This window comes from Pandoraea sp. B-6 (genome assembly GCF_000282835.1).
In the GTDB taxonomy this organism is placed as follows: Bacteria; Pseudomonadota; Gammaproteobacteria; order Burkholderiales; family Burkholderiaceae; genus Pandoraea; species Pandoraea cepalis.
This window is the reverse complement of record NZ_KB290558.1, coordinates 1-43,800: the sequence shown is the minus strand read 5'-3', so window position 1 is coordinate 43,800 and position 43,800 is coordinate 1. Positions and strand designations below refer to the sequence as shown.

Below are 43,800 nucleotides of genomic sequence, written 5' to 3'. Positions count from 1 at the left end.
ATCGAGGCGGGAATCGGCTCGCCGTCGCCATAGCCCATGTCGTCGAACAGCAAGCCGAAATCGGGCTGATCGACGCCAAGCTGCTTCTGCACGGCGACCGACGTCAAGCCGATCTTGCAGCCGACGACGCGGCGCCCGGCCGCCAGATGCCGCTCGGTGTTGATACGCTGAATGGCGTAGGCGTCATCGATGGTGAGCGGCGCGTACGTGTCGCGCAGCGGGGCGATGAAGCGGTGCGAGCGCCCGGCGTCGTGCAGTGCGTCGGCCGCCTGCTGCAGGCGCGCCTGTGTGGCGGCGTCGCGCGGCGAGGTCGCGCTCATCGGGCGTCCGCCCTGGCCGGCGCCGCCGGCTCATCCTTGGTGTGCTCGCCCACCGCCCAGTGCGCGGCCGGTACTTGCGTCGCATACACGCGGATCGATTCGAGCGGTGCGCCGAGTGTCTCGTGGACGGTGCGTGCCACGGCCTTGACGCAGGCCTTCACGGTGGCGTCGTCGCGACCTTCCACCAAATGGATTTGTACGATTGGCATGAGGCTGTCCCCCTGAAAATGCCGAAAAGAAAGCTTTCGGAGGAAGCCATCATGCGCGCGCCGAGAGATACCGTCCAATACCTATTTTCCAGATTCCGATACTATTTCGGTATCACGTTATCCCGCCGGAACGGAGCCGTCCATGGACATCAAGCAAATGCGCTACTTTCTTGCCGTCGCGCAGGAAGGCCATTTCGGGCGGGCGGCACAGCGGCTGAACATGGCGCAGCCACCGCTCACCCGCCACATTCACGCGCTCGAAGCCCAGCTGGGCACACCGCTATTCGTGCGTACCCCCAAGGGCGCCACGCTGACCGCCGCGGGGCAGACGCTGCTTGCCGAAGTGCCGAACATCCTGGCGCTCGCACGCCGCGCCGAGGAGCAGACGCGCCTCGCCGGCGAAGGCTATATCGGACGGCTCGACGTCGGCATCTTCAGCTCGGGCATTCTCAACGCGATTCCGCGCTTGCTGGCGAGCTTTCATACCGAGCGCCCCGAAGTGAAGATCGGCCTGCACAACCTGTCGAAGACCGACCAGATCGCGGCGCTGCGCGAGCGGCGCATCGCCATTGGCTTCAATCGGCTGATTCCGGACGAGCCGGATCTCGTCGTCGACTGGATTCATCGCGAGCCGTTTCTCGTCGCGCTCTACGAAGGTCATCCGCTATGCGAGCGCGCGTTGCTGACCCTGGCGGATCTCGATAACGAGCGAATGATCCTGTATCCGAACGCCCCGGTGCCGGGACTCGCAGAGGAAGTCGCCGCCGCGTTTCGGGCCGAGGGCGTGACGTTGCGCGTGGAGCAGGAAGTGGAGGATGTCGTGACGTCGATCGCGCTCGTCGCGAGCCGCTTCGGCGTTTGCGTGACGACGGAGTCGGCGGCGAACCTGCGGCTACCCGGCGTGGTGTACCGACCGCTGAAATCACGACATCTGCGCGCCATCGAACTGAACTGCATGTACCGGCGCGACGACGATTCCCCGATTCTCAACGCCTTTCTCGCGCTCATCCGGCGCTCGCGCAATCGGCGTCACACCTTGGCGATGTAGCGCGTCGATCGATCCGGCGCTTCCGAGATCGGATGCAAACCGCCTGAATTGGATATCAATGAATGGCGGATTGTATCCAAAATGTCCTGTTCGACAATCCATCCCGTCTTCTCCCTTGCCGCCGACTCGCCCCTCGATTTGTCGATTCATCGCCGATTTTTTTAGATTTCAATCTGCGTAGTACTACGCATCATCGTTGTGACGACTCTTATTTCTTTTTTTCCGCCGTCTTGAAACGCTTTATTCATGCGGGTTTTACGGCATCTCTGGATAGCTATTCCAATTTAACGGCGGATTACGCTACTATGGCGCATCGTTTCTGTCGCCTGCGGCAGGAGTGAGCCAATACCGACCGGGTTCCGCCGTCGATCAAGCGCACCGCACGACCGGGTGCTCAAAAAATACAAATCAAGGAGATGTCCACGATGCAGTTCCGTCACAAATCCCTGTTCGTCGCCGCTGCGCTTGCCGTTCTCGGCACGGGCGCCAACGCCGAGACCGTCAAGATCGCCATCGCCGGCCCGTTCAGCGGCTCGGTCGCCCAATATGGCGACATGGTGAAGGCGGGTGCGCTGACCGCCATCGACGAAATCAATGCGGCAGGCGGGGCGAACGGCAACAAGCTGGAAGCCGTGATGATGGACGACGCGTGCGAGCCGAAGCAGGCCGTCGCCGTCGCCAACAAGATCGTCAGCCAGAAGATCAAGTACGTGATCGGTCACGTGTGCTCGGGCTCGACGATCCCGGCATCGGACATCTATGAGAACGAAGGCGTGGTGATGATTACGCCGTCGGCGACTGCACCGCAACTGACCGAAGGCAAGAAGCGTCACTTCATCTTCCGCACCATCGGCCGTGACGACCAGCAAGGTCCGGCGGCCGCGCAGTACATCATCAACAAGGTCAAGCCGAAGAAGGTGGCCGTGCTGCACGACAAGCAGTCGTACGGCCAGGGTATCGCCACGTCGGTGAAGAAGGACCTCGACGCCGCCAAGATCCCGGTTGTGCTGTTCGAAGGCATCAACGCCGGCGACTCCGACTACTCGGCCGTCATCACCAAGCTCAAGGCACAGGGCGTGGACTTCGTGTACTTCGGCGGCTATCACCCGGAAATGGGGCTGCTGCTGCGCCAGGCACGCGAACAAGGTGTGAAGGCCACGTTCATGGGTCCGGAAGGCGTGGGCAACAAGGACGTGACGGCGATCGCCGGCCCGGCCTCGGAAGGCATGCTCGTGACGCTGCCCGCCGACTTCGCGGCCGACCCGGCCAACGCCAAGCTGGTGAAGGCCTTCGCGAGCGCCAAGCGCGATCCGAACGGTCCGTTCCAGATGCCGGCCTACACGGCGGTGCAACTGATCGCCAAGAGCATTGCCGGCGCGAAGAGCACCGACTCGGAGAAGGTGGCCAAGTACCTGCACGCGAACACGTTCGACACGCCGATCGGCAAGGTGGCGTATGACGCGGCAGGCGATCTGAAGTCGTTCAAGTTCGTGGTCTACACCTGGCACAAAGACGCCACCAAGACCGCCGCCAACTGATTTCCTGACGCTTTACCGGCCAGCGAATCCCCCCAGCCGCCCGCCGTTCCCGGCGGGCGGCGTGCATTCGCGCTCGGCCACCGCTCGTCGCGAGGCTTCCCGCATGAACGAATTTTTCCCGCAGTTTGCCCAGCAACTGGTCAACGGCCTGACGCTGGGCGCGATTTACGCGTTGATTGCCATCGGCTACACGATGGTCTACGGCATCATCGGCATGATCAACTTTGCCCACGGCGAGATCTACATGATCGGCGCCTACGTCGGTCTCGTCACACTGACGGCCATCGGCACCGCAGCGGGTTACCCGTTGCCGCTCGTTTTGGGCGCGGCGCTGCTGGTCTCGGTGCTGATCACCGGCCTGTATGGCTTTGCGATCGAGCGGGTGGCGTATCGCCCGCTGCGCGGCGGCCCGCGTCTCGGACCGCTGATCTCCGCCATCGGCATGTCCATCTTCCTGCAAAACTACGTGCAGATCGGCCAGGGAGCGCGCGACGTGTCCGTGCCGATGCTGATCTCCGGCGCCATCGATATCCCGATGGGTGACTTCACGGTGACCATTCCCTACGCGCGCATGCTGATCGTAGGCGTGACCGTCGCGCTGATGATTCTGCTCACGCTGTTCATCGCCAACTCGCGCATGGGCCGCGCCTGCCGTGCCTGCGCCGAGGACATGCGCATGGCCAACCTGCTCGGCATCGATACGAACCGCGTGATCTCGTTCACCTTCGTGCTCGGCGCCATGCTCGCGGCCGTCGGCGGCGTGCTGATCGGCCTGACCATCGGCAAGCTCAATCCGTACATCGGCTTCATCGCCGGTATCAAGGCCTTCACGGCGGCGGTACTGGGCGGCATCGGCAGCGTTCCCGGCGCCATGCTGGGCGGTGTACTGCTGGGGCTGGCGGAAACGCTCGCCTCCGGCTACATGCCTTCCGAGTACAAGGACATCGTGGCGTTCTGCCTGCTGGTGCTGGTGCTGCTGTTCCGCCCCACCGGCCTGCTGGGCAAGCCCGACGTCGAGAAAGTCTGAGGTCGACCATGACACAACCCCTCACGCTCAAGTCCGGCGCCGCCCAACGCGCACCGGCCGGCGACACCCTCAAGGGTGCGGTCATCTCCGCACTCGTGACGATCGTGCTCACCGCCCCCATCCTCGGCCTGCAACTGAAGCTCGACGGCTACCGCGTCGTGATCGAGCAGCACTGGCGTCCGGTCTGGATCGCCGCGGCCGTCGTCTTCGTGTTCCAGATGCTCAAGCCGTTCCTGCTGCGCTCGACGCGTGCCATCACGCTGCCGGCCATCCCCACCCTGGGACGCCGTCAGCAACTGAGCGCCATGTGGGTGCTGCTCGCCATCGGGCTCGCGTGGCCGTTCGTCGGCTCGCGCGGCGCGGTGGATGTGGCGACGCTGGCCCTCATCTACTGCGTGCTCGGCCTGGGCCTGAACATCGTCGTGGGATTCGCCGGTCTGCTCGATCTGGGCTACGTCGGCTTCTACGCGGTCGGCGGCTATACATATGCCCTGCTCAACCAGTACTTCGGCCTGACCTTTTGGGAATGCCTGCCGATTGCCGCACTCATGTCCGCCACCTTCGGGTTCCTGCTCGGCTTCCCGGTGCTGCGCCTGCGGGGTGACTATCTGGCCATCGTGACGCTCGGCTTCGGGGAAATCATCCGCCTGCTGCTGAACAACCTGACGAGCCTGACCGGTGGACCGGACGGCGTCTCGGGCATTCCGAAGCCCAGTGTCTTCGGCATCGAGATGGCGCGATCATCGAGTGTCGATGGCGTGAAGACGTTCCACGAACTGATCGGCTTGCCGTACGACGGCTCGCACATGGTGATCTACCTCTACCTGCTGGCGTTTGCGTTAGTGGGCTTCACGCTGTTTGTCACTAGCCGCCTGATCCGCATGCCGATTGGCCGCGCCTGGGAAGCGTTGCGCGAAGATGAAATCGCGTGCCGCTCGCTCGGCCTGAACCCCACGCGCATCAAGCTCTCCGCGTTCACACTCGGGGCATCGTTCGCCGGGCTCGCCGGTGCATTCTTTGCCGCACGTCAGGGGCTGGTCACGCCCGAATCGTTCACATTCATCGAATCGGCGCTGATCCTCGCCGTGGTCGTGCTCGGTGGCATGGGCTCGCAAATCGGCGTGATTCTCGCGGCGATTCTGCTGACCGTCCTGCCGGAAGTCGCGCGCGACTTTGCCGAATACCGCATGCTGATTTTCGGCCTGGTGATGGTACTGATGATGATGTGGCGTCCGCAGGGCCTGTTGCCCGCCACCCGCCCGCACGTGGAGTTGCCGCAATGAGTGCAGCACTGTTGAAACTCTCCGGCCTGCAGATGCGCTTCGGCGGTCTGCTGGCCGTCGATGGCGTCGATTTCGACGTCCGCCCGCACGAAGTCTTCGCCATCATCGGCCCGAACGGCGCCGGCAAGACGACCGTCTTCAATTGCGTTGGCGGCTTCTATCGCCCCACGGGCGGCTCGATCACGCTCGACGGCGACAACATCACCGGCCTGCCGAGCCATAGCGTGGCGCGACGTGGCCTCGTACGCACGTTCCAGAACATCCGCCTGTTCCGCCAGTTGACGGTGGTGGAGAACCTGCTCGTTGCACAGCACATGCGCGTGCATAGCGGCTTTCTGCAAGGGCTGTTCTCGACGAACGCGTTCCGTCGCGCCGAACGCGCGGCGCTCGAGCGCGCCAAGGCGTGGCTCGACCGGTTGGGCCTGACGGCCGTCGCCAACCGCGAGGCCGGCACGCTGTCGTACGGACACCAGCGACGTCTCGAAATTGCACGCTGCATGATCACGGAACCGCGTCTGCTCATGCTCGACGAACCGGCCGCCGGCCTCAATCCGCAAGAGAAGGTCGAGTTGCAGCAACTCGTCGACAACCTGCGTCACGAGTTCGGCATTTCAGTGCTGCTGATCGAGCACGACATGAGCCTCGTCATGGGCGTGTCGGACCGGATTCTCGTGATGGAACACGGCAAGCCGATCATGACCGGCAAGCCCGACGAGGTGCGGCGCGACCCGCGCGTCATCAAGGCCTACCTCGGGGAGGAATAATGCTCAAGCTGGAACAAATCCATACCCATTACGGGGCTGTCGAGGCGCTCTCGGGCGTGTCGATCGAAGTGAACAAGGGCGAGATCGTCACGCTCATCGGCAGTAACGGCGCGGGCAAGACGACGTTGATGATGACCGTGTGCGGCACGCCGCGCGCATCGAGCGGACGTGTCATGTTCGAAGATCGCGACATCACGGGATGCGCCACGCACGACATCATGCGCATGGGGCTGGCGATTTCACCGGAAGGCCGCCGGGTATTTCCGAGTCTGACGGTCATCGAGAACCTGAAGATGGGCGGCTTTTTCGCCTCCAAGGATCAGATCGACGCCGGGATGGACCACGTGTTCAAACTGTTCCCGCGGCTCGCGCAGCGCGGCAAGCAGCGCGCGGGCACGATGTCGGGCGGCGAACAGCAGATGCTGGCCATCGGGCGGGCGCTGATGAGCCGTCCGCGCCTGCTGTTGCTCGACGAACCGACGCTCGGCCTGGCACCGCTCGTGATCGCGCAGATCTTCGACATCATTCGCGCGATTCGCGAAGAAGGCGTCACCGTGTTTCTGGTGGAGCAAAACGCGAACAAGGCGTTGAACGTGGCCGATCGCGGCTATGTGCTCGAGACCGGTCGCGTCGTGCTCGCCGACTCGGCCGAGAACCTGCTCGCGAACGACGACATCAAACGCGCGTATCTCGGCGCGTGACGTAGCGCGCCGCGGCCCAGCGCACGGACGTTCGGCGTCAAAATGAGACATGGGGACGCACCCTTCGGTGGCGTCCTCATGTTCTCATGCGGCAAGGCGCACCCGCGGCCCACACGTCGCCCGGATTGGCACGTCACGCGGTTCACTGGCCCCACCCGATCCGGATTCGCGCACTTGCGAGATTCGGACGCAGACGGACACCCGCTTGGCGTAGAATAGAGCCTTTCCAAATTCCGCCCCGCGTTGTCCGCTATGCCGTTGGCCACTACAGAAGAAATCATTGCCGAGCTGAAGGCCGGCCGCATGGTTGTCCTCGTCGACGAGGAAGACCGCGAAAACGAAGGCGACCTGGTCATGGCGGCCGAGTTCGCGACGCCTGAAGCCATCAACTTCATGGCCAAATACGGCCGCGGCCTGATTTGCCTCACGCTCACGCAGGCGCGTTGCAAGCAGCTCAACCTGCCGCTGATGACCTACCGCAACGGGACCCAGTACGGCACCGCGTTCACGCTGTCGATCGAAGCGGCCGAAGGCGTCACCACGGGCATCTCGGCAGCGGATCGCGCCCACACGGTGCAGACGGCCATTGGCCGCGACGCGCGTCCGGAGGACATCGTCCAGCCGGGTCATGTGTTCCCGATCATGGCGCAGCCCGGCGGCGTGTTGGTGCGCGCCGGTCACACCGAAGCCGGTTGCGACCTGACGGCCATGGCCGGCCTCACGCCCGCCGCCGTCATCTGCGAAATCATGAACGACGACGGCACGATGGCACGCCTGCCGCAGTTGCTGGAGTTCGCCGAGCAGCACAACATCAAGATCGGTACGATCGTCGATCTGATCCACTACCGCAGCCGCACCGAATCGATGATCGAGACGGTCGCCACGCGCGAAATGCAAACGGCCTGGGGCCCGTTCCAGGCCACGCTTTACCGCGACAAGCCGAGCGGCAATCCGCACCTCGCGCTGGTGCGCGGGGTTCCGAACCCAGCCGACGAAACGCTCGTGCGCGTGCACGAACCGCTCTCGGTGCTCGATCTGCTCGAGACCGGCGTGTCGACCCACTCCTGGACCCTCGCGGGCGCGATGCAAGCGATTGCCGAGGCGGACAAAGGGGTTGTCGTGCTGCTGAACTGCGTGGAGACGCCCGAGCATCTGTTCAATCAGTTCGAAGCGCTCGACGAAACCGAGCAGGCGGCGCGCGCCAAGCGCCGCCCTGTGGACTTCCGCACGCACGGCGTTGGCGCGCAAATCTTGCGCGAGCTGGGCGTCGGTAAAATGCGGGTGCTCTCGAGCCCGCGCAAAATCCCCAACATGGCAGGTTATGGCCTGGAGGTCACCGGCTTCCAGCCGATGCCCGGCGCACCGGGCGCCTGAATAGTCTTGTATCGATGGCCCGCCCGCCAGTGGCAGCGGGGCATCACCTTGCCGAGCCATGCCTGTCTCGGGCATGCCGGCACAACGTTGGCCGCACCGCCTGGACGGTACTTTTTTAGAGGAAGCCCATTATGGACATCGGACAATATCAGCCCGAACTCGACGGTGAAGGCCTGCGCATAGGCATTGTGCAAGCACGATTCAACGACGCCGTTTGCACGGCACTTCGCGCCGCTGCCGTGGCCGAACTCGACCGCCTCGGCGTCGATGGCGACGACGTGCTGCTCGTCACGGTGCCCGGCGCATTGGAAATTCCGCTGGCATTGCAGAAGATGGCCGAATGCGGCCAGTTCGACGCGCTGATCGCGCTCGGCGCAGTCATTCGCGGCGAGACATATCACTTCGAACTGGTCTCGAACGAGAGCGGTGCCGGCATTTCGCGTATTGGTCTCGACTTCGGCATTCCCATCGCCAATGCGGTGCTCACGACCGAGAACGACGAACAGGCCGAAGCGCGCGCCGCCGAAAAGGGCCGCGACGCCGCCCGCGTGGCGGTGGAAATGGCCAATCTGCTCGAAGCGATCGACATGCTCGGTGGCGACGACGGATTGGACGAAGACGAAGACGAAGAAGAGGAAAATCGGTAATGAAGAGTGCTCGCCGCCGCGCGCGCGAATTTGCGTTGCAAGGGTTGTATCAATGGCTGCTCTCGCGCGACCACGCGGGTGAGATCGATGCGCACCTGCGCACCACCCCCGGCTACGACAAGGCCGACCGCACGCACCTGGATGCCCTGTTGCACGGCAGCATCCGTGAGGCGGACGCCTTGTCGCAGCAACTCCAGCCCTACCTCGACCGCCCGGCCGCCGAACTGTCGCCGGTCGAGCATGGCGTGCTGGTCATTGGTGCCTACGAACTGATTCACCACCTGGACATTCCGTACCGCGTGGTCATCAACGAGGCGGTCGAACTCGCCAAGACCTTTGGCGGTGTCGAAGGCTTTCGCTACGTGAATGGCGTCCTCGACAAGTTGGCCGCGGAAGTGCGGCCAGACGAAGTCGCCGCGAATCGCAATGGCGGCCGCGGCAAAAGCGCATAGCCCTACGCGAGGGCTGCGCAAGGTATCGCAGGCCGGCCGGCCTGACGATTCCTCCCGCGTCGCGTGCACGCCGAACGGGGCAATCGCCCCGTAGCGTTCGCCCCGCACAAGTCCCCCACCTTCTCCTTCCTGTCTCCCCCCCCGACATCATGGATCGAACGCCCGACCTCGCCCCCGCCGCACTGAAGCTGGCGCAACGTGTCGACGACATCGCCCCGTTTCACGTCATGGAGCTGGCCAAGCAGGCTGCGCTGCGCGAAAAGGCGGGGCATCGCGTCATTCACATGGGCATCGGCGAGCCGGACTTCACGGCGCCCGAGGCAGTGATCGAGGCGGCGGTGAAGGCTATGCGCGACGGGCGAACCCAATACACGGGGGCGATGGGCATCCCCGCCCTGCGGGAGGCCATCGCCGGTTATTACCGTAGCTTTTACGGCGTGGAGGTCGAACCGTCGCGTATCGTCGTGACGGCCGGTGCATCGGCCGCCCTCGTGTTGGCGTGTGCCGCGCTGGTCGGCGTGGGCGACGAAGTGCTCATGCCGGATCCCTGCTATCCGTGCAACCGCCATTTCGTCTCCACGTTCGACGGAAAACCCGTGTTGATCCCCTCGGGCCCCGCGGAGCGCTTCCAGTTGACGGCCGAGCGCATCGAATCCCATTGGGGCGCGGCGACGAAAGGGGTGCTCCTCGCCTCGCCGTCGAATCCAACGGGCACGTCCATCGAGACGGCGGAATTGGCCCGCATCGTCAAAGCCGTGCGCGCGCGCGGCGGCTTCACGCTTGTCGACGAGATCTATCAGGGCCTGTCCTACGACAGCCAGCCCACCACGGCGCTGACCTTCGGCGACGACGTCCTGGTCGTGAGCAGCTTCTCGAAGTACTTCAATATGACAGGCTGGCGCCTTGGTTGGCTGGTCGTGCCGCCGTCGATGGTGTCGACGTTCGAGAAGCTCGCGCAGAATCTGTTCATCTGCCCCTCCGCCGTGGCGCAACACGCGGCGACGGCCTGCTTCCAACCGGAAACGATGGCGATCTTCGAGGCGCGCAAGAATGCCTTCCGTGAGCGACGCGACTACATCGTGCCGGCGCTCGAGCGCCTTGGCTTCCAGGTGCCCGTGATGCCTGACGGCGCGTTTTACGTCTACGCGGACTGCACCGGCGTATCGCATCCGGACGCCGCCGACAGCGACCGCCTCACGCAGTCTCTCTTGCAACAAGCCGACGTCGTGCTCGTGCCGGGACTCGATTTTGGTTTTTCCGAGCCGCGCCGCTACATCCGATTGTCATATGCCACGTCGCTCGATCAATTGCACGAGGCGATGGACCGCATCGAACGGGTGTTCGCTGCCGGCTGAGTCGCCGGCCAGCCCCGTATTCGGGACGCAGAAACAAAAAAACCCATCGAATCACTTCGATGGGTTTTTTCTTGGGCCGCGATGGCGCTCTCTATAGAGAACCGTCGCGTGCCGACGGCTCGACGGGAAAAACGATGCACCGGCCCAGGCACACCACGCCGCCGATGGCCGATCAGGCGGCGGTGCTGTCGTCCGCTTCGAGCGACTTGGCGGCCGCCTTGCCCACCGAGGCCGCCGGCGTCGCCACCGAATCCGTCGGTTCGCCCGACTTGCCAGCCGAGACCGGTTTCGCCACAGGCTTGGCCGAGCTGACGATAACCGGCGCTTGCGGCGCGTTCGGCGAGACCTTGTGTCCCATGGCAACGCTACGCAGTCGATCGCGCTCGGCGAGTACCTTGGCACCGTATCCACCGTCGCCTGCGCTGGTCGACCCCACATAGCGGCGCAGACCACCAGCGAGCGAGCCGCCGCTGGCGATACATTCCTTCAGGATCAGCGCACCCACCTTGATGTTGGCAATGGGGTGCAGGGCCGCCTCGGGACCGCCGAAGTACTCAAGCTTGTCACGATGCACCTTCGACATCACCTGCATGAGGCCCTGCGCACCCACGGTACTTTCGGCGTACGGGTTGAAGCCCGACTCGATGGCCATCACAGCCAGCAGCAGCAGCGGATCGAGGCCGACTTCCTTGCCGGTCGAGTACGCCGCGCGCACGAGGTTGCCCGTGACGTCTCCGGCCACGCGATAGCGACGTGCCAGATAGTCGGCGACGGCGATTTGCTCGCGCGAGTCCAGCGGCTTGGTGGCGCGCGCATCGGCGGCCACACGCTGATTCGGAATATAGGCCGCGAGCACGGCGGCCGACGGCACGTGCTGCGCCGCTTGCGCCATCATCGACGCGTCCGACGGCGAGCGCTCAGCGACCACAGCGCCGTTGCCGCCCGGATCGGCCGCATGGGCGGATCCCGTGGCGGCCTCGAGCAGCGGACCGACTTGCGACGCCAGATCGGCGCGCCACGTCGGCTGCGCCCACAGCGCCAGCGTGCCGACCACGGCAACCAGGCCCACCGCGCTGGACGTATAGAGTCCAACACGACCGCCGTGCCATGCGAGGCGACGCCAATCGCGACGAGCCAAGGCTACCGTTGCCGTACCTCGCGCGCCGAGCGCACGAATCACGGCCAGTAGCCAGGGTGATAAACCAGACTTCTTCATACTACGTACTCCGGTTACGCCGTCACCACGGGGTGGCCCCGGGGCGTATGGAAATGAGCCGCGATGCCCGCCAGGCATCCCGTGTAACGCTCATTTACGGCATAGGGAACAAGGCGGGGCATCGTGTGTGTCTTGGACGATGCCACTACCGCCGCAGCACGCCGACCTGTTCAGGTCTCTGGCGCTGACGAGCTATTGCCCGCGCTGCTTCCTAAAACACTGGTTTCCCGACCTCGGTGAGAAAACCAGCGACTGAAAATCCACGTCAATGTTGTAGTTGTCGCTAAGCTTGAGCGGGTCGGCCTACCCGTCTTCAAAGCCGCCTTTTTGGATTCAACGGGCGGATTGTAGCAGCCATATATAAACAGTCAATACTATTATCACGACAGAACATTACCAAAAGTAATTTGTAACAGCTGTTTTGCCGTGACGTCTGGACACCTTGACCGGTAAAATGCCCTGCCTAAACCCCGCGTTTACAAGGGTGTCACTCCGACTTTCCTGGAATTCAAACGGCCGTTTTCACCGGCCGTATGAATTCCGTAAAAATTTTTGGTAACGGTTTGTTTCATGAAATATGTCGATCTTCGTGACTTCACCGCGCAACTGGAGCGATCCGGCCAGCTTCGTCGCATAGACGTGCCGGTATCGCCGGTGCTGGAGATGACGGCGCTCGCCGACCGCGTCCTCAAAGCGGCCGGCCCGGCGCTGTGGTTTGCGCGGCCGACCGGTTACGACATGCCCGTGCTGGCCAACTTGTTTGGCACCCCTGAACGAGTGGCGCTCGGCATGGGCGTCGATAAAGGCGAGAACGCGCTCGGTTCGTTGCGCGATATCGGTCGCCTGCTCTCGACGCTCAAAGAACCCGAACCGCCACGCGGGCTCAAGGATGCGGGCAAGCTGCTGGGCATGGCCAAGGCCGTTTGGGACATGGCGCCCAAGGAAGTCGGCAGCCCGGTGTGTCAGGAGATCGTCTGGGAGGGCGACGATGTCGACCTCGCGCGGCTGCCGATTCAGACCTGTTGGCCCGGCGATGCCGCCCCGCTCATCACGTGGGGCCTGGTCATTACCAAAGGGCCGCATCGCAAACGCCAGAATCTCGGCATCTACCGCCAACAGGTCATCGGACGCAACCAGGTCATCATGCGCTGGCTCGCCCACCGGGGCGGTGCGCTCGACTTCCGCGAGTTCGCACAGGCGAACCCCGGCAAGCCTTTTCCGATGGCCGTCGCACTGGGCGCCGATCCGGCGACGATGCTCGGCGCCGTCACCCCCGTGCCCGATTCGCTGTCCGAGTATCAGTTTGCGGGCTTGCTGCGCGGCAGCCGCACTGAGCTGGCCAAGTGTTTGACACCGGGATTGGAGTCGCTGCGCGTTCCCGCACGTGCCGAGATCGTGCTCGAAGGCTTCATTTACCCCGCCGCGACACTGCCGCGCGCACCCGATGGCGCACCGCCGCCGCCGTCGCGCGGCGCGACAGCGGGTTACGCCCATGCGCTCGAAGGCCCCTACGGCGATCACACCGGCTACTACAACGAGCAGGAGTGGTTCCCGGTGTTCACGATTGAGCGCATTACCCTGCGCCGTAACGCGGTCTATCACTCCACCTACACGGGCAAACCGCCCGATGAGCCGGCCGTGCTCGGCGTCGCGCTCAACGAAGTCTTCGTGCCGCTGCTGCAGAAGCAATTCCCCGAGATCACGGATTTCTATCTGCCTCCGGAAGGCTGTAGCTACCGAATGGCCATCGTGCAGATGAAGAAGGCGTATCCGGGGCATGCCAAGCGCGTGATGTTCGGCGTCTGGAGTTTCCTGAGGCAATTCATGTATACGAAGTTCATCGTCGTGGTCGACGAGGACGTCGATATCCGGGATTGGAAGGAAGTCATCTGGGCCATCACCACGCGCGTCGATCCGACCCGGGATACGACGCTCGTCGACCAGACCCCCATCGACTATCTCGATTTCGCGTCGCCCACGGCAGGACTGGGCTCGAAGATGGGGATCGACGCGACCAACAAATGGCCCGGCGAAACGTCGCGCGAATGGGGACGCCCCATCGAAATGACCGCCGACATCGATGCGCGTATGGCTACCCTATACGCGGATCTCGGCTTGTAAGCACGGTCCGGGGGCCGGGGCGCACCGAGCGTCCTACCCCCTCCCCCGGCATCTGACAGCGACATCACACCGCGCCGTGCCCAGTGGCGAATTCGCGCCTCATTCGGGTCCGATATTCATCTGACCCTTTAATAATCTGTAATAAGGGCTTTCCCGCCCCCTGAGATCCGCATGCTGACTGGCTTGCGCGCATTTCGACCTGATGTCGGCGAACCCGATCCCATCGCGAAAGTGTCACAAAGTCCCACACAACGCCATTCCCTCGGGTAGAATCGCGCTTTTTTTCGCGAATGGGAACTCCGACCCCAATTCGGGGTAGCCGCGCTCGCAAGTACGCCGCGACGTGGAAATCGTTCGATATTCGCGAAACTCAGTAGCAGAAGTCAGAAGTCGCGCCCCGCCAGCGCCGCCCCCGAACCGTCAGGCCCGTGCTGACGGCGACCGGCCTGCGGGAAATTTGTCCGCCCTCGCGCAGCGTACCGCCCGCCCTCATCGGGACCGGTGCCTGCCCCCCCCGGGCGTGGAGAAGACATCGAATGGATAACAATCAACCCCTCATGCGTAACATCGGGCCCTTCGCCCTGATGTTGACCGGTCTTGGCTCGATCATCGGCTCCGGCTGGTTGTTCGGTGCCTGGAAGGCCGCCAAGATCGCCGGCCCCGCCGCCCTTTTCGCGTGGCTCATCGGCGCCGTCGTCATCCTGGCCATCGCGCTCACTTACGCCGAACTCGGCGCGATGTTCCCCGAGTCAGGCGGCATGGTCCGCTACTCGCGTTATTCGCACGGCAGCCTCGTCGGCTTCATCGCCGCGTGGGCCAACTGGATTGCCATCGTCTCGGTTATTCCGATCGAGGCCGAAGCATCGATTCAGTATATGAGTACGTGGCCGTACGACTGGACGCACGCCCTGTTTGTCGACGGCACGCTCAGCACGAGCGGCCTCATGCTCTCCGCGCTGCTCGTGATCGGCTACTTCATGCTCAACTACTGGGGCGTGAAACTGTTCGCGCGCGCCAACACGGCCATCACGTTGTTCAAGTTCGCCATTCCGGCATTGACCATTGCCGGCCTGATGATCGCGGGCTTCCACCCGGGCAACTTCAACGTGGCGGAGCACGGCGGTTTCGCGCCGAACGGCATGTCGGCGGTGTTCACCGCCGTCGCCACGTCGGGCATCGTGTTCGCGTTCAATGGCTTCCAAAGTCCGGTGAACCTCGCGGGCGAAGCACGCGACCCGGGGCGCAGCATCCCGTTCGCGGTGGTCGGCTCGATCCTGCTCGCCACCGTCATTTACCTGCTGCTGCAAGTGGCCTACATCGGTGCGCTCTCCCCCGAACAGCTGGCCGGCGGCTGGCACATGGTGAGCTTCAGCTCGCCGTTCGCGGAATTGGCGATCGCACTCGGCCTGAACTGGCTGGCCATCGTGCTGTATTTCGATGCTTTCCTGAGCCCGAGCGGCACCGGCACCACCTATATGGCCACCACGAGCCGCATGATCTACGCGATGGAGCGCAACCGCACATTGCCCGCGATCCTCGGTCACGTGCATCCGCTGTATGGCGTGCCGCGCCCGGCGATGTGGTTTAACCTGGCGATCTCGTTCATCTTCATGTTCTTCTTCCGCGGCTGGGACTCGCTGGCCGCCGTGATCTCGGTCGCGACCGTGATCTCGTACCTGACGGGCCCGATCAGCGTGATGGCGCTGCGTCGCTCGGCCCCCGAGCTGCACCGTCCACTGCGCCTGCGAGGCCTGTCACTGATCGCACCGTTCGCCTTCGTGTGCGCGTCGCTGATTCTTTACTGGGCTCGCTGGCCGCTCACGGGCCAGATCATCGTACTGGTGATCGTGGCGTTGCCCGTCTACTTCTACTATCAGGCGAAGGATCGGTGGCAGGGTTTCGGCCGTGACCTCAAGGCATCGTGGTGGCTGATCGGCTACCTGCCGGCGATGGCGCTGTGCTCGTATATCGGCAGCAAGGAGTTCGGCGGTCTTGGCCTGCTGCCGTATGGCTGGGATATGGTGATTGTGGCCGCCATGTCGCTTGCGTTCTATCACTGGGGCGTGAAGGCCGGCTGGCGTACGCCGTACCTGGCGGGTGAGCGTGAAGAAGACGTCGCCAGCATGGAAGGCATGCCCGCGCTCTCGCACTAAGCGCTCCGAACATCGGCAGCGCCGACGGAAAAGCCCGCCTGCAATGCATTTGCGGCGGGCTTTTTTTACGTCATGTGCGGCATGCCGGGCACGCTCACCGGTGGGCGCGCCTACGCTCGACGAACAGGCTGTTGCCGAGCGCGCGCTTGGCCATCTTCTTGGCGTCGGCGGCCGCGGCCGAGACTTCCACGTGCGAGGGAAAGCTCTCCGGCGTGACCGCCACCACGCCGATCGACAAGCTCGTGATCGGGTGAAAGATGATCATGCCGCGACGATCTTCCGCTTCGAACCCGCCCGCCGCGATCTGATCCGGATGGAAGTATTCCGTCACGGCCTCGCCGAAGCGCCTGAGCGCCTCGCGGCAACGCGCCTCCCAATCGGGGCTGCGAAACACCACCAGAAAGTCGTCGCCACCGATGTGACCAAGGAAGTCGCGCTCAGGGTTGCGCACCGCCATGAGCACGCGCGCGACCAGTTGGATCAGGTCGTCGCCGCGCCGGTAGCCGAACACGTCGTTGAACGGCTTGAAGTTATCGAGATCGACATAGCAGGCGAAGAACGACTGCCGCTCACCGATCATGCGATCCATGTAGTCGTCGATCGGCACGTTGCCCGGCAGCAGCGTGAGCGGGTTGGCGTACCGCGCCGCGTCGAGCTGCATATCGGTGATGTGACGCATCAGCGCGTGGCCCTGCGCCACGCCCAGATATCGCCCTTGATCGGTGACGATCAAACCGCCCGCGATTTGCCGGCTGGCGCCTTCGGCAATCATGCGGCTCAGATCCTCAATGCGCGCGCTCTTGTCGAATGTGAGCGGGCGCGGCTCCATCACGGCCGAGCAAGGCTTGCGTCCGTAGAGTTCACGCGTAAAAGGCCGAGCGAACCGGCCGATCAGCGACGCGCGTCCGATCAATCCCACGGCACGGTCATGCTCGACCACCGGCAGCACGTCGAGCGTCGCATCGCTCTCGAAACGCGCCACGACATCTTCGCTGCGGATCTCCGGTGAGACTGGCTGCACATACGACGCGATTCGCTCCAGCGTCACATTGCCCGCACCGAGTTGACTCGGTTGTTGATGTACATAGGCGCGGCGCTCGTTGACAACCGCCCGCACGTGGGCCGTGATCGCCCGTTGCGGCTTCGCTTCCGGGCGCGCGATGAAATACCCCTGACCGAGGAAGATGCCGAGATCGCGCACGACCTGCAATTCCTCGGCGTGCTCGATGCCCTCCGCGATGACCCGCGTGCCGCTCGCCTCCGCGATCTGGCGCATCGACCGCACGAACTGGAGTTTGACGGTGTCGGTGTCGATGCCGTCGACGAAATGCCGGTCAATCTTGACGTAATCGGGCCGCAGCTCGGACCACAGCCGCAGGCTCGCATAGCCCTCGCCCATATCGTCGAGCGCCACTTCGAAACCCAGCGCGCGATACGCCGTGAGCGAAGCGCGCGTGCTTGCCAGATCCAGCGCAGGCGCATGCTCCGTGAGTTCGAGCACGACACGCTCGGGGGCGAGGCGCAGCGGCTGGAGCATGGCAAACGTTTCGTCGAGACCCAGCGATTCGCTCAGGCCGCCGACCGGGTGCGCTCGAGTGACCGGACCGATGTTCAGGAAGAGGCGTTCCGGCAGGTCCTGCTCGACGAAGCCACGCAGCACCGTGCGACGGCAAGCCAGTTCGAGCGGCGCGAGCAGACCGTGGCGACGCGCGGCGGCGAACAGCGCCAGCGGCGAATGGATCGCCGTGCCGGCGGGCCCCCGCACCAGCCCCTCGTAGCCGGCAACGCCCGACGTGCGAAAGTCGAGAATCGGCTGGAACACGCAGGTCAGACCGATACCCTCGCACAGCTCGGCGAGCCATGCGGCCTCGTCGGGTTCCGCATCGGGCACTGACGCCGCGACGGACGTCGATATCGCATCGTGCAGTGTTCCAGGCGCGGCAAAGCGCTCCGGCGGACGTATCGCGACAGGCGGGGGAAGGTTCAACGGGAACTCCGTAGGTCGGTGCGGTGCGCCGCCATCATGCAAATCGCATTGCGTTGTGCGGGCATGTGCCGGGCGCGTCCATACCCATCGAAGGCGCGCTGCGCTTCGATGAAGCGTTTCACCCGTTCCCCGTGCTTCGCTTGCGGTAGCTGCTCTATGGCCCGTATCCGCGTCTGTTGACGGTGCCCGCAGGCACCGTCTTTTACTTGCCCTCAGGCTATCGCCGTTGTTTGACAAATCTGTGACAGTGTCGGATTTGCCACACACGCCGAGACGGCGAAACCCCCACCGTCGAACACCCTGGATATCCATCGCGTGCGCCCGGCATTCCTCCGGCGCGGAGACGAAAAAAAACGGCAACGCCGCAAAGCGTTGCCGTTGCCTCGCGAGGGTGCCGCCGACCGGCGCGCCCTCCCGAACTTACCAGGCGGTGACCACCGAGCCGCCGAACTTCTTCTCGATGAAGGCCTTCACTTCCGGCGAATGGTAAGCCTTGATCAGCTTGGCCACCCAGGGCTTGTTCTTGTCGGCCGTGCGAATGACCAACACGTTGGCGTACGGGCCGTTGGCGTCTTCGATGGCAATCGAATCACGCTTCGGGTTCAGACCGGCTTCCATCGCAAAGTTCGTGTTGATGACGGCCACCGCCACATCGTCGAGCGAGCGCGGCAGTTGTGCGGCGTCCAGCTCGACGAACTTCAGCTTCTTTGGGTTATCGACCACGTCGAGCGGCGTCGCCTTCAGACCGGCGTCGGCACGCAGCTTGAGCAGGCCCTGCTTCTGCAGCAACAGCAGGGCACGGCCGCCGTTGGTCGGGTCGTTCGGCAGCGACACCTTGTCGCCGGCCTTCAGATCGGCCAGCGACTTGATCTTCTTGGAATAGATGCCCATCGGGAAGATCACGGTCTTGGCGATCGACTCAAGCTTGTAGCCACGGTCCTTCACCTGGGCGTCGAGGTACGGCTGGTGCTGGTAGCTGTTCGCGTCCAGGTCGCCCGACGACAGCGCGGCGTTCGGTTGCACATAATCGCTGAACTCGATGACCTTGATATTCAGACCGTCTTTGGCCGCGACCTTCTTCACTTCATCGAAGATCTGCGCGTGCGGGCCGCCCGTGACACCGATCTTCAGATTGACGACATCGGCGGCAACCGCCGACGCGGCGAATTGCGTGGCGAAAACCGTAGCGGCACCGACACCGGCCAGCAGTTTGAAAAGCGTGCGACGTTGCATGGAAAAACCTCGTGTGTGTGATGTGCCGGTGCGCCGGCGACGTTGTTATATGAGATGTTACTTATGGCTCAGGCGACGCACCAGCCAGTCGCCGAACGTCTGTACCAACTGCACGAAGACGATCAGGATCAGCACGACGGTAATCATCACTTCGGGCAGGAAGCGCTGATAGCCGTATCGGATGCCCAGGTCGCCCAGACCGCCGCCGCCGATGGCGCCGGCCATTGCCGAATAGCCGACCAGACTGACGAACGTGATCGTCAGACCGGCCACGATGCCCGGCAAGGCCTCGGGCAGCAACACCTTGGTGACGATCTGGCCGGTGGTCGCGCCCATCGACTGCGCCGCCTCGATCAGGCCACGGTCGACCTCGCGCAGGGCCGTCTCCACCAGGCGCGCGACGAACGGCGCGGCGGCGATGGTGAGCGGCACCACGGCCGCCATCGTGCCGATGGACGAGCCGACAATCAGACGCGTGAACGGGATCACCGCGACGAGCAGGATGATGAACGGTGTCGAGCGCACCGCGTTGACGAGGATGCCGACGACACGATTGGTCGGCAGGTTTTGCAACACGCCGTTGCGATCCGTCAGATAGAGCAGCACGCCAAGCGGCACGCCGACCACGGCACCGATCAGGCCGGAAATCCCGACCATGATGAGCGTCTCCCAGAAGGAGGAGACGAAGAGATCGAACATTTCACTCCACATGGCTCAGCTCCTCAACGACAACACCTTGACTGGCGAGGAACGCCATGGCTTCGGCCACCCGGGCCGGGGTGCCGCCCGCCAGCACGGCGAGCGATCCGAACGCCTGCCCCTGGATCTCGTCGATCTGGCCGTGCAGGATGTTGAAATCGAGTTCGTAGCGACGAATCGCCTCGGAGAGCAGCGGCTGATCGACGCCTGCGCCGGAGAACGCCAGACGATACAGGTGATCGTGACCGTTGCCGATGCGCGACGCGACACGCTCGCGAACGCCCGCGGGCAGCTCCTGCGAAATCACGTCGCCGATAAGCGCACGCGTGACGTCGTGACGCGGGCGCAAGAACACTTCGATGACACGGCCCTGCTCGACCACACGGCCGGCATCGAGCACGGCGACGCGGTCGCACACCTGCTTGATGACTTCCATCTGGTGTGTAATCAGCACAATGGTCAGGCCCAGCTCGCGATTGATGCGCTTGAGCAACTCGAGAATCGAGCGCGTCGTTTCGGGATCGAGCGCCGACGTCGCTTCATCCGAGAGCAGCACCTGCGGCTCGCTCGCCAGCGCGCGGGCAATGCCCACCCGCTGCTTCTGGCCACCGGAAATCTGCGACGGATAACGATCCTTTTGTGCCGTCAGACCGACGAGTTCGAGCAGCGGCAGGATCTTCGCGCGAATCTCCGCCGCCGACAGACCCGCCAACTCCAGCGGCAACGCCACATTCTCGTAGACGGTGCGCGAGTTGAGCAGATTGAAGTGCTGGAAGATCATGCCGATGCGGCGGCGCGCCTGACGCAGCGCGTCGGACGACAGCGACGTGAGGTCCTGCCCGTCGACGCGCACGCTGCCGTCGCTCGGACGATTGAGCAGATTGATGACACGCACGAGCGTGCTCTTGCCGGCGCCGCTGCGGCCAATGATGCCGAAGACTTCGCCGCGCTCGATCGACAGGCTGATGTTGGAAAGCGCGTCGATCGGCCCCTTGGGCCCAGCGAAACGCTGGGTAATGTTCTGGAGTTCGATCATGCAAAAAAATAGCAGCCCCACTGCTGAAACCGCCCGCAGTGCCGCCGCCTTGACTCGATATTCAGTGCAAAGACAACATTCTAGCCCATGCATCTAAATAGATGAAAATAATAAAACTTGATCTCCTTATATCGGATTTCGACTGAACCTGACGGCGATCACGCTTGTCTGCGAGAGGCGAAGTCGTCGAGCACTTCGATCACGCGGTCAAATTCGAGCGATTTGTCGAAGAAGTACTGCACACCCAGTTGCTGGCAACGCTTGCGGTACGTGGCCAATGCATAGTTCGTGAGCACGATGGCCATCAGTTGGGGCAGCAGTCCCGCGTCGTGCAGGTAGGAGAGCACGTCCATGCCCGAGCCGCGTCGCAGTTGAATATCGACGATCACCGCGTCGAACGAATCTTCCTGGAGTGTGCGGACCGCGTCGTCGGCCGTCTCCGCCACGCCTGTCACCTGGAGCATCCCGGTCGAACCGAGCGCTTCGGACAGGCTCTCGCGGATGACCGCCGAGTCTTCGATCAAGAGCACCTTGAGGGGCAAACCGGACCCCGTATGCGTTGCCGCGTTCCCGGTTGGCATGACAACCTCGCTATCAACTGATCAAGCCGTTCTTGAGCGCGTAGAGCGTCAGGTCGGCATTGGTTTTCAAATGCATCTTTTCCAGCACGCGCGCGCGATACGTGCTGACGGTCTTTACCGACAGATGCAACTCGTCCGCAATTTCGGTGGGCGTGCGGCCCTGCGCGAGCTTGCAGAACACCTGGAACTCGCGCTCCGAGAGTTGCTCGTGGATCGGCTCGTCGCCCGGCTGGTCCAGCTTCTGCGCGAGCAGGTCGGCGGTACCTTCGCTGACATAGCGGTGGCCGCGCGCCACTGTGCGGATAGCCCGGATGATTTCCTCGGGCGCCGCATCCTTCATCAGATATCCGTTCGCGCCGGCGCGCAGCAGGTTGACCGCATACTGCGCTTCAGGATACGTCGACAGGAACAGTACGCCCTGCGCCGGGCGCAGTTGTTTGATCACGCGCAACGTGTCGATACCGTTCTTGTCAGGCATGGCGATATCCAGCAACACGACGTCGAAGGCTGTATCGCGAACCGCACGGATCACTTCGTCGCCGCTCGCCGCTTCGCCCAGCACTTCCATGTCCGACTCGTCGGCAATGAATTGCTTGAAGCCGGTACGGACAATCGCGTGGTCGTCGGCAATCAGGATTTTTATTGTTGTCGGTGACATCTAAGCTCCAGTGACGCTCGGTCGCTCGAATAATGAATCATCTGCCGGTAACTCTCAATGGTGCCGCACGAGATCCTGCGCCTCCACAGCCAGCATGCCGGGCCGCCTGGCGAGCTGCCCGGGCGGCCCCAGACGTCATCTATCGTCGGAACACCCCAAAGAGAAGTGTGACCAGGAAGATCACCAGAAAGATGAAGAACAGGATCTTTGCGATCTCTGCGGCACCGACGGCGATTCCCGTAAAGCCGAACACTGCAGCGATCAACGCGATCACGAAAAAAACGACAGCATAGTGAAGCATCGCAACCTCCTTGTAGGGGAACGGGCCGCGCGCGTCTGCATGACGCGTCACAGTATCGCTTCAGCGCACGGACAAGCCCCGTGCGGCAGCGCTCCGTCTAATCGACGATCTTCTTGGCGACAGTCAGTCCAAGCAGCAGGAAGATCACAAACAGCACCAGGAACAGCACGAACAGAATCTTCGCGATCCCGGCGGCACCCGCGGCGATCCCGGTGAAGCCCAACAGGCCCGCCACGATCGAGATCAGTGCGAACATCAACGCCCACTTCAACATAGCGCTCTCCTCGGTCAATGCATCGTTTCCCGGAGACTTCGTTCGCCTCCGACGGCGCGACACCGGTTTGCGCAACGCGGCGCGAACCCTCGGACGCTGAGTGAATGGTAGAAAAACGGCGCGTAGGCGACTGCCCGGACCCCGCTGGTTTTTGCGTAGGAATTGACTGACAATTCGCGAAACAACGCGATTTTCGACTTATGATCGAAACGCGTTCGATCATCGGTATTCCCTGCACGCCCCTCCTCAACACCTCGCCACAGGCCCTCATGTCTCGATTGCTCACGTCCTGGTTGCGTCGCCGAAGCTGGATCATCGCCATGATCGCGGCGATCGCCATCACCGTTGGCAGCCTGATCGGGCTGGAGTCTGCGCACCGCCGACTGGCGTCCACCTACGAGGCGGCCTTGCAGGCCATGACCGCGGCCAACGAACTCAACGAGATCATGGCGCGCACGTCGACCGTGGTGTCGAGCCAACGCGGCTATTTGCTCACGAACGACCCGATCTATCTCGATCCCTACCTGTCGGCCGTGCGTCGCATTCGTGATCTCGCCGCCCTGATCGTCCGGCATTACGAAGCCACGGGCGACACGCAGGCCACGAAGGACTTTGCCAATGTGATGACGCTGTTCTCGCAGCGCATCACCGCCATGGAAACGGCACGCGCGGCGGTCAAGCAAGGGAAGATGAATTTCGAAGAGGCGCTCTCGCCTGCCAATCTCGGCATCGGCACGATGGAGCCGGTGCAAGACGGCATCACCGACCTGTACAACCGCGAGCTGGCGCGCGCGCGCACTGCACAGAACGACGGACGCTTCGATCAGGCGATCTCGGCGATAAGCGCCGGCGCGCTCTCGGTGCTCACCATCCTGCTGTTCGTACTGCTGTTTCGTTCCCTCGGCCGGCAGATGCGGCAGGAGCGACTCGCGCGCGACCGGTTGAGCGAACAGCAAGCGCATCTGGATCGGGTCGTGCGCGAGCGCACCGAGCAACTGGACGAGTTGGCCACCCACTTGCAGAACGTCAGCGAGGACGAGAAGACCCGACTGTCGCGCGAGCTGCACGACGAACTCGGCGCGATTCTCACCGCCTGCAAGATGGATGTGACCTGGGCGCATCACAAGCTGCGCAACGTCGATCCGGTGATTGCCGAGAAGCTCGCCCGAGCGCAACGCAATCTCGACGCCGGCATTCAGACGAAGCGCCGCATCATCGAGAATCTTCGCCCGACGGTGCTGATCAACTTCGGTCTTGTGACGGCGTTGCGCTCGCTCGCCGAGGAAACCGCCGATCAACAGCACTGGCAGCTCGATCTCGACCTGCCCGAAGAGGACTTCGCCCTGCCGGAGTCGACGGCCATCGTGCTGTTCCGCGTTGCCCAGGAAGCGCTCACGAACGCGGGCAAGTACGCGCGTGCCACTACCGTGCGCGTAGCCCTGGCATGCGACGATCAGCGGGTGCGTCTCGAAGTCATCGACAACGGGATCGGTCTCACGCCGGATCAGTTCAACAAGCCCAAGACACACGGCCTGTTCGGCATGCGCCAACGGGTCTCGGCCAAGGGCGGACGCATCGACATTCACTCGCTGCCGCTGCGAATCGGCACCGAGATCCAGGTCGTGCTGCCGCTGTGCAATCCGGCGGACGCGCCCAACATCGCGACCGAAGTCACCGAAAGCACCGCCACACAGACACCTGCCCCCGGGAAGCCCGACGACGGCGCGAGCGCCTCGCCGCAAACGCCTTGAACCCCTGATCCGCAATACGGCGCCCTGGGTACTGCGTCCTCGATACCGAGCACGTCGGAATGCGCCGACAGCGCAACCCGACGCCACCTACGCCGCGATGCTATCGCGGCTGACATCGCGAACACTTCGCACTCCCTACCATGGAATCTCGTGCCGCATCGAAAGCGCGGCAACGAGGCGCGCCGCTTTGCGTGCCGATGCGATGAAAATTCTCCGAACCGAACCTATCCCAACCCAATATGAAGGAGTTGCTATGAACTCGGATCTGATCAAGGGCAAGTGGAACCAACTCAAGGGCGAAGCGAAGAAGCAGTGGGGCAACCTGACGGATGACGATCTGCTCAAGATCGAAGGCAACCGCGACAAGTTCGTAGGGACGATCCAGGAACGATACGGCAAGGCGAAGGCCGAAGCCGAACGCGAAGTCGACACGTGGAACGACCAACACAAGCTTTGGTAAGCGCTTGCCGCCGTGCCCGCCGGGAGGCGGGCGCCCCGACGCGTCCCTTTCACTTCGCGCGCGTGCCGCGCGTCGCACAACATCCTCTGTCAAAGGAGACATTCAAATGAAACGACTGATCGCCATCGCACTGCTCTCCGGCTTCGCGCTGGGGCTCGCCGGATGCAACACCATCCACGGCGCGGGCAAGGACGTCGAACGAGGGGGCGAAGCCATTCAGGGCGCCGCCGATCGCGCCAAGTAATCCGGCATATCGCCGAATCCACGTTCCCCGCATGTCCCCCCGCCCCCCCGAAACTTGTGATGCATCGGCATTGCGCCTCATGCGCATTCCATTGCCCGCCTGAAGGAGGACCCCGACATGTCACATCGAACTGTCATGAACATTCTGACCTGCGCCAGCCTGAGCGTGGGCACCGCGGGAATGCTGAGCACCGCGGCGGCCCACGCGGCGGACGCGGCGACCAAGGATCGCTACGAGGCGACGCAGAAATCGGCCGAGGCCGACTACAAGGCGTCGGTCGCGCGTTGCAAAGCGCTCAAGGACAACGCGAAGCGTGTCTGTGTCGCGAGTGCAAAGGGCAACGAAGCCATTGCCAAGGCCAATGCGCAAGCCGACTATGAGCAAACACCCAAGGCGCGCTACGAGGCCGCCGTCGCGAAGGCCGACGCCGATTACAGCGTTGCCAAGTTGCGCTGCGACGACAAGAAAGGCAACGACGAGGACGTTTGCGTCAAGGACGCCGAAGCCGCCAAAACCAAGGCCTACGGCGATGCCAAGGTCATGCGCACGAGCCGGGAATCGTCTAAGGACACGATGGCCGCGCGGCAGGACGCCAATGCCGAGGCGGACAAGGCGCAGTACAAGGCCGCGCTCGAACGCTGCGAAGCGCTGGCCGGCAATCCCAAGGACACCTGCGAGGCGGACGCCAAGGCGCGCTTCCACCAGTAAGCGCAGGGATCTCCCAAACCATGCGGATCGCGGCCACGGATCCGTCCCAAAAACAGCAGATCCGGACGCACCGGGCGAACCGGTTAGGCAGGGAGGAGACGGCGGCGTTGCGTGCAGCCCCGCGACGTCGATGGCGGGCGAATGCGGCAAAAGCGGCATTCGCCTGCTGTTTTTGTGCCACAGGCGGCGAGCGTGCGTGTAAATGAATGTAACAAGCGCAGCCCGACCTGACGCTCCCCGACGCGAGCGCGGCAACGCAAGACGCTCACCGAAACGAGCGCAAATCGTTGATTCTGAATAGAATGACGACTTGATCTACACGTTTGGCGGCCGCTTTTCCTCGCCCGGACGTTCCCTGTGCCGTGTCAATGCGCATACTTTGCAACAATTGCGCCACGCCCGCGTTTCGGAACTTCAGTAAAGTTAAGCCAAGGAATCTGACGAACAACGGTGCTTAAGGGCACCCGGCGCGTCGCACGGCATGGTGCCGTCCGGGCGCTGTCATCAGTACGCTGCCAAGTCCGCAGGAGAAATGTCATGAAAACCAAGTTTGCCGCCCTTGCCATCGCGGGGATCGCGCTCGCTGCGGGTGCCGTCGGGACAGCGCAGGCTCACGTCTCGGTCGGTATCGGCATTGGCCTGCCGCTGGTCGTCCCGGCACCGGTCTATGCGCCGGCGCCCGTATACGTCGCGCCCCCGCCGCCGGTCTACTACGCCCCGCCGCCCGTCTATGTCTCGCCCGCGCCGGTGTATTACGGTCCTCCGCCGGCGTATTACGGCCGTCCGTACTACGGGTACGGGCACGGTCGCTGGCGCCGCGACCACTGGCATCGCGATTGAGCGACGGCCGGCCCCACGCGGGCAAACGCATCGGATAACACACCGGTCGCCGAAAAATGAACGCGCCACCGACTGCGAAGTCGGTGGCGCGTTGTCTTTGGCCGCGCCGGTCGGCGCAACGCGGCTACCTGCCGACGCGATAGGCGATGCGAAAGCCGCCCCAATGACGCCCATTCACATAGATCGGCGCCGAGGCATCTTTCATCACCATGAACGCCCCGCCGCCCATATCTCGCCGGTAAGTCTGCAGCAACAGCGGTTGGGTGTTGCGTCCGGCGGCCGCGCCCGTGCGGTCGTTGAACAAACGCCGGTTGCGGCAATTCGCGGCATTCCAGACCGGATCGTTGGTCGGTGCCTGCGAGAACTTGCGGTTATGCGTCGGCAGATAGCCGTTCTCGTCGACGGCGGCGCAAAAGGCGATACGCTCGTTGAGCGCGAGCAACGGCTCCTGGATGGCCGGGAGCGTCTCGTCGGTAAAGCGCGTGAAGCTGGCCATCAACTGCTGCGGGTTCGAACCGGGGATCGGCTCGTAGCGGCGGTCAAACAATGCCTGCTCGGTGATCTTGCCCTTGGCAAGCGCCGCCTCGAAGCTCTCCCCCACCTGCTTGGCCGCGCGGCGTACCGCGCGAATGAACGGTGTGTCCTCCGTCTCGACGTCGCTGCCGGCGATCAGGCCGATCAGATGTTCCGAGACGCCTAGCAAACCGTTGATACGCTCGCGCGCACGCTCAACGTGTTCCGCCGAATGCGAAACGCCGTCGGCCATTTCATCGACGTGGGCGACGAGCGTGGCGCATTCGCTTTCGATGGCTTCGCTGGCCTGCGCGATCTGTCCGGCCTGACGGTCGAACGTGTCGAGCGCAGTCCCGGCCGTCTCGATCACGCTGGCGATGGCGCGGGTGCCTTCGCGGGCGTCGTTGGCGCGCGCGACGTTCGCGTTGCTCTCGCGCATCAGGCGCTCGGTGCGCTCGCCCAGCGTGGCGAGCGTGTGCTCGATCTGCTGCGTCGCCTCGGCCGTCTTGCTCGCGAGCAGTTTGACCTCGGTAGCCACGACCGCGAAGCTGCGCCCAGCCGCGCCGGCGCGCGCGGCTTCGATGGCGGCGTTGAGCGCCAGCAGATTGGTCTGACGCGCGATCACCGAAATACCCTCAGCCACCTTGCCGACGTGATCGAGCGCGTCGCGCAGCCCGGCGATCTCGCCGGCCATGCCGGAGACGCCCTCCACGAGACCGTGGATCGACGCCAGCGACGCGTCGGCCGTGTGGCGCGACGCCGCAATTTCGGCGCTCGCGCGATCGGCCACATCGCGGGCCTCACGCGCGGCGCTGGCGATACGTTGGTTGCCTTCGCTGGTCTCGGTGGCGGTTTGGTGAAGCGCCTGAAACACGTCGGCCTGACGCTTGATGCGAACGGCGATCTCGTCGACGTTACCGGCGATGTCGCACAGTTCAACGCCGAGGGTGCCGGCATTGGCCGCCACCTCCTTCATGATGTTGACGGTTTGCGCCGCTCCCCGGGTGCGCGTGAATAGCCCCATTGTCAGTCTCCTCGCGTCTCTGATCCACTTGTTATGACGAGGGCGCGACAGTCGCCGTACCGCACGGAAATCATCGGGGCAGACGTTCGCGCCACACGCTGGTGTGTCGAAAGAGATAACGGGAGAAAAAACGGTCGACTTGAGGGTTGCCTCACTGGTCGCCGCCCCGCGCTTCCGACTTTATAGGACCACCCTCTCATGCACGGCTTACGCGGGACTTACTGACCCGGCCGTGTCGCGTCGGCACGCAATCATCCGAATAGTGGCTATGATGGCGATCAATCATCACCCTATCCGATGGATTCGACATGACGCCGGACCAATTGCTGACCTTCGCGACCGTGGCCGAACTTGGCAACATCAGTCATGCGGCGCAAGCGCTGCACCTATCGCAACCGGCCGTCTCCGGCCAGTTGCGGCTGTTGCAGGAGTCGTTCGGCGAGCCGTTGTATCGACGCGATGGACGCGGTATCCGGCTGACGGCCGTGGGCGAGCAGGTCGCCGTATATGCCAACAAGCTGCGGCAGGACTATCGCCAGGCCATGGCACTGCGCGATAGCCTGCGCGGCATGGAAACCGGGGCGCTGCGCATCGGGGCGAGTACGACGCCGGCAAGCTACCTGCTGCCCTACGCGATTGCGGAATTCCATCAACGCTACCCTGCGGTCGCACTGCATATCATCGACGGCAACACCAGTGAAATCGTGGCGCAGCTCGATCGGCTCGACGTGGCATTCATCGAAGGCGCCGTGCCGCCGGGTCTGTCGCCGGAGATCGCGGTGCGTCCGTGGCGCGACGACGAAGTCGTTGCCATTGCCCGGGCCGACCATCCCCTCGCGCAGCATCCGCAAGGCGCATCGCTGCAGGCCATCGCCGAGTACCCGTTGATCCTGCGTGAACCGGGGTCGGGGGTACGCGCGCTGGTCGCGCGCGCGTTCTCGGTGGCCGGACTCGCGCCACGCGTGGCGCTGGAATTGGCCGGGGTGGAGAGTATCAAGGAAGCCGTGCGGGCGGGCATGGGCGTGGGCTTCGTGTCCGCGATGTCGATGCGTCACGAAGACGCGGCGCTCGCCTCGGTTCGCATCGATCCCCCGCATGGCCTCAAGCGACTGCTGACGGCGCTCGTGCCGCATGCCGATGCCCTGTCACGTCCGACCGAGCGATTTCTCGCCCAGTGCTTCGCCAGGGCCGCCGACGAACCGGCAACGTTGCGGTAACCGCGCGCGGTTCGTCCGTACGTCGGTACGGGTGCGCCAGCGACGCATGGCGCTTGCCGCATCCCGCTCAGAACGGCATGCGTACCCACTCCTCCACGGCACCCACGACCTTGTCACGCGTTCGCATCAGCAACGAAAACGATAAATCGGCCTGAGCGCTCGACAGCATTGCACCGGTCAGGTCGTCGCTCTGGCCCAGATCGAATGCGCGCATGCGCTCGCTGGCGTCGCGCGCCCCCGTCACGCTATCCAGTTCGCGCTGTGTCGCATGCATGCGACGCCTCTCGGCCATCAATGACTGTTCCATCGAGACGGGCATCGGCGATCGGCCCCACGCGTGGCCCATATGTAGCAAAGCCCTCACGCGCGTCACACGTGAGGGCTTTGCTGCCTTGCGGCGGCGCCAGGCCGCGTCGGTTCGCGTCAGGCGGCGATTTTCTCGGGCGTTACCGCCTCGTCCTCCACCGAGCTGAGCATCAGATGTTCGAAGGCGCCCAGTGAGGCCTTCGCGCCTTCCCCGACGGCGATCACAATCTGCTTGAACGGCACGGTCGTGACATCGCCCGCGGCGAACACGCCGGGCACCGACGTCGCGCCCTTGGCATCGACTTCGATTTCGCCGTGACGCGTGAGCGACACGCTCCCCTTGAGCCACTCGGTGTTCGGCACGAGACCGATCTGCACGAACACGCCTTCGAGCGCAATCGTGGACGTCTCGCCCGAGGCGCGGTCGCGATACACAAGACCGTCCACCTTCTGCGCGTCGCCACGGATCTCGGTCGTCTGTGCGTTCATCAGCACACGCACATTCGACAGGCTGCGCAGCTTGCGCTGAAGCACGTCGTCCGCGCGCAGTTGCGTGCCGTATTCGATCAGCGTGACTTCCTTGACGATGCCGGCCAGATCAATGGCCGCTTCCACGCCCGAGTTGCCTCCCCCGACCACCGCCACGCGCTTGCCCTTGAAGAGTGGGCCGTCGCAGTGCGGGCAATAGGCCACACCGCGGTTGCGATATTCGCGCTCGCCCGGCACGCCGATTTCACGCCAGCGCGCACCGGTGGCCAGCACGACCGACCGCGCCCTGAGCACCGCGCCGCTGGCCAGATGCACTTCGTGAATCTTGCCGGGAATCAAGGCTTGCGCGCGCTGCGTGTCGATCACGTCGACGTCATACGTCTTCACGTGCTGTTCGAGTGCTGTGGCGAACTTCGGTCCTTCGGTGTGCGTCACCGAGACGAAATTCTCGATGGCCATCGTGTCGAGCACCTGGCCGCCGAAACGCTCGGCGACCACGCCCGTCACAATCCCCTTGCGGGCAGCGTAGATTGCGGCGGCAGCCCCTGCAGGGCCGCCGCCCACGATCAGCATGTCGTAGACAGGCTTGTTCTCGAGCGCCTTCGCGGCGCGCACGCTTGCACCCGTGTCGAGTTTCGCGAGCAATTCCTTCACGCTGGTGCGGCCCTGCGTGAACGATTCGCCGTTGAGGAACACGGTGGGGACCGCCATCACCCGACGCGCCTCGACTTCGCCCTGGAACAACGCGCCGTCGATGGTGACCTGCTGGATGCGCGGATTGATCAACGCCATGACGTTCAACGCCTGCACGACTTCCGGACAGTTCTGGCACGACAGCGAGATGTAGGTCTCGAAGCGGAAATCGCCGTCGAGCGCACGAATCTGCGCGATGGTGTCGTCGTCGAGCTTGACCGGGTGACCGCCCACTTGCAGCAAGGCGAGCACCAGCGACGTGAACTCGTGCCCCATGGGCAGCCCGGCGAAGCGGATGCGCGGGGCTTCCCCCGGCGTGCCGATGGCGAACGACGGACGACGCTCGCCGGCGCTGTCGCCGCCCTCGGCGTGCGCCACGACGGCGATCTGTGGTGAGAGCGGGGCGATCTCGTCGACCAGCGCCTTCATTTCAGCCGACTTCGGACTATCGTCGAGCCACACGGCGATTTCGATCGGACGCGTGACTTTCTGAAGGTACGTTTGCAACTGGGCTTTGAGGTTCGCGTCCAACATGGCGTTTCTCCGTCTCGATGGGGAGTGATGGGGTGAGCGAGGCCCACCGCGCGGGCCACAGGCAGGCGCAGGTCGGCGTCGGGGTTCGGGGTCGGGGGCCGGCGCGCCAGACTCAGGCGGCTGGCGCGCTGGCGAGGCGCTTGCGGCGGCGATCGTGCGTAGCGCAGGGCTCGGCCCATTAGCGCCCCGTAGCGCTTGGATCTTGCTTAGATCTTGCCGATCAGGTCGAGCGACGGGCTCAGCGTTTGCGCGCCCGGCGTCCACTTGGCGGGGCAGACCTCGCCCGGATGGGCGGCGATGTACTGCGCGGCCTGGACCTTGCGCAGCAATTCCTTGGCGTCGCGGCCGATGCCGTTGTCGTGAATTTCGCACAGCTTGATCTCGCCTTCCGGGTTGATCACGAACGTGCCGCGCAGTGCCAGACCTTCTTCCTCGATCAGCACGTCGAAGTTGCGCGAGATCGCCAACGTCGGGTCGGCAAGCATCGGGTACTGGATCTTCTGGATCGTGTCCGACGTGTCGTGCCAGGCCTTGTGGGTGAAGTGGGTATCCGTCGATACGCTGTAGATCTCGACGCCCAGTTTCTTGAACTCGTCGTAGTGATCGGCCAGGTCGCCCAGCTCGGTCGGGCATACGAAGGTGAAGTCGGCCGGGTAGAACACGACCACCGACCACTTACCCTTCAGGGTCTCGTCGGTCACGGTGATGAAATCGCCATTTTGGTAGGCGTTGGCTTTGAACGGCTTGATCTGGCTGTTGATGATCGGCATGTCGTTGTCTCTCTGACGGGGTGGAAAGTGTTGACAGTATGCTGAAAGCTATTGATTAACTAAAATTGATTATTAAAATCTATGTCATTGGTTCAGGCTATCGGCGCCGATAGCCTTCCCGAGCGCTTCCGACATGGCCCGCCATGTCGTCCCTGCGGCATCAGACCGGCCATTGTCCGACGCTCGGTGGCTCAGCGCTGCGGATAGCGCACCGCGCGAACCTTGCCGCTGCCACCGCCGCCGCAGAAGAACAGATCGGCACCGTTATGCTCCAGGCCGCTCACGCCAATGCCCTGCGGCATCTCCACGTGCATGAGCACTTCACCGCTGGCGGGGTCGACCTGACGCAGTTCGCTCTCGTCGTTCTCCCAGGTGCCGTGCCACAGTTCATCGTTCACCCAGGTCACGCCGGTCACGAACCGATCGGACGCGATGCTGCGCAACACCTGCCCGGTGGCAGGATCGATCTGGAGAATGCGGCGATCGCGATATTGCCCGACCCAGAGGCTGCCCTCGGCCCACGTCAGTCCCGAGTTGCTGCCGCTGTCGGGCGCGGGAATCGACGAGACGACCTTGCCGGTCGACGGATCGATCTTGTCGATACGCGATTCGGCGATCTGATAGAGGTGCGTGCCGTCGAAGGCCGTGCCGGCGTCGCTCGGGGCGGCGATCGTGCGACGAACTTCGCCCGTGGCGGGATCGAAGGCGATCAGGGTATCGCCCGTTGCGGCCCATACCTGTCGGCCGTCGAACGTAACGCCATGGATTCGCTCGTTGCCCGCGAACGGACCGTACTCACAGGCGATATCGGCCGCCATCACGGCGGCTTGGGGACGCGGACGTTCCGCTCGTTGCAGTTTGCTTGTCATGTCAGGCTCCGGTTGTGACGCCGTCGTCGGCGTGCAAGTCCACTCTAGCCAAACGACCATCCAACAGGGAGTAACAATGTCGTCGTGAATTCGGCGAGGGGCGGCGATGTCCATCGACGAGCCCTTGCGCGGCCCAGCGCGCACACGCGGCCCTCGTGCTCCAGCGCGGACAAGGCGCGCTGCACGGTGCGTTGACTCGCACCGAGTGCAAGGGCCAGGGCGGAAGTCGACCACGCCGCACCGTCCGACAGCAGAGCGACAAGCGACGCGCGATTGCCGTCGATGGGCGGCAGCAGCACCGACACTGCGCGCCCACCTTGCGTGCGCAGCACGAACCCGCGCGGCGTCGCGTCGATGTCGGCGAGTCCCTTGAGCAACGCGCGCAGACGGCCAATCTCCACACGCAGGTGAGCGCGGTGGGTGTCGTCGGGGCGCCGCAGTCGAAACACTTCCGCGATGAGCGTATCGCGGTCGACGTCGCCGGGCCAGGCGCGCGCGAGTTGCAGCGCCAGGGTGAAGAGCGCCGGACGCCGTGCCAGCGGTCGCCAGCTGCTACCGGCGCTATTGCCGGCGCTGATGCCGCGCCGACAGGCATCGACAACGAGCCCATCCGAATGCAGCAGTCGTGCCACTTCGTCGAGGTTCAAGGCGCGCTCGCCGTCGGACTGCGCAAGGCGAGCCGCCGGTCGCGCCAGGGCGGCGTGCACGGTCTCGACTTCGGCGATCAGCGCGGGAATGTTGGCCGCGGACGCGGCCGTTTGGGCATGTGCGAGCATGGCATGCGCTTGTGGAATGCGCAGTGTGCGCAGCGCCAGCTCGGCACAGATCAGCGCATGTCCGGCGACGAGGCGCGCCGGGACGGCGTCTGACGGGGTGTCCTGCAGGGCTTGCGCAGCGGCGTCGACCTTGCCGAGCAGCACGAGGCGGCGGGCAAGCACCAGATGCGCAAGCATGGCATTGGGGATGTCCGCATGCGCAAGCAGCACAGCGGCGGCGGCGTGGAGCGATCGCGTCGACCCGCCAAGGTCGCGCATGGCGAGCGCGACTTCGGCGTCGGCGACTACACATCGAGCGCGTGCCAGGGCCTCATGCGGGCCGAAGCTACGCGCCGCCCGCTTGAACAGCTCTCGCGCGCGGGCAAACTCGCCCAGCTGTGCCATCGCGATGCCGCGCAGCGCGAGTGCTGGCGCATCGTCGCGCAACGCGATCCGACGCAAGGCACCCAGCGAATCGCCGGCAGCGAGCGCGCGCGCGGAAGCAGCAATGAGGGAGTCCATCGCGCGATATTACCGGGGATCACGCATGGCGCGCCGGAATGCAACGCAACCCAGAACACCATCACCGTCGGTCTGCGTGACGTTTTCTAAGCGGGAACGACGCGCCCTGCAAGAGGGCGCGGCAGGCATGCCGTGCGGACGATTCAATGGGACTGAGACGCCGGGTCGCCGCGACAATCGCTCCCGGAACAGGACGACGCCGCTTTGCGCACGTGCGCTCCCGGCCCGGACGACGTGCCCTGACGTCCGAAACCGATCTGCTGAAAAACGCCGCCACCCAGTTCAAAACCGGAGGCGTAGTGATAGGCGGCCACTGTGGAGCCCAGCGCCACCGATAGCAACAACAACGTTCCCGTACGCCAGCGGCGTCGGACCGTGGAAGCCATGTCTCCTCCCTGTCAGAGGTCGGCCCGCTCGAACGGCGCTTGTCACCGACTATCGGCAACGAGCGTTCCGTCATCTCGGCGGGGATCGAGTTCCCGTCACTACTGAGTCTCGTTTTTTCGCGATTCTGCACGCACTGGCCCCCATTTGTCATCCCGGCTATCCCTAAGCCCGCCAAATGTATCGCGATATGATATATTTTTTTGTTTTTGGACTATGCGGCGCTTCTCGCCCGCCCGACTCATGCCTGCGCCTGCCTCGCCCAATCCAACGGTCACCACCGATGCGCTGACCAAGAGCGATTTCGAAGCCCTATCGGAATTCCGCTATCGGCTGCGCCGTTTTCTCAATTTCAGCGAGTCCGCCGCACGCGACGAAGGCATCACGCCGCAGCAGTACCTGTTGCTGCTGCACGTCAAAGGTATCCCGGGGCGCGACTGGGCGTCCATCAGTGAATTGGCCGAGCGCCTGCAAGCCGTGCATCACAGCGTGGTGGCGCTCGTTGCGCGCTGCGAGAAAGCCGGGCTCGTCACGCGCCGCCAAAACGAAAGCGACCGGCGAGTGGTGGAAGTGCACCTCTCAGCGGCGGGCGACGCGTGCCTCATGAATCTCGCCGCCCAGCACCGCAACGAGTTGAGCACCTTTGCGGACATCTTCCACATTCGTGGCGTTCATTTGTAATCACGGCATTGTCATGGCTTCCGTTCCCCATACTCCTTCGCCTCACTCCACCATGGCCGCGCCCGCCCATGCACGGGACTTTTCGCGTGCGCCGGGCCTGCCTCGACTCATTGCGCTGGCCGCCGTCATCGGCTTTTGCGGTGTGCCTGCCGCGTGGTTGCTGCTGCACCTCATCCAGGGCTTCACCAACCTTTTCTTCTATCAAACGCTCTCGTTCGCGCCACGCTCGCCCGCCAATAACACGCTCGGCGCAGCGGTCATCGCTCTACCGGTCATCGGCGGACTGATCGTCGGCGCGATGGCCCGCTTCGGCAGCGACAAGATTCGCGGTCACGGCATTCCCGAAGCCATCGAGGCGATTCTGTTCGGCAAGAGCAAGATGTCGCCGCGCGTCGCCATCCTCAAACCGTTGTCCTCGGGCATTGTGATCGGCAGTGGCGGGCCATTCGGCGCGGAAGGCCCGATCATCATGACGGGCGGCGCCGTCGGCTCGCTCATCGCCCAATACTTTCACCTGAGCGCCGCCGAGCGCAAGACACTGCTCGTGGCCGGCGCCACCGCCGGCATGACGGCCGTATTCGGCACGCCGGTCGCCGCCGTGCTGCTCGCCGTGGAACTGCTGCTTTTCGAATGGCGTCCGCGCAGCCTGCTGCCGGTGATCGCGGCATGCGCGGTCGCCGGTTTCGCACGGCCGCTGATGCTCGACGCAGGTCCGCTCTTTCCGATGGCGGAATCCGTCGTCGCCCCCATCGCCCTGCTGTCGTGCGTGATCGCCGGCGTATGTGCGGGCGTTCTGTCCGCCGGCATGTCGCGCGCCCTCTACGCCATCGAAGACGGCTTTCACAAGCTTCCCGTGCATTGGATGTGGTGGCCGGCCATCGGCGGTGTCGCCATCGGCATTGGCGGCTATCTCCAGCCGCGTGCGCTCGGCGTGGGCTATGACGTCATCGCAGACCTGCTCGCCGGACACTTCACGCTGCATGCCGCGCTGGCGCTGCTGGTGGTCAAGGCGATCATCTGGGCGATTGCCCTGGGATCGTGCACCTCGGGCGGGGTGCTCGCACCGCTGCTCATGATCGGTGCCGGGCTCGGCACGCTCCTCGCACCGGTGCTGCCGGGTGGCGACGTCTCGCTGTGGGCACTGGTGTGCATGGCGGCAACGCTCGCGGGCGTGCTCGGCGCGCCGCTGACGGCCATCGTCTTCGCCCTTGGTCTCACACACAACGTGAACGCGTTGCTGCCGCTACTGCTCACTTGCGGCATCTCCTACGGCATCACGATCTGGATCATGCCGCGCTCGATCATGACGGAGAAGATCGCGCGACGTGGCCGTCACATCCACCGCGAATACGGCGTCGATCCGCTGGAGCGCCTGCACGTTGGCGAGTTGATGACCCGAGAGCCGGTGTCATTGGCCGCCAACATGCTCATCGACGAAGCCGCGCAGCAAGCCTTCGGCGCGGGCCAGCGCCATCGCGCCTACCCCGTGGTCGACGCCGAGCACAGCGTGCTCGGCATGGTCGACCGGCAAGCACTCACGCGCGCGCAGACACAAGGGTTGCAAACGCTGGGCCAACTGTATGGCGCGAATCCGCCGCTCGTCGCGCTGGCGTCGGAGACGGGGCGTATCGTGTCGGCACGCTTCGCCGCGCATCACCTGGAACGACTGCCGGTCGTGAGCGATGCCGCCTCACGCAAGCTCGTCGGCATCATCAGCCGCAGCGATCTGGTCAAACCGGCTGAGCACTGGCGCTCGGAAGAAGAAGTGCGCGAGCGCATGCTTCATCTCGGACGCCGACGTAGCTGATTCTCGATACGACGACGCGCCGTCAACCAGGGTTGACGGCGCGTCAGAGCGAGAAGCGACGAGACGACCGTTATTGGTCAGTGCATCGGCGCCGAGTTGCGCGCGTCGCGCGACGCGGACGTCGAATTGCCGTGGGCCCGTTCCCAGGCATTCTTCGCTAGCAACGCCAGCATGGCGATCACAGCCGGCATGGCCAGCAGCGAGAACGTCGATGCGAACCCCATGTGACGGCGCATCAGTTCCGCGCCCAGCAACGCACCCGCAATCCCGCCGAAGCGCCCCACACCGAGCATCCACGCCACGCCCGTGGCGCGGCCGTGCGTCGGATAGAACATTGCAGCCAACGACGGCATCGACGACTGCGCACCGTTCATCGCCGTGCCTGCCAGGAAAATCAGCACGACCAGCGCGCCGATGTTGCCCATCGCCTGCCCCACCGCATACACCAGCACGGCCGTGAGCGCGTAGCCTACGGCGACCACTTTCTGCGCGTTGAACTTGTCCATGCACCAGCCCGACAGAATCGTGCCGATGCCGCCGCCCAGCGGGAACAGGGCCGTGATCAGCGCAGCCCGTTCGATGGTGAACCCGGCATCCTTGAACAGCAGCGGCATCCAGCTCGTGAGCAGATAGAAGATGACGAGTCCCATGAAGTAGGTCACCCACAGCATCAGCGAACCGAAGCCATATTGCTTCGAGAGCACGACACCGATGGCGGAACCGGCCCGCTTCGGGGCCGCTTCATTGACCGTAAAGGTGCCGACGTCATCGAGCGACTCGCCCGAAATCCGCGACAGGATGCGGCGCACCCGCTCGATCGGCTTTTGACGCACCACGAGAAACTTGACCGACTCCGGCAGGCAAAGCATCAGCAGCACCGACAGCACCAGCGGCAGCACGCCGCCGAGCACCAGCACGCTATGCCAGCCAAAGTGCGGAATCACCCACGAGGCAACGAATCCCCCCACCGACGCACCCAGCGGGAATCCGCAGAACATGGTGTTGACGATCACCGCGCGACGCGCTTCCGGCGCGTACTCGGAAATCAGCGTCACGGCATTCGGCATGGCCGCGCCGAGCCCCAGCCCTGTCAGAAAGCGCAGCGCCGTGAGCGTTTCGAGATCCTGAGCGAAAGCCGTCGCGAGACTTGCGATGCCGAAGAAGACGACCGAGAGCACCAACAGCGTCTTGCGCCCGAGCTTGTCGGCGAGCGGCCCGGCGAAGATCGCCCCGCCCGCCAGACCGAAGAGCGCCGCAGAGAGCACCGGACCCAGCGAACCTCTGTCGATGTGCCACTGCTGCACCAGCGAAGGCGCAATGTAACCGATGGCCGCGGTATCGAAGCCGTCGATGGCGACGACGAAGAAGCACAGGATCAACGCCACCCACTGATAACCGGAAAACCGGTGTGCGTTGATATAGGTGGGCACATCCACCGTTCTCGTCTGATGCATGAAACTGTCTCCTCGGGGCGTGGCCGCCCCGGTTGTCGTCCCGTCATTATTTTGGATTTCGCCGCCACCGATGCGCGTCCGGTGCCATGGCGTGGCGCGCTTGTCGGTTGCCTTGATTCGACGGATTTGCGGCGTCGATTTTGTGCCGCTACTGTAAGGCCTTCCAGTGGCCGTCAAAATGATCTTTCGTCAGATCATCCATAACGGCCGGTTATACGCGCGAGCAGGCGAGCACTGGCGCCCGCGCGCCGATGCCCCGCCCTGCGCCTCAGGCAAGCGGCAGCCCGACATAATTCTCCGCGAGCATGAGCGATGCCGCGCGCGAACTGACAACGTACTCCAGTTCCGAGCGCTGCATCTGTTGCTCGAACGGCGTGGCGTCGTCGAGGCGGTGCATCATGCGCGTCATCCAGTACGAGAAGTGCTCCGCGCGCCAGATCCGCTTGAGCGCCGCCTCCGAATATCCGTGCAAACCGGCTTCATTATCGCGATGGAAGAAATCGTCGAGCGCGCGCGCCAGACGCCACACGTCGGCCACGGCCAGATTCATGCCCTTGGCGCCAGTCGGCGGCACGATATGCGCCGAGTCGCCCGCCAGGAACAAGCGACCGTACTGCATCGGCGTGGCGACGAAGCTTCGCATCGCGATCACGCTCTTCTGGAAGATCGGCCCCTCCTTGAGGCGCCAGCCGTCGTCGCTTTCCGTGCGCATGTGCAGCTCTTGCCAGATACGCTCGTCGCTCCACGTCTCGGCGCGCTCGCTCGGATCGCATTGGAAGTACATGCGCTGCACCGTCGGGGAGCGCGTGCTGATCAACGCGAAGCCGCGCTCGTGTGCCGCGTAGATCAGTTCGTCGGACGACGGCGGCGCCTCCACCAGCACACCGAACCAGCCGAACGGATACACGCGCTGATATTCCTTGCGCACCGAGGCGGGCATGGCCGGGCGGCACACCCCGTGGAAGCCGTCGCAGCCCGCGATAAAGTCGCACGTCAGCCGTCGCACCTGGCCGTCCACTGTGAATTGCACGCTCGGTTTCGTGCTATCGATGTCATGCACCGAGACGTCCGACACGTCGAACAGAATGTCGCCCTGCACCGCTTCGCGCGCTGCGATCAGATCCTTGATGACTTCGTGCTGCGCATAGACCGTAATGGCGCGGCCGGTCAGTTCGGTCAGCGCAATGCGATGACGCTGGCCGCCGAATGCCAGCTCGATACCGTGATGCAGCGCACCTTCGCGACGCATGCGCTCGCCCACGCCCGTCTCGTTGAGAATATCCATCGTGCCCTGCTCCAGCACACCGGCGCGAATGGTCGATTCCACGGCAGCGCGCGTGCGCGATTCGAGCACGATCGATTCGATGCCTTGCAGATGCAGCAGATGGGAAAGCAGCAGTCCGGCCGGACCGGCACCGACGATGACGACGGGGTAATGGGTTCGCATGCGTTGTCTCCTGTAGTGGCATTGCCCGTGCCTGGCACACCCGTGCCGGGGCATCTCGCGACGGGTCGACGGCCTGCATGCGGCTTGCATTTCTCTGCTGCCTTGCGCTTGCTGCACCGAATTGGGACTACGCGTAAACGAGCATCCCTGAACCGATGGACACGCCTTGTCACGAGGGGCGAATGCGTCATATCTTATGGACCGCACGCGTCGAGTTGAATGGATGAATCGACGCCTTTCTTGTACTTTTTCGACAACTTCGACCAAGGGAAAACCAGTATGTCAGGCGCGTCACCCCGGCTGCGCGCGGCGCGCGAGGCGATTCCGGAATTCTCGCTGTATGGTGAATTGACGGGCACCGACAGCGCCGATTTCGTCCATATCGAGTGGATTGAGACGCGCAGCCGCCTCTACGACTGGCATATCGACACGCACCGGCATCTGGGACTGTTCCAGGTGCTGGCGATCTTCGAAGGCGCGGTGGAGGCGAACGTCGACGACGCCACGTGGGAGGTGCAAGGCCCGGCCGTCATCACGGTGCATCCGTCGGCCGTCCATAACTTCCGCTTCTCGCGCGGCGCGCACGGCTTCGTGTTGACGATGGCGCAGAGCGTGCCGTTCGATGCCGCGCTCGGCGCCGATGCCGACATGGCGTCGCTGCTGCGCAAGCCGTGGCTATTCCCGCTGGGCGATGCACCGCAAACGCGCGACCGTCTCCATACGTTGCTCGGTCTCATCATGGACGAGTTTTCACGCCCGCAACTCGGGCATGCGGAAATGGTGGGATGGCTCACGCGCAGCGTGCTGCTGCTGCTCGCGCGCCTGCATGCGCATCACGATTCGGCGACACGGGCCGGACGCACGGAGCTGGATTTGTTCGCGCGCTTTCGCGCCCTTGTCGAGACGCATTACACCGAGGCATGGGCTGTACCGGCCTACGCCGAACGACTGCACGTCACCGAGAGCAAGCTCAATCGGTTGTGCCGTCGCATCGCGGGAAAATCGGCCTTCGATCTGGTGCAGGACCGATTGATGCTCGAAGCGCGCCGCAAGCTGATCTATATTCCCGCGCCGGTCTCGCACGTGGCTTACGAACTCGGATTCCAGGACCCGGCGTATTTCTGTCGCGTCTTCAAACGGCATGTCGGCGTCACACCGTCGGCGTTCCGCCGCAACGCGCAACATGCCCACTTGGGCGACGCCTCATAACCTGATGCCCCGGGGGGCGGGCCTTCCCTGTTGAAGGCCCGCCCCCCGGCGACGCACCGATTCGCAGATTCCCCGATGCGTCGGCGCTCAGTGCTTACGCATTGGCCGGCGTCGGCACGCGCAGGAAGCTCAAGAGCGCCTCAGTCACGGCCGGGGCACACTCGATATTGGAGAGATGCGCGCCCGGCACGACGATCTGCTGCGCGCCAGGAATCCGTTCGAGCATCGCGCTCGACATCGCGGGCGGCGTTGCGAGGTCCCCCGCGCCGGTCACGATCAATGTCGGCGCGGTGATCGACGCGATCTCGTCGAGCTGATTCATATCGCGCACGGCAGCGCAGGCGGCCGCGTAGCCCTGCGGCGACAGCGAGCGGAACATCGCCTTCATGCGCTCGATCAACGCCGGCTCCTGCTCCGCGAATGCGGGCGTAAACCAGCGCGACACCACGGCGTCGGCGACGGCAGCCATACCATCGGCCAGCACCGTGCGAATGCGCGCATTCCAGCCGTCTTCGCCGCCGATGTGCGCCGAAGAGCAAACGATAGCGAGACGCTCGATACGCTGTGGTGCGTGAATTCCCAGCCACATGCCCGTCATGCCGCCCATCGACACCCCCGCCACGCTCGCACGCTCGATATGCAGCGCGTCGAGCAGCCCGATCACGTCACGTCCCAATTGGTCGATGACGTAAGGGCCCGGCGTGACGGACGAGCCGCCATGTCCGCGCGCGTCGTAACGGACCACCCGGAATTCACGGGCGAGCGCCGGCACCTGCGGCGCCCACATCTCGAGCGTCGTGCCCAGCGAATTGGACAGCACCAACGCCGGTGCGCGGTCGTCGCCGTCGATCGCCACGCGCAGCGTAGCGTCGCCCACCTCGATAAGACGTTCCGTCGTCATTCGTTTCGGCTCCTCAGCGTTGTGCGGCGTCGCGCGCACGGGTCGTCGAACCGGGCTCGGCGGCTTCCATCTCCGCGAAGATCGTCTCGGCGTCGTGGATCGCCTGATTGGCGGCAGGCAGGCCGCAATACAGGGCAGCGTGCATGAACAGCTCCTTCATTTCCTCGCGCGTCACGCCGTTGTTGAACGCGGCGCGCACGTGCATGCGAAACTCGTCGCCGCGATTCAAGGCGATGAGCAGCGAGAGCGTCACCATGCTGCGCATATGGCGCGTGAGACCCGGACGCGTCCAGACATCGCCCCAGGCGAAGCGTGTGATGAAGTTCTGGAAGTCGTCGTTGAATTCGTTGCGGCGTGTGAGGGTGCGATCCACGTGCGCGTCACCGAGGACGGCGCGGCGCACCTGCATGCCGTTGTCGTAGCGTTCCTGATCGTTCATGTTGATTTCCTGCCGGGTTGTGAGGGTGTCACGGCGGCGTCGGCAAGCGCGAGAACTCGGCCCACAAACGTCTCGGCAGCACCCAGATAATGTTGCGGGTCCGTCAGTCGCTCGAGCGTTGCAATGCCGAGGCTGTGGGTAATGTCATCGTCTTCGCGCAGGATGTCGAGCAAAGGACGGTGCTGCGCGAGCGCACTGCGGCAATGTGCTTCGACACGCCGATGGGCTTCGAGACGCCCCATCGTTTCGCCCAACGCCATCGTCACGGCCTCGGCCATGATGAGGCCGTGCGTGATGTCGAGGTTTGCCCGCATGCGCGCCGTGTCGACCGTCCAGTCTTGCACGAGCGTGCGCGCGGTGGCCAGCGCACCACCGCACAGCATGAGCAGTTCGGGCAGCGTTTCCCACTCGGCGTGCCACGTGCCCAAACCGCGTTCGTGATCCTGCTGCATCGCAACGAACAACGTGGCGGCCAGTTGCGGCGTGCGGGTGGCCGCCGCGAGCATTGCCGCACAGCCAACCGGATTGCGCTTGTGCGGCATGGTCGACGAACCACCACGCCCGGGACCGGAGGCTTCGGCAATTTCGCCGACTTCGGTTTGCGTCAGCATCGCCGTGTCGCGCGCGAACTTGCCCAGCGAGCCCGTCAGCGACGCCGCCCAACTTCCCACGCGCACGATGCGATCGCGCTGGCCGTGCCACGGCGTGATCGCCTCCGACAGCCCCAGGTGACGCGCCAGCGCTGCGGCGACCACCGGGCCCAGCGTGCCGAGCGACGCCAACGTGCCGGCAGCCCCGCCGAACTG

General features: G+C 64.2%; 43 protein-coding genes. 21 read left to right on the top strand and 22 right to left on the bottom strand.

Going from position 1 to position 43,800, the window contains the following annotated elements; all coding sequences use genetic code 11:
* Both A985_RS28755 and A985_RS0120745 read right to left on the bottom strand, forming a co-directional pair.
* Positions 1-320 (bottom strand): 2-keto-4-pentenoate hydratase (locus tag A985_RS28755; RefSeq protein ID WP_369751616.1); only part of this gene is annotated, 320 nt, incomplete at its 3' end.
* Positions 317-529 carry a tautomerase family protein gene (locus tag A985_RS0120745; RefSeq protein ID WP_017235294.1) on the bottom strand — a complete coding sequence of 71 codons (213 nt, stop codon included), beginning with the start codon at positions 527-529 and terminating at the stop codon, positions 317-319. The genes A985_RS28755 and A985_RS0120745, both read right to left, overlap by 4 nt.
* A gap of 142 nt (positions 530-671) precedes the next feature.
* On the opposite strand from A985_RS0120745, the gene A985_RS0120740 reads away from it, so the two are divergent.
* The 10 genes from A985_RS0120740 (at position 672) to A985_RS0120695 (ending at position 10,718) form a co-directional block, all read left to right on the top strand.
* The gene (locus A985_RS0120740) at positions 672-1,577 is read left to right on the top strand and encodes a LysR substrate-binding domain-containing protein (RefSeq protein WP_017235293.1); all 906 of its coding nucleotides are present in this window, start codon (positions 672-674) and stop codon (positions 1,575-1,577) included.
* 425 nt (positions 1,578-2,002) lie between these two features.
* The gene (locus tag A985_RS0120735) at positions 2,003-3,115 is read left to right on the top strand and encodes a branched-chain amino acid ABC transporter substrate-binding protein (protein WP_017235292.1); all 1,113 of its coding nucleotides are present in this window, start codon (positions 2,003-2,005) and stop codon (positions 3,113-3,115) included.
* A gap of 103 nt (positions 3,116-3,218) precedes the next feature.
* Positions 3,219-4,142 (top strand): high-affinity branched-chain amino acid ABC transporter permease LivH, encoded by a 924-nt coding sequence (gene livH / locus A985_RS0120730; protein ID WP_017235291.1) that lies wholly within the window; start codon positions 3,219-3,221, stop codon positions 4,140-4,142.
* 8 nt (positions 4,143-4,150) lie between these two features.
* Positions 4,151-5,425: a high-affinity branched-chain amino acid ABC transporter permease LivM gene (locus A985_RS0120725; RefSeq protein ID WP_017235290.1), complete on the top strand. Its 1,275-nt coding sequence runs from the start codon at positions 4,151-4,153 to the stop codon at positions 5,423-5,425.
* Positions 5,422-6,189 (top strand): high-affinity branched-chain amino acid ABC transporter ATP-binding protein LivG, encoded by a 768-nt coding sequence (livG, locus tag A985_RS0120720; RefSeq protein ID WP_017235289.1) that lies wholly within the window; start codon positions 5,422-5,424, stop codon positions 6,187-6,189. The genes A985_RS0120725 and livG overlap by 4 nt, the downstream gene beginning before the upstream one ends.
* Entirely contained in the window at positions 6,189-6,890 is a 702-nt protein-coding gene (locus tag A985_RS0120715) for an ABC transporter ATP-binding protein (RefSeq protein ID WP_017235288.1), read from the top strand. Before livG ends, A985_RS0120715 begins: the two co-directional genes overlap by 1 nt.
* A 252-nt stretch (positions 6,891-7,142) precedes the next feature.
* Entirely contained in the window at positions 7,143-8,264 is a 1,122-nt protein-coding gene (gene ribBA, locus A985_RS0120710; protein ID WP_017235287.1) for a bifunctional 3,4-dihydroxy-2-butanone-4-phosphate synthase/GTP cyclohydrolase II, read from the top strand.
* 131 nt (positions 8,265-8,395) lie between these two features.
* The gene (gene ribH / locus A985_RS0120705) at positions 8,396-8,911 is read left to right on the top strand and encodes a 6,7-dimethyl-8-ribityllumazine synthase (RefSeq protein ID WP_017235286.1); all 516 of its coding nucleotides are present in this window, start codon (positions 8,396-8,398) and stop codon (positions 8,909-8,911) included.
* A complete protein-coding gene (gene nusB / locus A985_RS0120700) occupies positions 8,911-9,363 on the top strand; it encodes a transcription antitermination factor NusB (RefSeq protein ID WP_017235285.1) in 453 nt (150 codons plus the stop codon). Before ribH ends, nusB begins: the two co-directional genes overlap by 1 nt.
* Before the next feature lie 149 nt (positions 9,364-9,512).
* Entirely contained in the window at positions 9,513-10,718 is a 1,206-nt protein-coding gene (locus A985_RS0120695) for a pyridoxal phosphate-dependent aminotransferase (protein ID WP_017235284.1), read from the top strand.
* A gap of 172 nt (positions 10,719-10,890) precedes the next feature.
* On the opposite strand, the gene A985_RS26480 is transcribed toward A985_RS0120695, so the two are convergent.
* A complete protein-coding gene (locus tag A985_RS26480; protein ID WP_051060320.1) occupies positions 10,891-11,934 on the bottom strand; it encodes a lytic transglycosylase domain-containing protein in 1,044 nt (347 codons plus the stop codon).
* 570 nt (positions 11,935-12,504) lie between these two features.
* Between A985_RS26480 and A985_RS0120685 the strand changes: the two genes are divergently transcribed.
* Together A985_RS0120685 and A985_RS0120680 are read left to right on the top strand one after the other, a co-directional pair.
* Entirely contained in the window at positions 12,505-14,055 is a 1,551-nt protein-coding gene (locus A985_RS0120685; RefSeq protein WP_017235282.1) for a UbiD family decarboxylase, read from the top strand.
* A gap of 536 nt (positions 14,056-14,591) precedes the next feature.
* Entirely contained in the window at positions 14,592-16,208 is a 1,617-nt protein-coding gene (locus tag A985_RS0120680) for an APC family permease (protein WP_017235281.1), read from the top strand.
* Positions 16,209-16,302: 94 nt separating this feature from the next.
* Here A985_RS0120680 and A985_RS0120675 read toward each other — a convergent pair whose 3' ends face one another.
* The 8 genes from A985_RS0120675 to A985_RS27765 all read right to left on the bottom strand — a co-directional run bounded on the left by A985_RS0120675 (position 16,303) and on the right by A985_RS27765 (position 22,977).
* Entirely contained in the window at positions 16,303-18,195 is a 1,893-nt protein-coding gene (locus tag A985_RS0120675) for an EAL domain-containing protein (protein ID WP_017235280.1), read from the bottom strand.
* Positions 18,196-18,615: 420 nt separating this feature from the next.
* Positions 18,616-19,428 carry a MetQ/NlpA family ABC transporter substrate-binding protein gene (locus A985_RS0120670; protein WP_017235279.1) on the bottom strand — a complete coding sequence of 271 codons (813 nt, stop codon included), beginning with the start codon at positions 19,426-19,428 and terminating at the stop codon, positions 18,616-18,618.
* A gap of 57 nt (positions 19,429-19,485) precedes the next feature.
* Complete coding sequence (locus tag A985_RS0120665) at positions 19,486-20,139, bottom strand: methionine ABC transporter permease (RefSeq protein ID WP_017235278.1); 654 nt, start codon at positions 20,137-20,139, stop codon at positions 19,486-19,488.
* The gene (locus tag A985_RS0120660) at positions 20,129-21,163 is read right to left on the bottom strand and encodes a methionine ABC transporter ATP-binding protein (protein WP_026132220.1); all 1,035 of its coding nucleotides are present in this window, start codon (positions 21,161-21,163) and stop codon (positions 20,129-20,131) included. The genes A985_RS0120665 and A985_RS0120660 overlap by 11 nt, the downstream gene beginning before the upstream one ends.
* 158 nt (positions 21,164-21,321) lie before the next feature.
* Positions 21,322-21,744, bottom strand: coding sequence for a response regulator (locus tag A985_RS0120655; RefSeq protein WP_017235276.1), 423 nt, complete (start codon positions 21,742-21,744; stop codon positions 21,322-21,324).
* Positions 21,745-21,757: 13 nt separating this feature from the next.
* Entirely contained in the window at positions 21,758-22,402 is a 645-nt protein-coding gene (locus A985_RS0120650; RefSeq protein WP_017235275.1) for a response regulator transcription factor, read from the bottom strand.
* Between the two features lie 139 nt (positions 22,403-22,541).
* Entirely contained in the window at positions 22,542-22,703 is a 162-nt protein-coding gene (locus A985_RS27770) for a DUF1328 domain-containing protein (protein WP_017235274.1), read from the bottom strand.
* A 97-nt stretch (positions 22,704-22,800) separates the two neighbouring features.
* Positions 22,801-22,977: a DUF1328 family protein gene (locus A985_RS27765; protein ID WP_017235273.1), complete on the bottom strand. Its 177-nt coding sequence runs from the start codon at positions 22,975-22,977 to the stop codon at positions 22,801-22,803.
* A gap of 200 nt (positions 22,978-23,177) precedes the next feature.
* Between A985_RS27765 and A985_RS26475 the strand changes: the two genes are divergently transcribed.
* The 5 genes from A985_RS26475 to A985_RS0120615 all read left to right on the top strand — a co-directional run bounded on the left by A985_RS26475 (position 23,178) and on the right by A985_RS0120615 (position 26,980).
* The gene (locus tag A985_RS26475) at positions 23,178-24,728 is read left to right on the top strand and encodes a CHASE3 domain-containing protein (RefSeq protein WP_017235272.1); all 1,551 of its coding nucleotides are present in this window, start codon (positions 23,178-23,180) and stop codon (positions 24,726-24,728) included.
* A gap of 253 nt (positions 24,729-24,981) precedes the next feature.
* Positions 24,982-25,188 carry a CsbD family protein gene (locus tag A985_RS0120630; protein WP_017235271.1) on the top strand — a complete coding sequence of 69 codons (207 nt, stop codon included), beginning with the start codon at positions 24,982-24,984 and terminating at the stop codon, positions 25,186-25,188.
* A gap of 106 nt (positions 25,189-25,294) precedes the next feature.
* Positions 25,295-25,432, top strand: a complete 138-nt coding sequence (locus A985_RS27760) for an entericidin A/B family lipoprotein (protein ID WP_017235270.1) — start codon at positions 25,295-25,297, stop codon at positions 25,430-25,432.
* A gap of 117 nt (positions 25,433-25,549) precedes the next feature.
* Entirely contained in the window at positions 25,550-26,140 is a 591-nt protein-coding gene (locus A985_RS0120620) for a hypothetical protein (protein WP_232424699.1), read from the top strand.
* A gap of 537 nt (positions 26,141-26,677) precedes the next feature.
* Positions 26,678-26,980 (top strand): hypothetical protein, encoded by a 303-nt coding sequence (locus A985_RS0120615; protein ID WP_017235268.1) that lies wholly within the window; start codon positions 26,678-26,680, stop codon positions 26,978-26,980.
* Between the two features lie 124 nt (positions 26,981-27,104).
* Here the strand turns inward: A985_RS0120615 and A985_RS0120610 are convergent, their stop codons facing one another.
* Positions 27,105-28,517 carry a methyl-accepting chemotaxis protein gene (locus tag A985_RS0120610; RefSeq protein WP_017235267.1) on the bottom strand — a complete coding sequence of 471 codons (1,413 nt, stop codon included), beginning with the start codon at positions 28,515-28,517 and terminating at the stop codon, positions 27,105-27,107.
* Between the two features lie 308 nt (positions 28,518-28,825).
* On the opposite strand from A985_RS0120610, the gene A985_RS0120605 reads away from it, so the two are divergent.
* Complete coding sequence (locus tag A985_RS0120605; RefSeq protein ID WP_017235266.1) at positions 28,826-29,734, top strand: LysR family transcriptional regulator; 909 nt, start codon at positions 28,826-28,828, stop codon at positions 29,732-29,734.
* Between the two features lie 67 nt (positions 29,735-29,801).
* On the opposite strand, the gene A985_RS26470 is transcribed toward A985_RS0120605, so the two are convergent.
* The 5 genes from A985_RS26470 to A985_RS0120580 form a co-directional block, all read right to left on the bottom strand.
* On the bottom strand, positions 29,802-30,008 hold the full coding sequence (locus A985_RS26470; RefSeq protein ID WP_017235265.1) for a flagellar hook-basal body complex protein FliE: 207 nt from the start codon (positions 30,006-30,008) through the stop codon (positions 29,802-29,804).
* A gap of 149 nt (positions 30,009-30,157) precedes the next feature.
* Positions 30,158-31,756: an alkyl hydroperoxide reductase subunit F gene (gene ahpF, locus A985_RS0120595; protein WP_017235264.1), complete on the bottom strand. Its 1,599-nt coding sequence runs from the start codon at positions 31,754-31,756 to the stop codon at positions 30,158-30,160.
* 206 nt (positions 31,757-31,962) lie between these two features.
* Positions 31,963-32,526, bottom strand: a complete 564-nt coding sequence (gene ahpC, locus A985_RS0120590) for an alkyl hydroperoxide reductase subunit C (RefSeq protein WP_017235263.1) — start codon at positions 32,524-32,526, stop codon at positions 31,963-31,965.
* A gap of 191 nt (positions 32,527-32,717) precedes the next feature.
* Positions 32,718-33,395 (bottom strand): PQQ-binding-like beta-propeller repeat protein, encoded by a 678-nt coding sequence (locus A985_RS0120585; protein ID WP_017235262.1) that lies wholly within the window; start codon positions 33,393-33,395, stop codon positions 32,718-32,720.
* Between the two features lie 44 nt (positions 33,396-33,439).
* The gene (locus tag A985_RS0120580; protein ID WP_017235261.1) at positions 33,440-34,672 is read right to left on the bottom strand and encodes a hypothetical protein; all 1,233 of its coding nucleotides are present in this window, start codon (positions 34,670-34,672) and stop codon (positions 33,440-33,442) included.
* Positions 34,673-35,299: 627 nt separating this feature from the next.
* On the opposite strand from A985_RS0120580, the gene A985_RS0120575 reads away from it, so the two are divergent.
* Both A985_RS0120575 and A985_RS0120570 read left to right on the top strand, forming a co-directional pair.
* Positions 35,300-35,737, top strand: coding sequence for a MarR family winged helix-turn-helix transcriptional regulator (locus A985_RS0120575; protein ID WP_051060326.1), 438 nt, complete (start codon positions 35,300-35,302; stop codon positions 35,735-35,737).
* Positions 35,738-35,789: 52 nt separating this feature from the next.
* Positions 35,790-37,544 carry a chloride channel protein gene (locus tag A985_RS0120570; RefSeq protein ID WP_017235259.1) on the top strand — a complete coding sequence of 585 codons (1,755 nt, stop codon included), beginning with the start codon at positions 35,790-35,792 and terminating at the stop codon, positions 37,542-37,544.
* A 77-nt stretch (positions 37,545-37,621) separates the two neighbouring features.
* Here A985_RS0120570 and A985_RS0120565 read toward each other — a convergent pair whose 3' ends face one another.
* The gene (locus tag A985_RS0120565; protein WP_017235258.1) at positions 37,622-38,998 is read right to left on the bottom strand and encodes an MFS transporter; all 1,377 of its coding nucleotides are present in this window, start codon (positions 38,996-38,998) and stop codon (positions 37,622-37,624) included.
* 268 nt (positions 38,999-39,266) lie between these two features.
* On the bottom strand, positions 39,267-40,445 hold the full coding sequence (gene pobA / locus A985_RS0120560) for a 4-hydroxybenzoate 3-monooxygenase (protein ID WP_017235257.1): 1,179 nt from the start codon (positions 40,443-40,445) through the stop codon (positions 39,267-39,269).
* A gap of 279 nt (positions 40,446-40,724) precedes the next feature.
* Between pobA and A985_RS0120555 the strand changes: the two genes are divergently transcribed.
* The gene (locus tag A985_RS0120555) at positions 40,725-41,654 is read left to right on the top strand and encodes a helix-turn-helix domain-containing protein (protein ID WP_051060325.1); all 930 of its coding nucleotides are present in this window, start codon (positions 40,725-40,727) and stop codon (positions 41,652-41,654) included.
* Between the two features lie 94 nt (positions 41,655-41,748).
* On the opposite strand, the gene pcaD is transcribed toward A985_RS0120555, so the two are convergent.
* The 3 genes from pcaD to A985_RS26465 form a co-directional block, all read right to left on the bottom strand.
* On the bottom strand, positions 41,749-42,555 hold the full coding sequence (pcaD, locus tag A985_RS0120550) for a 3-oxoadipate enol-lactonase (protein WP_017235255.1): 807 nt from the start codon (positions 42,553-42,555) through the stop codon (positions 41,749-41,751).
* Positions 42,556-42,568: 13 nt separating this feature from the next.
* Positions 42,569-42,994, bottom strand: coding sequence for a 4-carboxymuconolactone decarboxylase (pcaC, locus tag A985_RS0120545; RefSeq protein WP_017235254.1), 426 nt, complete (start codon positions 42,992-42,994; stop codon positions 42,569-42,571).
* A partial coding sequence (locus A985_RS26465; protein ID WP_017235253.1) for a lyase family protein occupies positions 42,991-43,800 on the bottom strand: 810 nt, incomplete at its 5' end. The genes pcaC and A985_RS26465, both read right to left, overlap by 4 nt.

Excerpts from the sequence above, each read along its gene's own strand:
- A985_RS0120745 (WP_017235294.1), bottom strand. The coding sequence starts at position 529 with ATGCCAATCGTACAAATCCATTTGGTGGAAGGTCGCGACGACGCCACC.
- A985_RS0120740 (WP_017235293.1), top strand. The coding sequence starts at position 672 with ATGGACATCAAGCAAATGCGCTACTTTCTTGCCGTCGCGCAGGAAGGC.
- A985_RS0120735 (WP_017235292.1), top strand. The coding sequence starts at position 2,003 with ATGCAGTTCCGTCACAAATCCCTGTTCGTCGCCGCTGCGCTTGCCGTT.
- livH (WP_017235291.1), top strand. The coding sequence starts at position 3,219 with ATGAACGAATTTTTCCCGCAGTTTGCCCAGCAACTGGTCAACGGCCTG.
- A985_RS0120725 (WP_017235290.1), top strand. The coding sequence starts at position 4,151 with ATGACACAACCCCTCACGCTCAAGTCCGGCGCCGCCCAACGCGCACCG.
- livG (WP_017235289.1), top strand. The coding sequence starts at position 5,422 with ATGAGTGCAGCACTGTTGAAACTCTCCGGCCTGCAGATGCGCTTCGGC.
- A985_RS0120715 (WP_017235288.1), top strand. The coding sequence starts at position 6,189 with ATGCTCAAGCTGGAACAAATCCATACCCATTACGGGGCTGTCGAGGCG.
- ribBA (WP_017235287.1), top strand. The coding sequence starts at position 7,143 with ATGCCGTTGGCCACTACAGAAGAAATCATTGCCGAGCTGAAGGCCGGC.
- ribH (WP_017235286.1), top strand. The coding sequence starts at position 8,396 with ATGGACATCGGACAATATCAGCCCGAACTCGACGGTGAAGGCCTGCGC.
- nusB (WP_017235285.1), top strand. The coding sequence starts at position 8,911 with ATGAAGAGTGCTCGCCGCCGCGCGCGCGAATTTGCGTTGCAAGGGTTG.
- A985_RS0120695 (WP_017235284.1), top strand. The coding sequence starts at position 9,513 with ATGGATCGAACGCCCGACCTCGCCCCCGCCGCACTGAAGCTGGCGCAA.
- A985_RS26480 (WP_051060320.1), bottom strand. The coding sequence starts at position 11,934 with ATGAAGAAGTCTGGTTTATCACCCTGGCTACTGGCCGTGATTCGTGCG.
- A985_RS0120685 (WP_017235282.1), top strand. The coding sequence starts at position 12,505 with ATGAAATATGTCGATCTTCGTGACTTCACCGCGCAACTGGAGCGATCC.
- A985_RS0120680 (WP_017235281.1), top strand. The coding sequence starts at position 14,592 with ATGGATAACAATCAACCCCTCATGCGTAACATCGGGCCCTTCGCCCTG.
- A985_RS0120670 (WP_017235279.1), bottom strand. The coding sequence starts at position 19,428 with ATGCAACGTCGCACGCTTTTCAAACTGCTGGCCGGTGTCGGTGCCGCT.
- A985_RS0120665 (WP_017235278.1), bottom strand. The coding sequence starts at position 20,139 with ATGTGGAGTGAAATGTTCGATCTCTTCGTCTCCTCCTTCTGGGAGACG.
- A985_RS0120660 (WP_026132220.1), bottom strand. The coding sequence starts at position 21,163 with ATGATCGAACTCCAGAACATTACCCAGCGTTTCGCTGGGCCCAAGGGG.
- A985_RS0120655 (WP_017235276.1), bottom strand. The coding sequence starts at position 21,744 with ATGCCAACCGGGAACGCGGCAACGCATACGGGGTCCGGTTTGCCCCTC.
- A985_RS0120650 (WP_017235275.1), bottom strand. The coding sequence starts at position 22,402 with ATGTCACCGACAACAATAAAAATCCTGATTGCCGACGACCACGCGATT.
- A985_RS27770 (WP_017235274.1), bottom strand. The coding sequence starts at position 22,703 with ATGCTTCACTATGCTGTCGTTTTTTTCGTGATCGCGTTGATCGCTGCA.
- A985_RS27765 (WP_017235273.1), bottom strand. The coding sequence starts at position 22,977 with ATGTTGAAGTGGGCGTTGATGTTCGCACTGATCTCGATCGTGGCGGGC.
- A985_RS26475 (WP_017235272.1), top strand. The coding sequence starts at position 23,178 with ATGATCGAAACGCGTTCGATCATCGGTATTCCCTGCACGCCCCTCCTC.
- A985_RS0120630 (WP_017235271.1), top strand. The coding sequence starts at position 24,982 with ATGAACTCGGATCTGATCAAGGGCAAGTGGAACCAACTCAAGGGCGAA.
- A985_RS27760 (WP_017235270.1), top strand. The coding sequence starts at position 25,295 with ATGAAACGACTGATCGCCATCGCACTGCTCTCCGGCTTCGCGCTGGGG.
- A985_RS0120620 (WP_232424699.1), top strand. The coding sequence starts at position 25,550 with ATGTCACATCGAACTGTCATGAACATTCTGACCTGCGCCAGCCTGAGC.
- A985_RS0120615 (WP_017235268.1), top strand. The coding sequence starts at position 26,678 with ATGAAAACCAAGTTTGCCGCCCTTGCCATCGCGGGGATCGCGCTCGCT.
- A985_RS0120610 (WP_017235267.1), bottom strand. The coding sequence starts at position 28,517 with ATGGGGCTATTCACGCGCACCCGGGGAGCGGCGCAAACCGTCAACATC.
- A985_RS0120605 (WP_017235266.1), top strand. The coding sequence starts at position 28,826 with ATGACGCCGGACCAATTGCTGACCTTCGCGACCGTGGCCGAACTTGGC.
- A985_RS26470 (WP_017235265.1), bottom strand. The coding sequence starts at position 30,008 with ATGCATGCGACACAGCGCGAACTGGATAGCGTGACGGGGGCGCGCGAC.
- ahpF (WP_017235264.1), bottom strand. The coding sequence starts at position 31,756 with ATGTTGGACGCGAACCTCAAAGCCCAGTTGCAAACGTACCTTCAGAAA.
- ahpC (WP_017235263.1), bottom strand. The coding sequence starts at position 32,526 with ATGCCGATCATCAACAGCCAGATCAAGCCGTTCAAAGCCAACGCCTAC.
- A985_RS0120585 (WP_017235262.1), bottom strand. The coding sequence starts at position 33,395 with ATGACAAGCAAACTGCAACGAGCGGAACGTCCGCGTCCCCAAGCCGCC.
- A985_RS0120580 (WP_017235261.1), bottom strand. The coding sequence starts at position 34,672 with ATGGACTCCCTCATTGCTGCTTCCGCGCGCGCGCTCGCTGCCGGCGAT.
- A985_RS0120575 (WP_051060326.1), top strand. The coding sequence starts at position 35,300 with ATGCCTGCGCCTGCCTCGCCCAATCCAACGGTCACCACCGATGCGCTG.
- A985_RS0120570 (WP_017235259.1), top strand. The coding sequence starts at position 35,790 with ATGGCCGCGCCCGCCCATGCACGGGACTTTTCGCGTGCGCCGGGCCTG.
- A985_RS0120565 (WP_017235258.1), bottom strand. The coding sequence starts at position 38,998 with ATGCATCAGACGAGAACGGTGGATGTGCCCACCTATATCAACGCACAC.
- pobA (WP_017235257.1), bottom strand. The coding sequence starts at position 40,445 with ATGCGAACCCATTACCCCGTCGTCATCGTCGGTGCCGGTCCGGCCGGA.
- A985_RS0120555 (WP_051060325.1), top strand. The coding sequence starts at position 40,725 with ATGTCAGGCGCGTCACCCCGGCTGCGCGCGGCGCGCGAGGCGATTCCG.
- pcaD (WP_017235255.1), bottom strand. The coding sequence starts at position 42,555 with ATGACGACGGAACGTCTTATCGAGGTGGGCGACGCTACGCTGCGCGTG.
- pcaC (WP_017235254.1), bottom strand. The coding sequence starts at position 42,994 with ATGAACGATCAGGAACGCTACGACAACGGCATGCAGGTGCGCCGCGCC.